This window comes from Paludibacter propionicigenes WB4 (assembly GCF_000183135.1).
GTDB lineage: Bacteria > Bacteroidota > Bacteroidia > Bacteroidales > Paludibacteraceae > Paludibacter > Paludibacter propionicigenes.
The window spans coordinates 3,517,646-3,575,316 of record NC_014734.1 but is presented as its reverse complement, the minus strand read 5'-3'; the positions used below and the strand labels follow the sequence as shown (position 1 = coordinate 3,575,316).

Annotated in this window: 24 protein-coding genes (2 of these 24 running past the window's edge); 10 read left to right on the top strand and 14 right to left on the bottom strand. The window is 40.6% G+C overall.

Annotated features, from left to right (window positions below):
* Positions 1-680 carry the beginning of a helix-turn-helix domain-containing protein gene (locus tag PALPR_RS14755; RefSeq protein WP_013446464.1) on the bottom strand. 1,084 nt of this gene lie to the left of the window's left edge, so only the first 680 of its 1,764 coding nucleotides appear in the window; its start codon is at positions 678-680; its stop codon lies beyond the left edge, outside the window.
* Positions 681-2,046: 1,366 nt separating this feature from the next.
* Here PALPR_RS14755 and PALPR_RS14750 point away from each other — a divergent pair.
* The 6 genes from PALPR_RS14750 to PALPR_RS14725 all read left to right on the top strand — a co-directional run bounded on the left by PALPR_RS14750 (position 2,047) and on the right by PALPR_RS14725 (position 35,935).
* Positions 2,047-2,718, top strand: a complete 672-nt coding sequence (locus PALPR_RS14750; RefSeq protein ID WP_013446463.1) for a hypothetical protein — start codon at positions 2,047-2,049, stop codon at positions 2,716-2,718.
* 144 nt (positions 2,719-2,862) lie between these two features.
* Positions 2,863-3,198, top strand: a complete 336-nt coding sequence (locus PALPR_RS14745) for a hypothetical protein (protein WP_013446462.1) — start codon at positions 2,863-2,865, stop codon at positions 3,196-3,198.
* A 351-nt stretch (positions 3,199-3,549) separates the two neighbouring features.
* Positions 3,550-21,501, top strand: coding sequence for a hypothetical protein (locus PALPR_RS14740; RefSeq protein WP_013446461.1), 17,952 nt, complete (start codon positions 3,550-3,552; stop codon positions 21,499-21,501).
* Between the two features lie 64 nt (positions 21,502-21,565).
* Entirely contained in the window at positions 21,566-33,544 is an 11,979-nt protein-coding gene (locus PALPR_RS14735) for an MBG domain-containing protein (RefSeq protein WP_171805052.1), read from the top strand.
* 88 nt (positions 33,545-33,632) lie between these two features.
* Complete coding sequence (locus PALPR_RS14730; protein WP_013446459.1) at positions 33,633-35,429, top strand: OmpA family protein; 1,797 nt, start codon at positions 33,633-33,635, stop codon at positions 35,427-35,429.
* A 134-nt stretch (positions 35,430-35,563) separates the two neighbouring features.
* Complete coding sequence (locus PALPR_RS14725; protein WP_013446458.1) at positions 35,564-35,935, top strand: hypothetical protein; 372 nt, start codon at positions 35,564-35,566, stop codon at positions 35,933-35,935.
* Positions 35,936-36,236: 301 nt separating this feature from the next.
* Here the strand turns inward: PALPR_RS14725 and PALPR_RS14720 are convergent, their stop codons facing one another.
* The 10 genes from PALPR_RS14720 to PALPR_RS14675 form a co-directional block, all read right to left on the bottom strand.
* Positions 36,237-37,712, bottom strand: coding sequence for a class I SAM-dependent DNA methyltransferase (locus PALPR_RS14720; RefSeq protein ID WP_013446457.1), 1,476 nt, complete (start codon positions 37,710-37,712; stop codon positions 36,237-36,239).
* An 8-nt stretch (positions 37,713-37,720) separates the two neighbouring features.
* Complete coding sequence (locus PALPR_RS15600; protein WP_013446456.1) at positions 37,721-39,595, bottom strand: restriction endonuclease subunit S; 1,875 nt, start codon at positions 39,593-39,595, stop codon at positions 37,721-37,723.
* Positions 39,596-39,614: 19 nt separating this feature from the next.
* Complete coding sequence (locus tag PALPR_RS14710) at positions 39,615-40,343, bottom strand: DUF3307 domain-containing protein (RefSeq protein WP_013446455.1); 729 nt, start codon at positions 40,341-40,343, stop codon at positions 39,615-39,617.
* On the bottom strand, positions 40,336-41,013 hold the full coding sequence (locus PALPR_RS14705) for a hypothetical protein (RefSeq protein ID WP_013446454.1): 678 nt from the start codon (positions 41,011-41,013) through the stop codon (positions 40,336-40,338). Before PALPR_RS14705 ends, PALPR_RS14710 begins: the two co-directional genes overlap by 8 nt.
* Positions 41,014-41,239: 226 nt before the next feature.
* On the bottom strand, positions 41,240-44,026 hold the full coding sequence (locus PALPR_RS14700; RefSeq protein WP_013446453.1) for a type I restriction endonuclease subunit R: 2,787 nt from the start codon (positions 44,024-44,026) through the stop codon (positions 41,240-41,242).
* A gap of 667 nt (positions 44,027-44,693) precedes the next feature.
* A complete protein-coding gene (locus tag PALPR_RS15965; RefSeq protein ID WP_171805051.1) occupies positions 44,694-45,344 on the bottom strand; it encodes an ATP-binding protein in 651 nt (216 codons plus the stop codon).
* Positions 45,271-45,966, bottom strand: coding sequence for a DUF6291 domain-containing protein (locus PALPR_RS15595; protein WP_013446451.1), 696 nt, complete (start codon positions 45,964-45,966; stop codon positions 45,271-45,273). Before PALPR_RS15595 ends, PALPR_RS15965 begins: the two co-directional genes overlap by 74 nt.
* 127 nt (positions 45,967-46,093) lie before the next feature.
* Complete coding sequence (locus PALPR_RS14685) at positions 46,094-46,438, bottom strand: hypothetical protein (protein WP_013446449.1); 345 nt, start codon at positions 46,436-46,438, stop codon at positions 46,094-46,096.
* A 200-nt stretch (positions 46,439-46,638) separates the two neighbouring features.
* Positions 46,639-47,307, bottom strand: coding sequence for a hypothetical protein (locus PALPR_RS14680; protein WP_013446448.1), 669 nt, complete (start codon positions 47,305-47,307; stop codon positions 46,639-46,641).
* A 144-nt stretch (positions 47,308-47,451) separates the two neighbouring features.
* Positions 47,452-48,537 carry a tyrosine-type recombinase/integrase gene (locus PALPR_RS14675; protein WP_013446447.1) on the bottom strand — a complete coding sequence of 362 codons (1,086 nt, stop codon included), beginning with the start codon at positions 48,535-48,537 and terminating at the stop codon, positions 47,452-47,454.
* Between the two features lie 545 nt (positions 48,538-49,082).
* Here PALPR_RS14675 and PALPR_RS14670 point away from each other — a divergent pair.
* Positions 49,083-49,544 carry a LexA family protein gene (locus PALPR_RS14670; RefSeq protein WP_013446446.1) on the top strand — a complete coding sequence of 154 codons (462 nt, stop codon included), beginning with the start codon at positions 49,083-49,085 and terminating at the stop codon, positions 49,542-49,544.
* A 9-nt stretch (positions 49,545-49,553) separates the two neighbouring features.
* Positions 49,554-50,816 carry a Y-family DNA polymerase gene (locus PALPR_RS14665; protein WP_013446445.1) on the top strand — a complete coding sequence of 421 codons (1,263 nt, stop codon included), beginning with the start codon at positions 49,554-49,556 and terminating at the stop codon, positions 50,814-50,816.
* A gap of 1,215 nt (positions 50,817-52,031) precedes the next feature.
* Here PALPR_RS14665 and PALPR_RS14660 read toward each other — a convergent pair.
* The 3 genes from PALPR_RS14660 to PALPR_RS14650 all read right to left on the bottom strand — a co-directional run bounded on the left by PALPR_RS14660 (position 52,032) and on the right by PALPR_RS14650 (position 54,043).
* On the bottom strand, positions 52,032-52,421 hold the full coding sequence (locus tag PALPR_RS14660) for a hypothetical protein (protein ID WP_013446444.1): 390 nt from the start codon (positions 52,419-52,421) through the stop codon (positions 52,032-52,034).
* A gap of 292 nt (positions 52,422-52,713) precedes the next feature.
* Positions 52,714-53,601 (bottom strand): DUF6734 family protein, encoded by an 888-nt coding sequence (locus PALPR_RS14655; protein WP_013446443.1) that lies wholly within the window; start codon positions 53,599-53,601, stop codon positions 52,714-52,716.
* Between the two features lie 10 nt (positions 53,602-53,611).
* Complete coding sequence (locus tag PALPR_RS14650; protein WP_013446442.1) at positions 53,612-54,043, bottom strand: hypothetical protein; 432 nt, start codon at positions 54,041-54,043, stop codon at positions 53,612-53,614.
* 338 nt (positions 54,044-54,381) lie between these two features.
* Here PALPR_RS14650 and PALPR_RS14645 point away from each other — a divergent pair, with 338 nt between their 5' ends.
* Entirely contained in the window at positions 54,382-55,050 is a 669-nt protein-coding gene (locus tag PALPR_RS14645) for a hypothetical protein (RefSeq protein ID WP_049777051.1), read from the top strand.
* A 6-nt stretch (positions 55,051-55,056) separates the two neighbouring features.
* A protein-coding gene (locus tag PALPR_RS14640) for a TonB-dependent receptor (protein ID WP_013446440.1) crosses the window boundary here: on the top strand, positions 55,057-57,671 show its 5' portion. Its footprint extends 562 nt past the window's final position; only the first 2,615 of its 3,177 coding nucleotides appear in the window; the start codon lies at positions 55,057-55,059; its stop codon lies beyond the right edge, outside the window.

The following is a 57,671-nucleotide window of genomic DNA, read 5'->3' as shown; positions in this document are numbered from 1 at the left end:
GACAGCAAATCCAGGTTGTTGCGCTTGCGGGCCAATACAGCTGCTTTTTTTAGCCGCACCACACAGCTATCGTATTTCTCCAGTTCCAGATACATCAATCCTAAGTTGTACTCGTTGGATGGATAATAGGAAACATCGCGCATTTTGATACTTAGTTTCTCTACATCTCTGTAGTATTTCAGCGCTTCCTCAAAACGTTTGTTCTGAGCCAGTATGGTGGCAACTGAACACATTGCATCACGTGTAGCTCGTATATCTCCATGACGCTTGCCGTACATCATTATTTTTTCCGAATATACTAAGGCACTATCCAGCTTGCCTGTGTAGTTATAACTGTAGGCGGCTACCTTCCATGCGTTTACAATTAATGCAGAGTCAGTTGCTTGCTTGCTGAGTTTTAATGCTTGCATAGCCAGTGCCATTGATTCTTCCAAATGCATAAGGCGGAATTTAGCCATGCTCAGGCGGTTGGTGTAGTATAGTTTTTCGTGAATGCTCAGGTTGGTGATACGTAGTCTGGTTCTGGCAGTATTGGCCGCACCCTCGTAATCGTAGCGGGTCATTCGCCCTTCTAGCAGCGTGTCTGTAACCGTTTTTTGTGCCCCTATCGAAACGGAAACAAACAATAATAAGATAAGTGATCCTTTTTTTGCTAAACAATTAAGGCCTATAGTGTTCATTGAGGTTATAGTGGTTTAAATTTAAAGTTACACGATAAGTTCTACTCTCTTTCCTTTCATCCCCTTGAGAGCTTAGGTGCTCTCTATTGCTGTATTATCTTAGCCTCTTTCGGTTTTGATAAATCTTGCTTTTGTAAAAACTGCTACATAGTGTAGTAGTTTATAAAATTTAATCAAAAACAGTTTAGCCAGAATAATCGCTCTATATTCATTTTTCTGTATTCAAAATGAAATAAATGCACGTATATGTTTGATATATAGAAATATGTGTTTCATATTTTGTTGTTGGTTCGGATTGAATAAAGCAAGATTTCTTCTGTAATATCACCACCAATATCCCTTTTTTATCCAATTTAGTCTCCAATTTTGCGCCTAAACTCTGCAACAACTGGAAACTCATCTTAAATAGACCCTGAAAATCCAACTCAAAGAGTGTGAATTGACATGAAAGTTTATTTTTTTATCACAACCAATACAAAAATAACTCATTTGTAGTAATAATTCTCTTTTTTGAAATAAGGAAGTATGATTTTGAAACAAGGAAGTAAGATTTTGAAATAATGAAGTACGATTTTGAATAATATCTCCGGTAACATGTTCTTAAATTTGATAAGTATTATTCACATAAATAATGTAATAATATTTCAATAAAGACAGGCACTGAAAGCGTTCGGTGCTAAAAGCAAAAAACCAAAATTAATCTACAAAGAGTGCTACATAGCTTGTAGTGCTTTTTGTAGTGTTTGTAAAGTCTTTGCTTTCAATCTATTGTGTCTGCGCTTTATGTATTGATCAATAATATGAGATTTTGGGAGGCTCTGAAACATTCGGTAGCAGATTGGCTGAGTGAATTAACCTGACTGTTATTATATGTAAATATATTTTAATCTGAGTGCACAGCCCGACCTATATATATAGGTCCGCTCTTTGATTATTCAGGTAGCAAATTCCACGACTCAAATGAACGCTTGCTTGATGCAAGAGAGCGGTTGAGTAACCCAAGAGAGCAGTTAAGCGACGAAAGAGAGCGGCTACGTGATGCAAGAGAGCGGTTATGTGATGCAAGAAGGCGGTTGGGTGATGCAAGAGAGCGGTTATGTGATGCAAGAAGGCGGCTAGGTGATGCAAGAAGACGGTTAGGTGATGCAAGAGAGCGGCTACATGATGCAAGAAGGCGGCTGAGTGATGCAAGAAGGCTAAAAGGGATATAAAGAGTAGGGGTAAGAGACCAGACTCTGTAAGTCGCTTTTAAAAGACAAAGGATGATTATTTGAAACTAACCTATTGATATATAGTGTTTATTGGCAACACTAACGAAAGCGAAACATATATTTTCTAATACTAATTCTTAAAAATCGATTTATCTATGAACAAAGAAACGTATTCCATCCCGTCGACACAAAGTGGTCAGTTTGAATTTCAGCGCAATGCTATCACACTGCTTCAGACAAATTGCCAGCAGTGGCAAATTCCTATGGATTTGCCCAACAGACTTATACCGTTGCAAACGGATTATGAGCAGAAATACAGTGTGGCCAACAACCGGAGCACGCAAAGCCCGGCCGCTACCACTGCCCGCAATGCGGCGTGGGATGCCCTAAAAGCTGGTTTATCGTCTTTGTACAATGAGTATCTGCTGAATAATCAGTTGATATCTGCCGCCGATAAGGATGCTTTGCAAATACACTATATAACCGGTGGAGGGTCGCCAAGTCCGGCTCCTGCCACCACACCTATTATAAATTTTGTAGCCGAAGAAATTTCGGTATTGCATGTGGTTTATTCGGACTCGGCTACTCCCGGAGTGCGTGCTAAACCTGCCAATGTGGCTTTTTGTGAATTGATTTGCAAAATAGGCGATCCGGCTCCCACAGATATATATGAATGTACGGAACGCTATAACATACCCCGGTCGCACGATGCCGTTGTGTTTGCACCCGAACAGCGAAGCAAGACCATATATGCTTATGCCCGGTGGATGAATAAAAACGGAAAGTTCGGTCCGTGGAGCAATATGGTGTCGGCAATTATTCCATAATACTGAAATGACCCCAATTTACGCCCAAGCCCCCGAAAGACATGTGAACAATGGGTTGAAGACAAAACTAACAATATCCCACTTAAGGGATGAAAGGTTTTTCATTTTCAGGGGCTTGTGGCAATAATGCAATCTAAACCTGCTATGAAAAATAAGAAATACACCATACCGATAGATGTAGATGAATTCTTTGATTTTGAGAGCACACTTATTTACCTGCTGAATGTTTATGCCACCGATTGGAATATACCCGGCGAAGCTATACAGGAAATAATTCAGAAACGCGATCGATTTGAGTACGTATTTTTTCATACACTCGGAGGAAAGCATTTGTTGTGTACCAGTTTTGATTCGGAATTATACATCAGTTGGCTGGAATTTCAACAAAAGCTGAGCGAGTTTTATGAGCAATACTTATTACATAATGAAGCTATCAGCGACGACTATAAAATGATATTGTCTATACATTTTCCTACATGAGGTTAAGACACAAAGAAATTGATTATTAGGGTAATTGATTGATTGGGTTAACAGGGGCTAAGCCCCAAAAGAGGTATGAAAAAGACAACAGAAGAGGTAGAGGGCATAGCCCCTCTATCTCGATGTTGTCAATACAAAAGTGAAGATAGAGTAACGTAAATGAAGCAAGGGGCGTAGCCCGGTAATCATTCGAACAAAACAAAGATAGAATAAACATAGGGGCGTAGCCCTGCAATCATACTAGGGGCATAGCCCCGATATCATAGTAACAAACTCACCTCCCCCCTTTAGAGGTTGAAGGTAATATATAAAAAGAACAATTTTACTACAACACATAATACTCCTAAGGTTATGAAAACATTTTACCCCATCAAGCTTGCTTTAATAGCAATTAGTTGTTTCTTATTAAGTACCACGCTTCAGGCTGCAGGTGGTGTGTCGGTAACAGCCACTAGTGGCACTACTACCGGTACTTATGGCACGCTGAAAGGCGCATTCGATGCCATCAATGCCGGTACTCACAAGGGTAGTATTAGCATTGCCCTTTCGGCAAGCACGACCGAAACAGCCTCAGCAGCTCTCAACGCCAGTGGTAGCGGTAGTGCCAGTTACACGGATGTAAAGATTTATCCTACTGCAACAGGGCTTAGTATTAATGGGAGTCTGGATGGTGCTCCGCTCATAGACCTGAACAAAGCAGCTAATGTAACCATAGATGGTAGCATAAACGGTTCGGGTACGGACGTGGATTTAGCGATAGCGAACAGCTCTATCGCCTCAACGGCAGGAACCTCCACTATACGGTTTGTCAATGGAGCCACAAATAACGTAGTGAAATATTGTGCTATCAAAGGTTCTACAACCAGTACCGAAAGTGGAATAGTTTTTTTTGATATTACTATCTCAGGTATTACCAATAGCAATAATACGATAGACCATAATAATATCACGAATCAGGGAGGAAATCGTCCGTTCAATGTATTATACTCAAATGGTTCGTTGAATCTCATGAACGTCAGCAATACGATAAGTAATAACAATATATACAATTTCTTTCATCAGGGAGCTAAGTCTTCTGGTATTAATCTGTCGACATACAACGATGCATGGATCATCAATGCTAATAGTTTTTACGAAACAACCTCACTAGCACCCGGTGGAGCATATGCTTATTATGCGATAAATATAAGTTCAACAGGAGCAGGATTTGTATTAACAAATAATTATATAGGGGGTACAGCTCCTTTATGCGGTGGTAGTGCTTTTACCAAAACCAGTAGCAATAGCAATGATTTTTACGGAATTTACGTAAGTGCTACTAACTCTGGAACGTTGAACAGCATACAAGGCAATAAAATAGCCAATATAAACTGGTCTAACAACAGCTCCGGTAATTGGTTCGGGATATCTACCATTAGCGGAGTCTTCGGTATAGGAACAGTTAGTGGAAATATAATCGGATCGACTACTACAACAGGCTCTATCGTGTTAACGAATGCAGTAACCAGTGCTTATGGCTTTTGTGGAATATATAACTATAGTACAGGTAGTGTGGTAATCCAAAATAATGCAATATCCGGTATTACCACCAATAGCAGTGTAGCTACCAACGGAACTAATTTCTATGGAATATGCAATAAAGGGGCAGGATCGTTAACCATAAATGGTAATTCTATTGGTGGCAATACGGCCGGTAGTATCAATGCCTTATCGGCATCTACTTCCGCTGCTCAAACGATGGTGGGGATATACAGCGATGGTACAGGTGCTTTCAATGCCGCCAATAATACCGTAGCCAACCTGATAAACGGAACTACAAATGCAACAGCTTACTATGGTTACGTGATGGGAGTATTGACAACAAATGGTGCGAATACAATTAGCGGCAATGTGATTCATGATTTAACCATATCCAATCTCAACCCGGGTAGCGGTTATCAGCAATCGGTGGTGGGTATTGCGCAAGCCAGTGGTATGTCTTATGCACAAAATGTAAGCGGGAATACCATTTACAACCTGAGCAATACTTATGCATCGTTTGTGGGTAATGTACTGGGTATTTACTTCAGTGGTCCTTCCTCAGTACCCAGCAGTATTAACCGAAACTTTATTCACCATTTGTCGGTAACCGGTACAAATAGTACGGGGGCCAGCATATATGGCATACAGATCAATGGTGGATCAGCGACTTACGCTAATAATATCATAAGCCTTGGTGGAAATACAGCAACCACTCTATATGGAATATATGAACCAGGATCTTCGGGCGTCAACAACTTATTTTATAACACCGTAAATATATCGGGAAGTTTGTCTTCGGGTGTAACAAATAAATCTTATGCCTTATACAGTGCTGCAAGTACCAATACAAGGGATTTCAGAAACAATATTCTGATAAACACCCGCTCTACTACCGGTGGCAGTAATTTACATTATACTGCATGGTTTAACTATACTGTAAGCACCAATCTAACCCTGAATAACAATGATTATTATGCCGCTGGAACCGGTGGTGTATTGGGCTATTACAATAATGCAAATGTAACATCGCTTCCGTTGATTACTGCTTATGATACCAATAGTAAAAATGTAGATCCCGCCTTCACCAATGCCGGTAGTGGAACTGCATCTGATTATTATGCATCCAATGCTACAATTGCTGCCATACCGATGAGTATAACGACCGACTACATGAACAGCAGTCGCAGTACAACTGCCCCTAAGATGGGCGCTTTAGAATCATCCACTGCTTCCGCCACATCGGTCGATGCTTATGTGGGTGCTACCCTGAAGGGATCGTATAAAGACCTGGGAGATGCCTTCTCTGCTATTAATAACGGTAGTGTAACAGGCGACATAGTGTTGAAAATAACAGGGAATCAGGTGCTATACACTAGTGCCACATTAAATGCAAGCGGTAGTGGTAGTGCCAGTTACAGCAGTATCAATATTTATCCAACGGTAACGGGTCTGAACATTTCGGGCAACCTTACTGCACCGCTTATCGACTTTAACGGAGCCGACAATGTGGTGCTTGATGGTAGGGTAAACGGCACAGGCAGTGCAGCAGATCTGACCATAGTAAATACTTCCACCAGTAATGCCATAGCAGGTGTAACTTCTACCATACGGTTTATTAACGGAGCTACAGGCAATACGGTAAAATATTGTACCATCAAGGGATCGGGAGCGGATAACACTAGTGGGGTGGTGTTTTTTAGCACCACCACTTCGGGTGTGGCCAATAACAACAACACAATAGATCACAACAATATTACCAATGCAGAGGGTAATCGCCCAATCAACGCTTTGTACTCCAATGGAACAACGGGTTACCTCAATAGTGGTAATTCTGTTACCAACAATAATGTTTATGACTTCTTTAACCGTACGGCAAGTAATTCTTATGGTGTTAATCTGGGAACTTATAATACAGCGTGGACTATAAACGGCAATAGTTTCTACGAAACCGGAACATTTGCTCCAGGCAGCTCGGGCACATATTACGGCATAAATATAAATGTAACAAGCGGTAGCGGATTTACAGTGAACGGAAACTATATAGGCGGTAACGCAGCAACATGCGGCGGCAGTGCCTGGATTAAAAGCAATGCAAATAGTAATGTTTTTTATGGAATTTACAGCTCAACTTCAAGTACAGGAACACCGAATAACATACAAGGCAATACAATAGCCAATATAAACTGGTCTAATAATGGCAGTGCTAGTTGGTATGGAATATATACCAATCAGGGAGTTTACAACATTGGAACGGCAACCGGAAATATAATCGGATCGGCGAGTGGTACAGGCTCTATCGTTTTCACTAATGCAACAAGCGGTGGAAACTTTCAGGGAATCTACAATTCCAGCAACAATGCTGTAATAATACAGAATAATGTGATAGCAGGTATCACAGCAGCTAACTCTGGAAGTACAAATGCAACCAATTTTTATGGCATATATGCCGGAGCTTCAAGCGGTTTGCAAACAGTAAATAACAATACTATCGGGGGCAATACAGTGGGCACTATCAATGCTTCATCCCTTTCAACAAGCAATGCCCAAACCGTAGTGGGTATATACAGTCCGAGTATAGGCACGTTTACCGCTGCCGGCAATACGATAGCTAATTTGATAAATGCCACGACTAATGCCACGACTACTACCTATGGTTACACCATGGGTATATTAACCACTAACGGTGTGAATACTATTAGCAACAATGTAATACATGATTTAACCATAGCTAATGCGAATACTAATAATACCAATCAGCAATCGATGGTAGGTATTGCGCAATACAGTACAACATCGGGTGTGCAGACTATCACGGGAAACAACATCTACAACCTGAGTAATACATACTCTGCGTTTGCAGGTTATATAATGGGTGTTTACTCCAGTGGCGGAACAAGTGCAACCAACCAGGTAAGCAATAATTTTATACACGATTTATCGGTAACCGGAGCAAGCATGTATGGTATACAGATTAGTAGTGGATTAACCACCTATTCCAACAACATTATCAGTCTGGGAGGAAATACAGCCACCACCATATACGGTATATACGAAACAGGTAATTCAGGCAACAATAACAGCTTGTATTATAATACTGTTTATATTAGTGGTAGCTTGTCGGCCGGAGTAACGAATAAATCGTATGCTTTATACAGTGCGTTAAGTAGCAACACCAGAGATTTCAGAAACAATATTCTGGTAAATACACGTTCTACAGCCAGTGGTAGCAATTTGCATTATGCAGCTTATTTTAATTATGCTACAAATTCGAATCTTACACTTAATTATAACGATTATTATGTTAGTGGTACCGGAGGTGCATTGGGCTATTACAGTGGTACCTCTGTTACCTCTATACCACTTATAAGCGGACAGGATGCAAACAGTAAAAATGCCGACCCTACTTTAACTAATGCCGGCAGTGCTACAGCTTTGGATTATCTTTCTTCCAATGCCAGCCTGGTCGGTACACCGGTAAGCACCACTCTCGATTACCTGAACAACAACCGCAGCGCAAGTAGCCCCAAGATAGGAGCCTTTGAAGCGGCCACTACTCCGGCTACCACCGTAGATGCTTATATAAACGGTACTTTACAGAAATCGTATGGCGATCTGAGAACTGCCTTTAATGATATTAATAACGGAATACTCACAGGAGATATTCAATTGAGAATAACTGCCAGTCAGGTATTGGGTACCAGTGCAGTATTAAACGGAAGCGGCACAGGCGGAGCTAACTATACGGCAATCAGCATTTATCCTACCGTGTCGGGTCTGAGCATATCAGGCAATTTTGCCGCACCGCTAATCGACCTGAGTGGTGCCAATAATGTGGTGATTGATGGACGCGTGAATGCTACAGGAAGTTCTGTGGATATGACGATAGTGAACAATTCAACAGGTGCATCAGGTGGTACTTCTACTATTCGATTTAATAACGGTGCCTCAAACAATACTCTGAAGTATTGTACCCTGTCAGGCTCGTCAACCGACCCAAGCGGAGGAATTGTTGTTTTTAGCTCTGGAACTTCCAGCACAAATGTTGCCAACAGCAATAATACCGTAGATCATAACAATATTACCAATGCAGGAGGCAATCGTCCTTATTATGCTATCAATTCAAGAGGGCATTCTTCTTACTATAATCTCAATAATACGATAAGCAACAATAATATATATAATTTCCTTAGTTTGACTATCGGAAACTCTTCAGGTATTTATCTTGATTTTTATAATAATGGTTGGACTATCAGCGGTAATAGCCTCTATGAAACAGGATCGTTTGCACCAAGTTCTTCGATTAGTCTGTATGGAATCTATGCAGGGAATAACGGCAATGTTACAATTATTGGTAATTATATAGGCGGTAGTGCGCCTGCTTGCGGCGGCAGTGCCTGGACCAAAACTAATAACAATAATGTCTTTTCAGGGATTTATTTAAGTACGGCTAGCTCCGGAACGGCCAGCAGTGTGCAGGGGAATACGATAGCCAATATCAACTGGACAAATAATGGCAATGCAAGCTGGTATGGTATAAATGCCAATAGCGGAATTGTTAATTTCGGAACAGTTACCGGCAATACCATTGGTTCAACCTCAACCACAGGTTCTATTGTATTGACCAATGCGACAACAGATGGCAATTTCTATGGAATATATAATAACAGTGCCAATGGCGTGGTGGTACAAAACAATGCGATATCGGGTATAACTGCTACTAACAGTGTCGCAACCAATGCCACTCATTTTTATGGTATAACCAACGCTGCATCCGGTGGTGTAGTAACTGTAAGTGGGAATACAATCGGTGGCAATACCGTCGGTAGTATTAACGCAGTGTCAGGTGCCACCTCTAATGCTCAAAAGGTAGTGGGGATAAATAACTCTTCTTCAGGAATATTTACCGCTACGAATAATATAGTTGCAAACATGGTAAATGGAACGACCAACGCTACGACGAGCAGTTATGGCTATGTTATGGGGATATTAACTACTGGCGGTGCGAACACTATCAGTGGAAATGTGGTACACGATCTGACCATAGCCAATGCTAGTACAGGAAATGGGTATCAACAATCGGCAGTGGGTATTGGACTAAACACAACAGGATTAGTTGCACAAAATGTATCCGGTAATACGATTTATAATTTGTCGAACAGTTATGCCTCGTTTACCGGGAGTGTTGTTGGATTGTATTATGGCGGCGGCACGACGGCGAGTACAGTAACGGGAAACTTTATACATGATCTGTCAGTAACAGGGGCGAGCAGTACTTCGGCGAATATTTACGGAATTGACATAGTTTCCGGATTAACAACGTATGCCAATAATATCATCAGTCTGGGAGGTAATACAAAAACCACATTATACGGACTATATGAGTCCGGAGCAAGCGGTCACAATAACAAGCTATATTATAACACAGTGTATATTGGAGGTAGTTTGTCAGCGGGAACAACAAATAAATCATATGCATTATATAGTGCTGCAAGTACCAATACAAGAGATTTCAGAAATAATATCCTGATGAACACCCGTTCTACCACAAGTGGTAGCAGTTTGCATTATGCCGCTTGGTTTAACTACGCGGCAAGTACAAATTTAACCCTAGACTACAACGATTATTATGCAAACGGTATAGGAGGAGTATTGGGTTATTACAATAGTACAGGAGTAACTACCGTGCCGCTTATAAGCGGGCAGGATGCCAATAGTAAAAATATTGATCCAGCCTTAACCAATGCAGGTAGTGGAACGGTAACCGATTATTTTTCAACAGAATCCACTTTGATTGCTACTCCGGTGAGTGTTCTTAACGACTATAAAAATAATAACCGTAGCGTCACTTACCCCAAAGCAGGTGCTTTTGAAGCTACCACCACACCTCCTGCCACCACTGTAGATGCTTATGTAAGTGGAACTTTACAAGGATCATATACAGACTTAGTATCTGCCTTTAATGCCATCAACAATGGAAATATTAGTGGAAATATTGAATTAAAAATTACAGCCAACCAGATACTAAATAGCAGCGCAGTATTAAATGCTAACGGTAGTGGCAATACTAGTTATAGCGCTGTAAGCATTTACCCTTCGGTAACGGGGCTGAGTATAGCAGGTAATCTTACTGCGCCACTTATTGACTTGAACGGGGCAAGCAATGTGGTAATTGATGGACGTGTGAATGGTTCAGGAAGTGCTGTCGATCTAATTTTTGTGAATAGTTCAACCAGTTCTACGGCGGGGACTTCTACCATACGCTTTGTCAATGGTGCATCCGGTAATACTGTAAAATACTGCACGGTACAGGGTTCATCAACCGACACGAATGGAGGTGCTATTTTCTTTGGTGCAGGCATAAATACAGCATCTTTGAATAACATAATAGATCATAATAATATCACGAATGCTGCCGGAAATCGTCCGGTAAATTTGATATATTCAAATGGATCTTCATCATACTATAACAGCAGCAATACCATCAGTAACAACAATATATACAATTATATGCATCCAGCAACCGGTTCTTCTGTAGGTATTATGCTGTCATCCTACAATGCTACCTGGAGCATTAGTGCAAATAGCTTCTACGAAACAACTTCGTTTGCTCCAACGAGTGCAACTACTTATTATGCAATAAATTTAGGAGCAAATGGAAACGGATTTATAATAAACGATAATTTTATAGGTGGTAGTGCACCCCTTTGTGGTGGCAGTGCCTGGACCAAAACAAGCTCCAATAACAATTCTTTCTACGGCATATACTTGAATGTAGCTGCTACGGGTACAGCGAGTAGCATACAGGGCAACACCATGGCTAACATAAGCTGGGCTAATAATGGTGCCGGAAGTTTAAACGGGATATATAATTTTGCAGGGTTATTGAATATTGGAACGATTACCGCCAATACTATCGGTTCGACTACATCCACTGGTTCTATTGTGTTAACCAATGCTACAACTGATGGTGTTTTCAATGGAATATACAATAGCAGCAGTAGTAGTGTAACAATACAAAATAATGCAATAGCCGGCATTACGGTTGCCAACAGTGTAGCAACCAATGCGACTCATTTCTACGGAATAAACAATGCGGGAGCCGGTGTGAGTACCATAAACGGCAATATCATTGGGGGCAATATTGTCGGCAGCGTCAATGCTACTTCGGCATCTAGCTCTAATGCCCAAAAAGTAGCAGGTATAATCAATTCTGGTGGAGGTACCTTTATAGCTACGAATAATACGATAGCTAACATGACAAATGGTTCGACGAATAGTTCAACCTCAACCTATGGATATGTGATGGGTATATTATCCACATCAGGGATCAGTACAATTAACTCCAATGTGGTACATGACTTAACCAATGCCAGTGCGGGTACTAATGCCAGCAACTATTTGCATTCAGTAGTGGGTATAGTACAATACAGTGGCACCACCACTTCACAAAGCGTAAGCGGGAATACCATTTATAATCTAAGTAACACGTACGCTTCATTTGCAGGCTTAGTGACGGGTATGTATATTTATAGCGGAACAACGGTAGCAAGCAATGTAAACGGAAACTTTATACATGATTTATCAGTAACGGGAGCAAGTAGCACAAGTGCCAGTATAAATGGCATAATGTGTAGTGGCGGCTTTAATGCATTTTCCAATAATATAATCAATCTGGGAGGTAACACACCAACCACTCTTTCCGGATTTTATGTTTCGAATTCCGGTTCGGATATATATAATATATATTACAACACTGTGAATATAGGTGGTAATTTATCAGCAGGTGCGACGAACAAGTCCTATGCAGTTTATCATGCAACAAGTTCACAAAAGGTTGATTTAAAAAATAATATACTGATTAATACACGCTCTACCACAGGCGGAAGTAGTTTGCATTATGCAGTTTACTTTAATGCCGTTACACTGGCAAACCTTACCATGAACTACAACGATTATTATGTGACAGGTACGGGAGGTGCTTTGTGCAGATATTCAGGTGCTGATGTGACATCCCTTCCACTTGTAGCAGGATATGATGCAGGCAGTATGACTGTTGATCCTGCATTAACTAATGCAGGGAGCGGAACTGCTACCGATTATTTTTCGACAAATACCACTCTTGCCGGTACTCCTGTGAGCGTTATTAATGATTATCTGAGTAATATTCGTAGCATGTCCTACCCAAAGATGGGTGCTTTTGAAGCCACAACCCTACCGCCGTCAACTACGGTGGATGCTTATGTTAGCGGAACTTTGCAGGGGTCGTTTAAAGACCTGACGGCAGCGTTTACAGCTGTCAACAACGGTGCTCTGACCGGCAGTATAGAATTGAAGATCACAGCAAGCCAGGTGTTATCAGCCAGTGCAGTACTAAATGCAAGCGGTAGTGGCAGTACCAGTTACACTGATATCTCCATTTACCCTACCGGAACAGGTTTAAGCATTGTAGGAAACCTTGCCGTACCCCTTATCGACTTAAACGGTGCAAAAAATGTAACTATTGATGGAAGAGTGAATGCCACAGGCAGTGCTATCGACTTATCCCTTATAAATACCAGCACAGCATCCACGGCAGGTACATCTACTATCCGATGGGTTAACGATGCACAATCCAATATTGTGAAATTCTGTACGATAAAAGGTTCTACGGCGGATGCAACTGGTGGTATTCTGTTTTTTAGCACCACTTCAGGCAGTACGGGCAATAGCAATAATACCATTGATAACAACAGTGTTACCAATTATATGGATGCCTTCAGACCGGTAAATGCCATTTATTCAAACGGTACAGCTTCAGCTGTAAACACTGGTAATGTAGTTAGCAATAATAAAATATATAACTTTCTGAACAGGGGTGTGGCATCGTATGGTATCAACCTCCCGTCTAATTCAACTGCGTGGATCATTATTGGTAATAGTTTTTATGAAACTACCACGTTTGCACCAACGGCTTCAGTCGATTATAAGATTGTCAATTTTTCTAACACATCTGGAACTATTACGGTATCAAATAACTATATAGGAGGATCGGATGTACAGTGTGGCGGCACACCCTGGACGAAGACCAATGCATTCAACAATAATTATTATGGTATGTATATATCAGCCGGTACCGGCACAGCCAGTGATATACAGGGCAATACCATTAGAAACTTCAGCTATGCCAACAGTTTGAATGGTAGCTGGAATGCGATTTGGACTGCTGGTGGCGATTATAATATAGGCACCACCACCGGTAATGTGATAGGATCTTCTACCGGAAATGGAAGCATTACTCTAACTAACAGCAGTGCTGGGGGTTCTTTTACAGGTATTAGTGGGTCGGGTGCTACAATAAAGATACAAAACAATGTATTGGGAGCTATCACGGTGGCGAATTCCACGGCATCTGCAGGTATATCCAGTATTACAGGGATAGATGGTAACGGTACAACATTGTGTACTATCAGTAATAATACGGTAGGCAGTACCGATTCCGGTACTACTAACAGCATTTATGCCAGCTCTACCTCATCGAGCAATGCACAATCAATACTGGGGATCAGTATCAGAGGAACGGGGGGCACATTAACCTGTTCAGGTAACACGGTGGCCAAACTTACCAATGCATCAACTTATTCAAGTGGTTCTGTAACGGGTATTTTTGTGGGTACCGGAGGTGCTGGTACGGTCAGCAATAATACGATAAGAGATATTGCAACATCAAATAGTGCCGGTGCTTCGATTTACGGATTGCAATTCCAGAACACAACGGCTGTGTCAAACGCCATTTCAGGGAATAAGATTTACAACTTATCCAATACCTACAGTGGTTTCTCAGGGCAGATATATGGTTTGTATTACAATGGAGGTACTACTGCCAGCACGGTCAGCAATAATTTCATAAATGGTCTGTCGGTGAATGCCACCAATACTGCTATATTGGAAGGTATTATGATTAGTGCAGGAAGTGGCACTTATGCTAATAACATTGTGAGCATACAGGGCGATACGCCCGGCACAATGTACGGAATATACGAGAATGGAGGGTCATCCACTACCAATAACATCTATTTTAATACGGTCAGTGTTGGTGGTACGGTTGCTTCTGGTAGCAGCAACTCGTTTGCTTTCTATAGTCAATCTACCAGTAATATAAGGAATTTCAGAAACAATATATTCAACAATACACGAACCAACAATGGAGGCACGGGTACTCATTATGCAGCGTACTTTAATTATGGTACAAGCGCGAATCTGACACTCGATTATAACGACTATTATGCGAGTGGTATTGGTGGATCTGCCTTCTATTCAACAGCAGGGCTGACCGGGACGAACGGCAACAGCGTAATGCTTAATCCGCAATTTATCAATATAGGTGGAACAAATGCTTCCGACTATCTGCCGGCTAACGGTTATTTGTTAGGCGTAACCGGAACCTCAGTAACTACAGATTATGTAGGTACTACCCGTAGTGCCACTGCTCCGGCTATGGGGGCTTATGATTATCCGGTAACTGCTCCTCCAGGCAATGTAACAGTTACCGACGGGATAAACAGTGGTGAGTTTCAGAATCTGGGTGGTGCTTTTGCGGCTATAAACAGTGGTGGATATACAGGAGCTATAACTGTTCAGGTGAAAGGCAGTACGACTGAACTTAGTACAGCGGTGCTGAATGCCAACGGTAGTGTCACTTCCATTAATATTTATCCTACAGTTGCCGGCGTGAGCATTACGGGTAACCTGCCCGGTGCACCGCTTATTAATCTGAACGGTGCCAGTAATGTGACCATTGATGGACGGGTAAATGCAACAGGAACAACAAAAGACCTCAGCATTATCAATACCATTGCGGATAACGTAGCTACTACTGCAACCATACAGTTTATCAACGGAGCCTCGAACAATACGGTGAAATACTGCACTATTAAAGGCTCGGCAACAAATACAGGTACGGGCGTATTACTCTTTAGTACTTCCACAGGTACTACAGGGAATAATACCAACACGATAGATCACAATGATATCAGCTGTGCCACTGATGCCAACAGACCAATAAACGTAATTTATTCGGTAGGTACATCCGGTAAAATAAATACCGGTAATACCATAAGTAACAATAATATCTATAACTTCTTCCATAGAGCCCCGGCAGCTTCATACTCTTATGGTATTAACCTCTATAATAATACCAGCGATTGGAACATAACCGGAAACAGTTTTTACGAAACCGCGTCGTTTACTCCTACGGCTACAGGTCAATATAATGTGATCTATATCAATAATACATCCGGTGTGAATTTCAATGTGTCGAACAACTATATAGGGGGGTCGGCAGCAAATTGCGGCGGCAGTCCGTGGACGAAGACTGCAGGTACTTCAGGAAATACTTTTCAGGCTATTACTATGAATGTTGGTACAACCACGGCGAGCAGTGTTCAGGGAAATATAATTACTAATTTTGACTTCTACAATGTTAATGGAGCTGATTGGTTTGGGATTAATGTAGTAGCAGGAAATGTCAATATAGGTACGATAACAGGGAATGTAATTGGGGCAGCTACAGGAAACGGATCAATAAAATTGACTAATAGTGCGTTTAACGGATCATTGTGCGGTATATATACCACTTCCTCAGGGGTTGTTAATATAGCAAACAATGTGATAGGAGCTCTGACAGCAGCTAATACGGTGAGTACGCTTTCCACCAATTTATATGGTATCTGGAGACAAAGTGGAGGAACAACCACTATTGCCAATAATACTGTGGGAAGTACAGACAGTGGCACAAACAACAGTTTGACGGCAACTTCTATATCTTCAGGTAGCATACAGAAAGTGTATGGAATATACAATGCTGCTACTGGAACACTGTCTATCACAGGAAATGTGATTTCAAAGATAAATAATGCAGCTTCTTCTTTAAGCCAGACTGCTGGTATTTGTATGAGTAGCGGTACGGCAACTATTACTAACAATACGGTAAGAGATATGACAACTGCCTCAGGAGCTACAGCAATAGATTACACAGCCTCAATGGTGGGAATTGCCATTGGCGGATCGGGTTCTTCCGTTACAGGCAATACGGTTTATAACCTGACCAATACGAATACCGGAGCCGGTAATGTATTTGGTATTTGCACCAGTGCATCCAGTACAGTATCCGGCAACTATGTACATGATTTATTTATTGGTTCAAATAGTACAATTGCAGGGATTACTCTGGGAACAACAGGTAGTACAACTTGTATCAACAATGTAGTTACGCTTAAAAATGATATACCGAATATCTCTTTGTGGGGAATATGGGATCTTGCTCCTTCGGGGGCAACCATTAATGTTTCTCACAATACAGTGTATATTGGGGGGAACGATGCAGGCGGAAGCTTTAAATATTCTGCAGCTTATTGTAGTTGGCAGACACCAACATGTTACAGAAAGGTGTACAATAATGTACTTGTAAATGCACGCTCAACACCAGCGGCTAGCGACCGGCATCTGGGAGCGATGTTTAATTATACTGTAAATAACAGCTACCTGGAACTGGATTATAATAATTACTATGTATCCGGTTCAGGGGGAACTTTAGGTTTTTCTAATGTTACGAACAGAACATCGCTTCCGATAGTACCCGGCTTTGATGCCCACAGTACGGCCACCAATCTTACCTTTGCCAATACTGCAGGAACGGCAGCCGTAGATTATGCCTTCTCCGAAGCATTAACAGGGGCACAGGGAACAGGTGTTTTGACCGATTACCTGCAGAACGTAAGAAGTATAACAACACCAAAATTAGGAGCTTTTGAATACAGTACCGTACAACCGGCACCTGCTACTACCGTAGATGCTTATGTCGGCGGAACATTGCAAACATCGTATATAGACCTAAAGGCAGCTTTTGATGCCATTAATCTGGGAACCCATACAGGTAGCATCACGCTGAAAGTTACAGCCAATCAAATCCTGAGTTCGGCAGCAGTGCTGAATGCCAGTGGTAGCAGCAGTGCCAGTTATACTGACCTGACAATTTATCCTACCACATCGGGGTTGAGTATTGTAGGTAACCTCACCACTCCGCTGATAGATCTGAATGGAGCTAAAAATGTAACGATTGACGGGCGTGTAAATGCTATAGGAGCTGATGTGGATATGCTGATTTACAATGCATCGACTGCTTCTACTGCCGGAACTTCCACCATACGGTTTATCAATGATGCGTCCACCAATACCGTTAAGTATTGTACTATCAAAGGTAGCACGGCGGATATTTCATCAGGTATTATATTCTTTAGCACCACAACTGGTACAATGGGGAATAGTAATAATACTATAGACCATAATAGTATTACAAATGCTGGAGGAATGTCCAGACCGGTTAATGCTATTTTCTCAAATGGCACTTCAGGTAAGGTGAACACCGGAGGCATTATTAGCAACAATGTGATTTATGATTTTCTGAACAGAGGAACAGCCTCTTACGGTATCAATATTTTGTCATACAACAGTGGATGGACAATAACAGGCAATAGCTTTTACGAAACCACTTCTTTTGTGCCAACGGCTAGTGTTGCTTATAATGTAATTTACGTTAATAATGCATCTGGAAGTAATTTTGCTATTTCAGGTAACTATATAGGTGGTAGTGCTGCCAATTGTGCAGGCACGGCCTGGACTAAAACCAATGCGTTTGATAATACATTTACAGGGATTTATGTAAGTACTGCTACCGGTACAGCCAGCAATGTTCAGGGAAATACCATCAAAAACCTTGCATGGAGCAATAGTAGTTCTGCCAGTTGGTATGCTATCAATGTCTATGGCGGTGATGTCAACGTGGGTACGGTAACCGGAAACACGATAGGAGCACCAACAGGCAATGGTTCTGTAAGTGTAACTGATGCAGGAAGTAGTGGCGTGCTGTACGGTATTAATATCCAGAGTACAGGAACGGTAAGTGTGCAAAACAATACCATAGGGGCCATAACAACAGCCTGTTCAGCTTCTACAGCACCAATGAACTTTTATGGTATTTATAAAGTATCGGGTGCCGGCACAACAACTATCTCTGGTAACGTCATAGGAAGCTCGGATGAAGGTACGACGAATAGTATTAATGCTTCTTCTACATCTACAGGTAGTGCACAAACAGTTGTAGGTATATATAGTTATGGAAGCGGCGCAGTGCAGATATCAGGTAATACCATAGCAAAACTGACTAATGCCACTACCAGTACAGGAACGTCTACCTATGGTTACACAATCGGGATTCAGACAAATGCAGGTACAAATACAGTATCTAATAATGTAATACGGGATTTAAAAATATCCAATGCTAATACAGATGCTACCTATCAACCATCAGTTGCGGGTATCGTACAGAACGCTACTTCGGCTGTAGCCCAGACTATAACCGGTAATACCATTTATAATCTTACGAATGATTTTGCAACGTTTGCAGGTGCTGTTACCGGACTGTATTATAACGGTTCAACTACAGCCAGCACTGTTACAGGAAACTTTATACACGATTTGAATGTAACCGGGGCAAGCAGTACAACAGCGAGTATTTATGGAATAAAGATAAACGCTGGAGCCACAACGTATGCCAATAATATCATTAGTTTGGGTGGAAACAGTAAAACAACCTTGTATGGTATCTATGAAACGGGATCATCGGGTCATAACAATAATTTGTACTTCAATACGGTGTATATTGCCGGAAGTTTAGGGTCAGGGGCAACGAATAAATCGTACGCCCTGTACAGTGCCACAAATACTAATACTAGAAATTTCAGAAATAATATCTTCAGCAATGTCCGTTCTACAACGGGTGGCTCAAATCTGCATTACGCAGCGTATTTTGTTCCAACTACTGTTGGAAGTTTAACCCTGAATTACAACGATTACTATGTTTCGGGAACAGGAGGAAAGCTTGGATATTTCAATTCCACCTATCCTGGTTCGTTACCATTAATCACGGGATTTGATGCAAATAGTCTTGCTATTGACCCAGCGTTTGCCAATTCGGGTGGAGCCGCTGCAGCGGATTATAAGCCGAGTGCTAAACTGGATGGAGTTACCGGTACGGGAATTGCGACAGACTTTATCGGAACAACAAGAGGTACAACTCCTACTATGGGCGCTTATGATATTCTACAAAGTGTCTGGACCGGCGCGACCAGTACCGACTGGAGCGATGTTACTAACTGGACGCCGAATGTAGTGCCTACAAGTGCTGTAGATGTGGTTGTTGGAAGTGTTGTTAACTCACCGACTGTGGGAGATAATTCTATTTGCAAGAGCCTAAAGATAAACACAGGTGGGGTGATTACTATTCCTGCCGGTAAGTCGCTGACAGTGGTGGGTACTATTACCAATAATGCAGGAGTGTCAGGGATCATAGTAAAATCGAGTGCTTCGCTACCGAATGGAACGCTTATTTTTAATAACGCCCAAAATGCACCGGTACAGGCTACTGTAGAAATGTACTCAAAAGCATCGTGGAATCTGACGAATACAACCGGTAACAAATATAAATGGCAATTCTTTGGTGTTCCTGTTCGCACGTTGGTAGCTTCTCCGACATTGGATGGCGCTTTGGTTCGCCGTTACGATGAATCACAACTAACATCTAACTGGTTTGCCTTGAATTCATCATCTACGCTTGATCCGTTTACAGGCTACGAGATAGCACAAGAATCGGCCAAAACATATACCATTACAGGCGATCTGGTAAATGCAGATATTTCAAAAAATCTGGTTTATTCAACAGGAGCTGTCAATGCAGGAAGCCACTTGCTTGCCAATCCTTACACAGCTGCTATCGATATTACCAAGCTCAACTTTGGTACGCAAACCGATGCTACAGTTTACCTGTACAATACCGGTACAGTCAATGACTGGGCTAATTATACGGGAGTAACCGATGGCTCTAATCCTGGTCAATACACTGCGGCTCCAAAAGCCACTGCAGGTGTGGGCGGTATTCCTGCTCAGATACCAAGTATGCAGGGCTTTGTAGTAAAAGCGTTGAGCAATGATGTGAATGCCACTTTCGGTATTCCGTACAGTGCTGTAGTAACCAAGAATACAAATCAGCAGCGTGTTAAGTCATCAAACACCTCATTAGATAAAGTGTACACTATTATTGATGTGGTGGGTACTACCGGTGGTGACCGCATGTGGTTGTTTACCGATGCAAGCTGTAGCCATAAGTTTGATAACGGTTGGGATGGACGCAAAATGTTGGGTTCTGCCTTGGTTCCACAACTCTACGCCAGTGAAGCAGACGGTGATTATCAGGTGAACTCGGTAAATGATATGAACAATACCGAACTGGCATTCCAGGCCGGAACGGACACCAATTACAAATTGCGCTTTACACACAACAATGTCGGAACAGTTTACGATAAACTCTATCTACTCGATAAGGTGACCGGTACTACTACCGATATAACAGCAAGTGGTACCGAGTATTTCTTTACAGCAGGTTCTGGCAGTCCGTCAGTTAATCGTTTTAAAATCATATCCACCACAAGTGCTGTTACCGGATTACCCGATGTGACAACTGATCCTGTAGTAACCGTGTTCAGCTCGAAGAATACCATCTTTGTGCAAAACAATACGAGCGATAAAGGCGACTTGATGCTGTATGACATTGCCGGAAGATTTATTGAAAAACTACCGTTCAGCGCAAGTGCCATTACAACAATGCCTACGAGCTTATTACCCGGTGTGTATGTAGCGAAAGCTGTGGTCAATAACAAAGTGGTGGTGACTAAAAATCTGATTATACAATAAACAACTGAACTGAAACAAGATGAAGACAATAATCCCGATCGTTAACGATATAAAAGATACGATTATGAGCAAATTTAAGACAATTTTCCTGCTATTAGCCTTTACGATGTTAGCTAATTTTAGTGTTGTGGCACAAAGTCCCGGGGGTGATCCTCCGGCACCCTTTGCTGTAACCGGCACCGGCTCATACTGCACAGGTGGTACAGGAGTTGCAGTTGGACTTGCAGGATCAGAAACAGGCGTTACCTATACGCTATATAAAGGAGCTGTTGCTCAGACACCTACCGTTGACGGTACGGGGTCAGCTATCTCATTCGGTAATCAACTGATTGGTACTTATACTGTCAAAGGTAGCAGTCCGTTAGGTACAACAGATATGACCGGAACGGCAAACGTTACCCTTAAACCAGCATTCGCAATAAGTAGTCAGTCAACTGATACCCAAACTATAACCTATGGAGGTACTTTCACCTCCATATCGGTTACAGCAACGGGTTCGGGATTAACGTACCAATGGTATAGCAATAGCTCTGCAAGTACAACCGGAGGAACTTCGCTTGGAACTGACAATGGTGCGCAAACTAATAGCTATACACCACAAGCTAATACAATTGGAACACTTTATTACTACTGTATTGTAAACGGAGATTGTGGTACATTAACGAGTGCTGTATCTGGAGCGTTTGTTGTAAATCAGATAACTCAGTCGATCTCCTTTAACAGCTTATCATCCAAAACTTATGGAGATGCATCCTTTACTGTTTCAGCTACAGGGGGGGCATCAGGTAATCCGGTGACATTTACCAGTTCGGATAATAATGTAGCTACTTGTACAGGAACAAATGGTTCTACAATAACTATAATTGCTGCAGGAAGTTGTACCATTTATGCAAATCAGGCAGGTAATACCAATTACAGTGCAGCGGCTCAGGTTGGACAAACGTTTACCGTAGACAAGAAATCGTTGACAGTAACAGCCGATAATAAGAGTAAGGTGTATGATGGTTCGGTATTCAGTCCGTTTACGGTAACTTATTCAGGATTTATCAGTGGAGAGAGTGTCGGTAATTTAGGTGGAACTCTTGCATATTCGGGCACAGCCACAACAGCTACAGCAGTGGGTACAGGATATGTTATCACTCCTTCAGGGTTGACATCAAGTAACTATGCTATCAGTTTTGTCAACGGAACATTGGATATTACCAAGGCAAGCCAGAGCATTACTTTCGGTGCTTTGTCAAACAAGACTTATGGCGATGCAGATTTTGGTCCCGGTGGCACTTCATTGACCTCAGGTATAAATGCCATAACTTATGTAAGCTCTAATACCGCTGTTGCCACTATTGTATCAGGTCAGATTCATATTGTGGGTGCCGGAACAACGACAATCACCGCAAGTCAGGCAGCCAGTGCAGATTATAGTGCAGCCAGTGACGTAAGTCAGAGCTTTACCGTAGACAAGAAATCGTTGACAGTAACAGCCGATAATAAGAGTAAGGTGTATGATGGTTCGGTATTCAGTCCGTTTACGGTAACTTATTCAGGATTTATCAGTGGAGAGAGTGTCGGTAATTTAGGTGGAACTCTTGCATATTCGGGCACAGCCACAACCGCTACAGCAGTGGGTACAGGATATGTTATCACTCCTTCAGGGTTGACATCAAGTAACTATGCTATCAGTTTTGTCAACGGAACATTGGATATTACCAAGGCAAGCCAGAGCATTACTTTCGGTGCTTTGTCAAACAAGACTTATGGCGATGCAGATTTTGGTCCCGGTGGCACTTCATTGACCTCAGGTATAAATGCCATAACTTATGTAAGCTCTAATACCGCTGTTGCCACTATTGTATCAGGTCAGATTCATATTGTGGGTGCCGGAACAACGACAATCACCGCAAGTCAGGCAGCCAGTGCAGATTATAGTGCAGCCAGTGACGTAAGTCAGAGCTTTACCGTAGACAAGAAATCGTTGACAGTTACGGCCGATAATAAGAGTAAGGTGTATGATGGTTCGGTATTCAGTCCGTTTACGGTAACTTATTCAGGATTTATCAGTGGAGAGAGTGTCGGTAATTTAGGTGGAACTCTTGCATATTCGGGCACAGCCACAACCGCTACAGCAGTAGGAATAGGATATGTTATCACTCCTTCAGGATTGACATCAAGTAATTATGCTATCAGTTTTGTCAATGGAACATTGGATATTACCAAGGCAACTCAGAGCATTACTTTCGGTGCTTTGTCAAACAAAACTTATGGCGATGCAGATTTTGGTCCCGGTGCCACTTCAGTAACCTCAGGTATAAATGCCATAACTTATGTAAGCTCTAATACCGCTGTTGCCACTATTGTATCAGGTCAGATTCATATTGTGGGTGCCGGAACAACGACAATCACCGCAAGTCAGGCAGCCAGTGCAGATTATAGTGCAGCCAGTGACGTAAGTCAGAGCTTTACCGTAGACAAGAAATCGTTGACAGTAACAGCCGATAATAAGAGTAAGGTGTATGATGGTTCGGTATTCAGTCCGTTTACGGTAACTTATTCAGGATTTATCAGTGGAGAGAGTGTCGGTAATTTAGGTGGAACTCTTGCATATTCGGGCACAGCCACAACCGCTACAGCAGTGGGTACAGGATATGTTATCACTCCTTCAGGATTGACATCAAGTAATTATGCTATCAGTTTTGTCAATGGAACATTGGATATTACCAAGGCAACTCAGAGTATTACTTTCGGTGCTTTGTCAAACAAAACTTATGGCGATGCAGATTTTGGTCCCGGTGCCACTTCAGTAACCTCAGGTATAAATGCCATAACTTATGTAAGCTCTAATACCGCTGTTGCCACTATTGTATCAGGTCAGATTCATATTGTGGGTGCCGGAACAACGACAATCACCGCAAGTCAGGCAGCCAGTGCAGATTATAGTGCAGCCAGTGACGTAAGTCAGAGCTTTACCGTAGACAAGAAATCGTTGACAGTAACAGCCGATAATAAGAGTAAGGTGTATGATGGTTCGGTATTCAGTCCGTTTACGGTAACTTATTCAGGATTTATCAGTGGAGAGAGTGTCGGTAATTTAGGTGGAACTCTTGCATATTCGGGCACAGCCACAACCGCTACAGCAGTGGGTACAGGATATGTTATCACTCCTTCAGGATTGACATCAAGTAATTATGCTATCAGTTTTGTCAATGGAACATTGGATATTACCAAGGCAACTCAGAGCATTACTTTCGGTGCTTTGTCAAACAAAACTTATGGCGATGCAGATTTTGGTCCCGGTGCCACTTCAGTAACCTCAGGTATAAATGCCATAACTTATGTAAGCTCTAATACCGCTGTTGCCACTATTGTATCAGGTCAGATTCATATTGTGGGTGCCGGAACAACGACAATCACCGCAAGTCAGGCAGCCAGTGCAGATTATAGTGCAGCCAGTGACGTAAGTCAGAGCTTTACCGTAGACAAGAAATCGTTGACAGTAACAGCCGATAATAAGAGTAAGGTGTATGATGGTTCGGTATTCAGTCCGTTTACGGTAACTTATTCAGGATTTATCAGTGGAGAGAGTGTCGGTAATTTAGGTGGAACTCTTGCATATTCGGGCACAGCCACAACCGCTACAGCAGTAGGAATAGGATATGTGATAATACCTGAGGGAGTAATATCTTCCAATTACACCATTACATTTGTGGCTGGTAAGTTAGACATAACTAAGAAGACATTAACCATTACTGCTGAAGATAAAACAAAAGTCTATGATGGTTCAGTTTATAGTCCGTTTACTGTAACTTATAGTGGTTTTGCAACAGGAGATGATACATCTAGCTTAGGGGGTACGTTGGTGTACAATGGAACTGCGAGAGTTGCAACTAATGTAGGAACAAATTATACCATCATACCTAGTGGTCTTACTTCTACAAATTATGACATCGACTATGTCAATGGCACATTAGATATCACTTCAAAGGCACAGACTATTACTTTTGATCTTTTACCAACGAAGACTTATAATGATCCGAATTTTAACCTGACAGCAACAGCAAGTTCAGGTCTTCCGGTAAGTTATGTTAGTAGTAATACATCTGTTGCAACAATTTCGGGGAATACAGTAACCATTGTAAGTGCAGGGAGTACGGACATAACAGCCAGTCAGAGTGGTAATTCAAATTATACTGCTGCAACAGATGTAGTACGAACTTTAACTGTAGGAAAGGCTAACCAGGTACTTACATTAAGTCCATTGCCTGTAGGAACATTACCACTTAAAGATTTTAACTCAACGCCGGTTCAGGTGACAGCAATTTCTTCTTCAGGATTACCTGTATCCATTTCACTGGGTTCTGGTAGCGCTGCAACATTAAATGGGAGCAATCAGTTGGTAAGTATCGGACAAACAGGAACTGTAGTTATAAACCTTAATCAGGCAGGTGACGATAATTACAATTCGAAAAGTGAAAGTTATACTTTTGATGTTGTAAAGTCAAATCAAACAATCACGTTTAATGCGTTAAGTAGTGTTATTTATTCTCCGGGGTTGAATGTTGATTTAGCTGGAAAAGCTACGACAGATTCTCCTCTAGCTATTAGTTATACGGTTGTTAGTGGTCCTGCAACAATATCGGGTACCGAATTATCCATTACTGGTGCAGGTGCTGTTGTTATTAAAGCTTCGCAAGCCGGTGATGCTGCTTGGAACCCTGCAACTGATGCAACTCAAACGTTAACGGTTGGTAAAGCCACTCCAATGATTACTAATTTTTATGATCTCACAAAGAATTATGGTGATGCTAGTTTCACTTTAAATGCGTCTTCTTCTAGTACCGGATCATTCACTTATAACAGTAGTGATACTTCTGTTGCATCTATAATTGGTAATATTGTGACAATTGTAGGAACTGGTACAACAACATTAACTGCAAATCAAGGTTTTGATGATAATTATGCAGCAGTATCTACTACAGCAACTTTAATAGTTGGAGTAAATACGCAATCTATTTCCTTTGGGGCGCTCACTACCAAGACTTATGGGGATCTTCCTTATGATGTATCAGCTGTTGGTGGGGCTTCGAGTAAACCTGTTACATTCAGTAGTTCAGATAATACTATAGCTACATGTACCGGAGTAAATGGATCCATAATCACAATTATTGCGGCTGGAAGTTGTACAATATATGCTAATCAAGAAGGGGATGCAAATTACAGTGCTGCAAATCAGGTGAGTCAATTGCTGACTGTAAATAAGAAAGAGTTGGTTATATCAGGGATAACTGTACCAAACAAAGTTTATGATGGAACAAACGCAGCGACTTTGAATGGCGCTACATTAACAGGTAAAGTTGGTTCTGATGATGTTACTCTGACAGGGGGAACCGGCGTATTTGACAATAAAAATGTTGGTACATCGAAAAACGTAACTGCCAGTGGTTTTTCATTGACAGGAACCAAGGCTGGGAATTATGTCATATCAGCCCAACCAAGTGGTTTGTCTGCTGACATAATAAAAAGAACATTGACAATAACGGGAGCCACAGTAGCTAATAAACCTTATGATGCTACAACTACTGCTACATTGAATGGTGCAACTTTGAGTGAAGTCGCAGGTTCAGACGATGTGACTTTGGATGGTGGTATAGCTATGTTTGCAGATAAAAACGTGGGAATGGCAATACCTGTAAGTGTAACTGGATATATTTTAGGTGGTACAGATAAAAATAATTATCTATTGTCTGGACAACCAAGTGGTTTGACCGCTGACATAACAGCTCGCGCTATTACCATAACTGCTGATGCAAAATCTAAAATATATGGTGATGTTGATCCAGTATTTACAGTCCAAATAACTTCTGGTGCAATTCAAGGAAGTGATGTCGCAGGCGGCTCGTTAGCAAGAATTATAGGAGAAAACGTAGGCACTTATGCTATCAATCAAGGGACTTACAGTTACGGTAGTAATTATATAGAAACTTTTGTAAGTAAGGATTTGACAATTGCTAAACAAACTATTACCATTACTGCCGACACAAAATCTAAAACATATGGTGATATTGATCCTCTGTTTACTGCTCAGGTAACTTCAGGTACAATTAAAACAGGTGATGTTGCTACAGGTTCAATGACCCGGGTTTTGGGCGAAAATGTAGGTACTTATGCTATCAATCAGGGAACATATACTTACGGAAGCAACTACACAGAAACTTTTGTAAGTAACGATTTGGACATTGGAAAGCGTACAATAAGCATTACTGCTGATGCAAAATCCAAAGCATATGGCGATGTTGATCCGGCATTTAGTGCTCAGGTAACTTCAGGTACAATTAAAACAGGTGATGTTGCCGCAGGTTCAATGACCAGAGTTTCCGGTGAAAATGTAGGCATTTATGCTATCAATCAGGGAACATATACATACGGAAGCAATTATACAGAAACTTTTGTAAGTAAGGATTTGACAATTGCTAAACAAACTATTACCATCACGGCCGATACAAAATCTAAAACATATGGAGATATTGATCCTCTATTTACAGCTCAGGTAATTTCAGGAACGATTAAAACGGGGGATGTTGCCACAGGTTCAATGAGCAGAGTTCCCGGTGAAAATGTAGGTACTTATGCCATCAATCAGGGAACATATACTTATGGAAGCAACTATACTGAAACCTTCGTAAGTAAGGATTTGACCATTGGAAAACGTACAATAACCATTACCGCCGATGCAAAATCTAAAATGTATGGCGATACCGATCCTGTATTTACTGCTCAAATAACATCAGGGGCTATTCAGGGTTCGGATGTTGCTACAGGTTCTTTGTCCAGATTGACGGGCGAAGCAGTAGGGACTTATTCTATCAATAAAAATACTTACACTTATGGTAGCAATTATGCTGAAACTTTTGTAAACAATAATTTGTCCATACAAAAACGAGCTATCACGATTACTGCTGATGCAAAAAACAAGATGTATGGTGATGCTGATCCTACATTAACTGCTCAGGTAACATCTGGAACAATTCAAGGTAGTGATGCTGCAAGTGGTTCATTAACAAGAGCGGCAGGAGAAAATGCTGGTACTTATGCTATTAATCAGGGAACATATACTTATGGCGGTAATTATGCAGAAACTTTTGTAACTAAAGATTTGACCATTGCGAAACGTAATCAGACAATTACCTTTAATGCATTAACGTCTAAGACTTATATTGATCCTGATTTTGAACTTACAGCAACAGCGAGCTCAGGACTTCCGGTAGCTTATACGAGCAGCAACACTGCTATAGCAACAATCACAGGCAGTACAGTGAAAATTGTTGGAGTAGGCAACGCCAGTATTACCGCCAAACAAGAAGGGGATGCCAATTATAACGCAGCGACTGATGTTACGCAATCGCTGACCGTAACGAATATAACTCCAAGTAATTTAGTTTATACTTCACCGGTTGTTTATGTTGCAGGTAAATCTATAAAATCATTAAATCCTACTGTACAAGGTGGATATGTGACAGATTATAGTGTCAGTCCTGCTTTACCCGTTGGTTTAAGTATCGATCATGCAACCGGCATTATCAGTGGAACTCCAACAGCCACAGTCGCTGCTTCTAATTATACAGTTACAGCCAGCAATACGGAAGGAAGTGCTACTTTCTCTTTGAACATCACTGTAAATGATCCGATAGTAACAGTTGGAGTGCCCCCGGCTAATTTAAGTTATGCTACACCACTCGTCTTTGTAGCAGGTAAAGCTATCACTGCTTTGAGTCCAAGTGTTAGTGGCGGGATTGCAACAAATTATACCATAAACCCTGCTCTACCTACAGGTTTATCAATTAATAGTAATACAGGTGTTATTAGCGGAACTCCAACGGTTGTAAGTGCTGAATCAACCTATTTAGTTACAGCAAGCAATGACGATGGAAGTACAACTTTTTCTGTAGATATTACGGTTAATGATCCAACAATAACTACAGGTGTAGGTCCAAGTAATTTAAGCTATACTACTCCGCTTGTTTATATTGAAGGGAAGGCTATAACAGCTCTTTCTCCAAGTATTGAAGGTGGTGCAGCAACTAACTATAGTGTGATTCCTGCATTGCCGACGGGTTTAACCATTGACAATACTACAGGAGTTATCAGTGGTACTCCAACTTCAGTTACTTCGGAATCAAGTTATCAAATTACAGCCAGAAATAGTTATGGGAACACAGCTTTTGAGGTTAATATCACTATCAACAGTGGTAGTGTCACCACGGGTGTTGCTCCGGCAAATTTGAGTTATGCTTCCCCGGCTGTTTATGCCGTAGGCACCGCTATCACTCCATTGACCTCAACGGTAAGCGGAGGAGCCGTAAGCAGTTACACAGTAAGTCCTGCTTTACCAAGTGGTTTGACATTGAACGCCGTGACAGGAAGTATCACAGGCACTCCAACCGCAGCCACAGCGGTATCTGTTTATCAGATCACAGCCACGAACAGCTATGGCAGTACCAGCTTTGATGTCATCCTTACGGTTAACGCAGCAGGCGGAATCACAGGTATTGCTCCAAGTAATCTGAGCTATGCTTCACCGTCCGTTTATGCCGTAGGAGCCGCTATCACAGCATTAAGTCCGACCGTAACAGGCAGTGTAAGCAGTTACTCTGTTAGTCCTGCCTTACCAAATGGCTTAACGCTCGATGCCGTAACAGGAATTATCACAGGCACTCCAACAGCAGTGAGTGGAGCCACAAATTATACTGTAACAGCGAGCAACGAGACAGGCAGTACCAGTGCTATAATCAGCATAACGGTGAATGCCGCAGGCGGAGTCACGGGTGTTGCCCCAAGCAATCTGAAGTATGCTACTCCGGTAGTGTACAGCGTAGGCAGTTCCGTTAGCCTGACTCCAAGTGTAACAGGCAGCGTAGACAGTTACAGTTTGAACACAGCTTTACCTTCAGGATTGACGCTCAACGCATCAAGCGGAACCATCAGTGGAACACCGACAGCAGCCAGTGCAGCTACCAATTATTTGGTAACCGCTACTAATGCAACCGGTAGTACAAGCTTTACATTGAATATAAGGATTAGTGAAGCTCCTGTTATTGCAGGTGATACAAATGGAGATGGAAAAATCACTTTTCCAGAAATAGCCGGCGATACCAATGGTGATGGCAAGATCGACGAAACTGAAATCGCAGGAGATAAGGATGGTGATGGAAAAATTACTGCCCCTGAAATCGCCGGTGATACTAACGGTGATGGCAAGATCGACGGAACTGAAATCGTTGGTGACACGAATGGCGATGGAAAAATCACTGCCCCAGAGATAGCTGGAGATGCAGATGGTGATGGTAAGATTACAGCTCCCGAAATAGCAGGAGACATTAATGGTGACGGTAAAATCACTTCCCCTGAAATAGTCGGTGATACTAACGGTGATGGTATGATCGTTGGAACTGAAATTGCTGGTGACACGAATGGCGATGGAAAAATCACTGCCCCAGAGATAGCTGGAGATGCAGATGGTGATGGTAAGATTACAGCTCCAGAAATAGCCGGAGACATTAATGGTGATGGAAAAATCACTGCCCCTGAAATAGCCGGTGATACTAACGGTGATGGCAAGATTGACGGAACTGAAATCGTTGGTGACACGAATGGCGATGGAAAAATCACTGCCCCAGAGATAGCTGGAGATGCAGATGGTGATGGTAAGATTACAGCTCCAGAAATAGCCGGAGACATTAATGGTGATGGAAAAATCACTGCCCCTGAAATAGCCGGTGATACTAACGGTGATGGCAAGATTGACGGAACTGAAATCGTTGGTGACACGAATGGCGATGGAAAAATCACTGCCCCAGAGATAGCTGGAGATGCAGATGGTGATGGTAAGATTACAGCTCCAGAAATAGCAGGAGACATTAATGGTGACGGTAAAATCACTTCCCCTGAAATAGTCGGTGATACTAACGGTGATGGTATGATCGATGGAACTGAAATTGCTGGTGACACGAATGGCGATGGAAAAATCACTGTCCCAGAGATAGCTGGAGATGCAGATGGTGATGGTAAGATTACAGCTCCAGAAATAGCAGGAGACATTAATGGTGATGGAAAAATCACTGCCCCTGAAATCGCCGGTGATACTAACGGTGATGGCAAGATTGACGGAACTGAAATCGTTGGTGACACGAATGGCGATGGAAAAATCACTGCCCCAGAGATAGCTGGAGATGCAGATGGTGATGGTAAGATTACAGATCCAGAAATAGCTGGGGACATTAATGGTGACGGTAAAATCACTTCCCCTGAAATAGTCGGTGATACTAATGGTGATGGTAAGATCGACGGAACTGAAATCGTTGGTGACACGAATGGCGATGGAAAAATCACTGCCCCAGAGATAGCTGGAGATGCAGATGGAGATGGTAAGATTACAGCTCCAGAAATAGCCGGAGACATTAATGGTGATGGAAAAATTACTGCCCCTGAAATCGCCGGTGATACTAACGGTGATGGCAAGATCGACGGAACTGAAATCGCAGGAGATAAGGATGGCGATGGAAAGATTACCTCTCCCGAAATAGCCGGCGATACCAATGGTGATGGCAAGGTCGATGGAACTGAAATCGCAGGAGATAAGGATGGAGATGGAAAGATTATCTCTCCTGAAATAGTCGGTGATACCAATGGTGATGGCAAGATCGACGGAACTGAAATCGCAGGAGATAAGGATGGCGATGGAAAGATTACCTCTCCCGAAATAGCCGGTGATACCAATGGTGATGGCAAGGTCGATGGAACTGAAATCGCAGGAGATAAGGATGGAGATGGAAAGATTATCTCTCCTGAAATAGTCGGTGATACCAATGGTGATGGCAAGATCGATGGAACTGAAATAGCAGGAGACAAGGATGGAGATGGAAAAGTCACTTCTCCCGAAATTGGAGGAGACACTAATGGAGATGGCAAGATCGATGGAACTGAAATAGCAGGAGACAAGGATGGAGATGGAAAAGTCACTTCTCCAGAAATAGCAGGAGACACTAACGGTGATGGTAAAATCGATGGAACTGAAATAGCAGGTGACGCGAATGGCGATGGAAAGATTACTTCTCCTGAAATCGCCGGTGATACCAATGGAGATGGTAAAGTCACTTCTCCCGAAATTGTAGGAGACACTAATGGAGATGGAAAAATCGATGGAACTGAAATCGCGGGTGATTCTGATGGAGATGGTCAAATTACTTCTTCAGATATCCCAGCCATTACAATTGATGCTATCAATAATGCCACTCCGATAGAGGGTTGTGAAAATACGAATGTTATGTTTGGGTATTCCGTATTAACAGGAACTCCGACTCAATACAAGATTACTTTTGCTGTTTCTGCAATAGCTGTAGGCATTCATAACATTGATTATACGAATTTGCCTACATCATCAAATACAGGAACACTCTCATTTGCCATTCCAAATGGAATACCTGATGGGGTATACAAAGGTACTTTACAATTTAAAGATGAATTTGGTATTGAAAGTGCAGCTTATGAGTTCCAGTTTGTTGTCAATGTAAGCTCAGATTATATAGTTAAGAAGTTTGACGACGTTGTACTATGTGATAATAGTAATAATCGCTTTACAGCTTATCAATGGTATAAAGATGGTATTGCTATTCAGGGTGCAACAGAGCAATTTTATTGCGATCCGGCTGGATTGGTTGGCTCCTATTCTGTTGAAGTCACAACGAAAGATGGACAAAAAATCAAGACTTGCCAAAAACCATTCAACAGTCCGGTAAAGAAGAGTGTAAAAGCATATCCTAATCCGGTTCAAATAAATCAAGAGGTTACGGTTCAAATGAGTGGATTTGATAATATAGAACTAAAAGGAGCTAAGCTAACTGTTGTTGATATGAAAGGTAATTTAATACATCGTTCAAATAAAGTAGAAGCTTCTAATTCATTGAGTCTGCCTCCAGTTTCTGGAGTTTATGCAGGTCATGTTGTCACGGCCAATGGAACAGACTATGTATTCAAAGTAATTGTAACTAAATGATCTTATTAAATACAGATTCACTGCGTGGAAATCGTAGTGAATCTGTAATTCAACAAATTAATGTAATAATCTTACAGAAAATAAAAAGATGAAAAAACAAATCGTTATAGCGCTTAGCTTGCTTCTTGCCGGATTTATCCATGCACAAAAAAATGACAATTACTTTCATTTGAGCATTGGGGCAGGAAGGCAAAGTTTTGATTATAAATTGTTAGATGGTACAAGCGATGCACAGTTGGGTTATACTATAAATGTAGCTTACAGTCACTTTCTTACAAAAAATTGGGGGCTTCAGATTGGATTAGGAGCACAGTCGTTTTCAACCCTATCTACGTTGAACTATCAGGCCAGTATTCCAAATATCACTGATGTGGTTGGTGATGTTTATGAGTTTCGTGATAATTATAAGGATTGGAAGGAAAAGCAACAAGCCTTGTTTCTAGATATTCCTTTACTGGCTCAATACCGTCATTATATTAATAGTAAAACAGGTATAATGCTCTCTGCCGGAGCTAAAATATCTATTCCAATGCAAGCGAGCTACAAAACCGTTGGAGGAGAAATGGTGACTACAGGTTATTACAGTAAGTGGAATGCAGTATTACACGATCTACCTCAATACGGTTTTACTACTTATACCAATAACTATAAAGATAACTTGTCATTAAAAACCGCTTATTTGGCTATTTCAGACTTTGGTTGTCTTTATAAACTTTCTGAAAAACTAGAACTTTATGCCGGAGGGTACATCAATTATGGACTGAACAACATTATAGCTACAGGAACAAAGTCTGTTTATGAACCAGATGGCATGTATAATGGCTTTTTTGGTTCCGACAGACTAAAAAAGGTAGCACCTATTGCATTTGGTGTGAAGGTTGGGATGTACTGGAAAGTGATAAGGAATCCAAAATCGGTAAAAGAGGTGCCTGAAATTCAATCGATAGTACCAGTTCAAGCGAACTTAAAGAAAAAACCACAGGCTAAGATAGTAGAAATTGCAGACAAGAATGTAGGCACTGTTGAATCGAATAAACTCAAAGTTCGGGATTCTGTATCCAAATCAATTGATACGAGTGCACTACCACCGAATTCAATAGCTGTAAGTTCAGTAATTAAAACTCCTGAGCAACAAATTGCGATTCCCGAAAACGACTTTAATAAGAACAATCAAAGCTTATCAACGATTAGCCCGAACATAAAATCAGATACGGTATCTAATAAGTTACAATCAGGCTCAAAGTCCATTGTTGAAAATTATAACAGCCCTAAAGTAATTTCAAACACAAGCACTGCATCCTCAGGTCAGTCGGAGAAAGTTTCTACAGTTGATTCAGTGAATAAGACCGCAAGCCGTCTTCCTGTCGATATTTCAATTGCTAATGTAAGTTCAAGTACACAAGGGAATAAGGTTGTTGAGAATTCTGTAAATGTTGATTCGGATGGCGATGGAACTCCGGATAATCTAGATATGTGTCCAAATTTAGCAGGAGTAGCATCCAATCGGGGCTGTCCGGAAATAAGTCGAAGAATTATATTGTTATTTATTAAAGCACTTACAGGCATTAAGTTTGACAGTGGTAAGGATAAACTTAAAAAACGATCTTACACTATTTTGAATGAAATAGCTAAAGAATTGATTAAAAATCCGGCTTATTTCATCGAAGTACACGGACACACAGATAGTAAAGGTAATTCACGAGCAAACAAATTACTTTCAGAACTTAGAGCTTCTGCTGTCAGGAATTATTTAATTAGAAGAGGAGTTGATGGAAACCGGATTAAATCAGTAGGTTATGGTGATAAGATGCCTGTTGCGACGAATAAAACAGTAAAAGGAAGGACACTAAATAGACGTGTTGAGTTTAACGTGACATTTGAATAACTAATGTTTCAATAGATTCGTAAAAATATGTATGATTAGCAGATGTGTATAAGCATAAAAAATTCTGATTCAATGGAGATAAGAATGACTTGATAAAAAAAAAGTTAATTTTAAACCACTTTAAATCTAAGAGTATGGAACACTCATACAGCGTAAACGATATCAACAAAACTATTATTGTGATTATTGTAGGAGATGTAAATGCAGCCAACTTTGCAAAACTGGATGCAGAAATTTGCATGTTGGCATTTAATCTCAATTATAAAATAATTTTTGATTTCTCGCAAGCCGCTGTAACTATAGGTATGGGTGAAGCATATTTTTGGTTTACAAATCATTTAGATAAAATAAATATGTTGTTTAGGAAAATTCCTACAGCTCATATTGCAAATAATGAAAATGAAAATTTTTTCCATTTTGTTGAAACTACTTGGACTAATCATGGTATTAAGACGGGAATGTTTAAAGACCTGGAATCAGCAGTAAATTGGTTGGCAAAATACTGATAAAATAGAGAATATTAAAAGAGGTTCAATTAAAGAAGATAATGAACATTCATTCACAAAGTATTCTATAATACATTTATATTCAATGCTTAAACATTGAGTACAAAGTCAAGTAATCGTTTTGTATGTGACAGATAACCCCTATAAAATATACTGACAAAAGAATCGACACTTTTCGAACTAACCTAATTAAATCAGACTTATATTAGATTAAACGGCCACACAACGAATCATCTTTAAATCAGGACTTTTTGATATTTGCTTTAAACAGATTTATTTTTAGCTTAAAGCAGAGGACGTATTATTTCAATTTCACCATTATTTCTCTGAAACTTGCCAAGCCAGCTTCCAGATTTTCAATGATATCCGTTGCCAGATCTTCCGGATCTGGTAAGTTATCGAGGTCTGCCAATGATTTGTCTTTTAGCCACGTTATGTCCAAACTGGTTTTGTCTCGGGCTACGATTTCATCGTAAGAAAACTTACGCCATTTCCCTTCGGGATTGGTTTCGGCGTTATAAGTTTCCGTCCGTTTAAAACGATTTGCCGGATTATAACATGCAATAAAATCCTTTAAAACATCAATGTTTAATGGGTTCTTCTTCAAGGTGTGATGCACATTGGTGCGGTAATCGTACACCCACACTTCTTTTGTCCATGGGGTTTTACTGGCAGGTTTGTTGTCGAAGAAAATGACATTTGCTTTTACACCATTGGCATAGAAGATACCCGTGGGTAAACGCAAGATGGTGTGTAAATCGGTTGTTTCCAACAATTTTTTACGGACTGTTTCACCGGCACCACCTTCGAATAACACATTGTCGGGTACAACAACTGCTGCCATGCCGGTTGTTTTCAACATGGAGCGGATATGCTGCACAAAGTTCAGTTGTTTATTGCTGGTAGTTGCCCAGAAATCCTGACGATTGTAGGTCAAATCGTCTTTTTCCTGTTCGCCTTCTTCGTTGGTAAAAGTCTGTGAACTCTTTTTACCGAAAGGCGGATTGGCTAATACATAATCGTAAGTAGTGGACGAAGCAGCTATCAACGCATCGGCAGGTGAAATAAAGTTATCGCTATCGATATCACCGATATTGTGCAGAAACATATTCATCAACGCCAATCGGCGGGTACTAGCTACAATCTCGTTACCGTAAAACGTTTCCAGTTTCAGGAACTTATTTTGGTCTTTATCCAGTTTATTGTTTGCTACCAGATAATCGTACGCTGCCAGAAAGAATCCACCCGTACCACAAGCCGGATCGGCAATGGTTTTCAGGGGCTGGGGCTGAATACATTCTACCATAGCACGAATCAGTGGACGCGGAGTAAAATACTGACCGGCACCGCTTTTCACATCCTGCGCATTTTGCTCCAACAGTTTTTCGTAGATATCACCTTTTACATCGGCTCCCATTACGAGCCATTGTTCGCTGTCGATCATATCAATGATTTTAGCCAGCATAGCAGGGTCTTGTATCTTGTTCTGACTCTTGGTAAATATTTGACCCAATATGCCTTTCTGAGTGCTGAGTTCGCGTAGCAGCGTGGCATAATGCAGTTCCAGCTCAGCACCTTTTACGCCCGTGAGACTTTCCCAGTTATATTCCTTAGGGATATTCAGCTTACGGTTGTGAGGTGGCTTGCTGTATTCGTCGGCCATTTTCAAAAACAGCAGATAGGTGAGTTGCTCCAGGTAATCACCATAACCCACACCCACATCGCGTAGCGGATTACAGAATGACCATACTTTGGAGACTATGGAGGAAGTTGTCATCTTTTCTTTCAATTTTTGTTTATTAGTTTTGCTATCCATTCACGTTGAACTAAGAACTTCAAACATTTTTCGGTTTCTTCGATGCTGAATTTCTCTGCCTTGTTTTTGAAAGGGCAGTTATCTAACTCTATTTTCCAGTCTTGCATGGATTTACGCACTTCAGTAATATCAGTCGTTTTTATATCTTCAACAACTTTACAAACAGTAGCTAATAGTTCTGTCTTGTCAGCTCTTTCTTTAACCGGATATTTTTCAAAAATAGAAGCTAAATCATCAATTGCATCTATAACATTTGTTTCGTATGAATTAGTATATTTCAATAGTTTATCTTCATTAACAACAATGATATGATTAGATTTTCGAGAAAAATATTGTTTGTTATTTATTGCCTTTTTCATTTCAGGAGGATATGGACCTAAATGCCAACGATTATAATCGTAGTAAGTAGGAATACCATATACTTTATCTAACAAATAAGCATACTTAGCTAAGGTCATTTCTCCATGCTCAATGTTATGTTCTTTTGAAGCCTTGGCAATAAGAGCTAAAAGCTGCATTTGATAGAAATACTCATTTTTTGGTTTCGCTACAACCTTTGTCGGCTGAGGTTTTACCAACCTCCCTTCAAACGCCTTTTTCAATATACTCTGCTTCAATGTCTCAGCCTGCTGCAAGCTTTGGTTGATGGTTTCTTCTATCTTATCGCAAACGGTGAGTTTGCTTTCTAATTCATCAATAACTCTTTGTTGTTCTTCAAGTGTGGTTAATGGAAAAGGTACTTTCTTTATAATACCCAGATTCAACACATCCATCGTTGTTCCTTGAGCCTGTGATTTATAATGTGCTTTGACTGAAGAACTTTCAAAATAATATTTGAAAAATTTAGGCAAGTATTTCTGTCTGTTTAATGATATCTTAATAAGTCGAGGATTGATAATTCCATCCATACAATTTTCTGGTAAAATAAGTACCTTGCCAACAGTTCCGACCAAACTAATTAAAATATCGAATGGCTTAATACGACACGATTTTAATTCTTGGTATTTTTCCTCATTTACATAATAATCTCCAAAGTTAGGATTATCAATAATAACCTGTTCCTGACCATAAATCTTATATCCAGTTTCAACATAAAACTCTTTTTTAAGAGCAGAGCCAAATGGCCCAGCTTTTAAAGCGTGTTTATTATTTTCAGCCAAATCAGTAATTGTCACCCATTTCCACCCCTCAGGCAATTCCCCATCTTTCACCTCTTTATTGGTCAAACGCCCTTCAAACGCCGCCTTCAGCAAACTCTGTCGATACACTTTTAGTTGCTGTTGTGCGGTAAGGAGTTGTTGTTTGCCGTTTTCGAGGTCGCTCAGTAGTTCTTCTATTTTGGAGACTATGGAGAGTTGTTCGTGGAGAGGGGGAATAGGGATAATATAATTTGAGAAATTCTTTGCAGACAAATTAGGTTGTGCTGTGCCATTATCATGCTTAAGAATCTCTGCTCTACCAAATGGACTACACAAATAGTAGTACACATACCTTTCTTCAATGGTCTGATCTAATCTTAAAATACATAATGAAGATGATATTGCACCCTCATTCAAATTTGAAATTGCACATTTACCTAAAGAACCTCTCAAACAGTAAATAATGTCTCTGTTTTGTAACTTCCCATTGTTTAGTGCTTCAAATTTATCTTTTGAAATAAAGTTAAGGTTATTACTATTTATATAGTATTCTTCAATATTACCAGCAGATACAAATGGAACGCCATATTCAACATAATGTGCCCTAGATGGATAGTTTTTACCCCTATCACCATTAATAACTTTACCTATTTCAAAAAGTCTTTTTACTTGCCAGTGTTTTGGTATATTATTTAGTTCGCTCATTTATGTTTTTACTGATACTTTATTTTACAGGAAAATCCAACATGATCCGCACCACCACACCCATTGCTATGGCCAGCGCGTAACTAAGCATGGTGCCGAGCAGAACATATTCACTTTTAGCATCCTGATTGGTACTTGAAAAGCGGATAATGCTTTTGCCGGTAATCAGAAAACCTATGGCTTCGTATTGTTGCAACAACACCAACGTGAGGATAATAACGCGTTCAAATTGCCCTATCATCTGTCCTGCTTTGTCCGACTGCCCGGGATGATTAAATTTTTTCAGCAAAAATCCGATAAGATACCCAACAGGCCAGAAAACAACTACATACGATAGCAAAATAAGGCTTATTCTGTAATTTGTAAAAGGCAGTACGATGGCTTGCTGTATTTTATCCAGCAGGTTGAATCTGATCAGCCATACAAACAGTAGCACAAGCAGATGTAAAAGTTGGTCGATGGAAAACAACAGGGCTTTATTCCAACTGCTATTCTCAAACTGTTTCTTTAGGGCGTCTAACAACCAGTGCAATACAGATACGATGATGGCTATTTTCCATGAAAAAGTGAATATGAATGTTAATGCAAACACAATGGCAATATGCAACAGCATCTGTAAGGAGAACCATCTTTTATGCTCAACCATTTTCCGGGTTTGGAATGCAAAATCGGCCAGAAAATGTGCCAGCAACAAACGAATAAGAAAATTACCTTCTTCGGAGGTAAAAATAAGCCATGATTTATCCATTGCTGTACAGTAATTTAAAGTGCTTCAACATAGTATCTATGGCATGCCAGTTTCCGGCATTCAATCGTTGGTTAACAGCAGGTTGTTTGATGTTCAACATCCCGGCTATGTCTTTTTCTATATAACCCCTAAGTTTTTTATTTATTACGTCACTTTGTTGAACCGTATTATTGTTCATTATCACATCCAGCAATACAGATTCCATTTGTAGTTCCCTATGATATTTATCATCTGTTGAAATTATTAAAAACTGCTTCTTGCTTTTCATTTCGTCCAACTGTCGGCCTGAAAGTCGAAATGCAGTGCCATCGGAGGTTAATGCAGAATCATGTACAAAATCCATTTCCCCAATGCCTATAGATATTCTTGCATTGTAACGGATTTGTCCTGTTGCCTTGTAAAGGTTGTCTTTGATTTTTAGATTTACAGCCTGTTTCTCTGAGACGGTGCTTCGAATAAATGTCTTTATTTCTAATGCTATTTGCAATGCATGTTGAATGTTACTAACCATGCATTGAAAGCTATCACCTCTGAACATTTCAATTTTTACGTTATAAAACACTTCTAATTCTTTAAAGTAGGCGAAAAGAGAAACAAAAAAAATCTTTTTGTTTTCAGGACTCATTTCGGTGGAGTTTACAATATCTCCTGTAATAACGGCTATTTTCATCTGTTTATAATTTAGCCTCCTAGCTCCCAAAGGGAGTACAGAGAGAGGTTTGTGAAAATTTTATCATCTCCTTATGCGTCAATATTTATTTGTCGTGTTTTTTTAGATATTTTCCTTTAATCTATTCGTTATTTTTCAACCACAAATATAAGGAATTATCCTTATATTTGGCAATTATAAGCAATAAACCTTATATTTAGTCTATATAAGCTTTGAACCTTATAAATTACGCTGCTAACACCTCATTCAATTCATTAATAATTTCCTCCGTTTCGTCACCAAACAATTGCCACATACGGGCTAATCCTCCCTGCGAATTGAATGGATTGTAATCGAAATCATCTTTCTCAATATGGAAGCTACTGGTTACATGTTCTTTAATCATGCGTAACCATTCCATTTGTTCTTCGCTGAATTTATGTCCTGCACCGGAGTGGCGTTTCCATACCCAGTCCTGAAAGTTTTTATCTACTGTTTTGTCATAGAGAGTAAGTATTTCATCTATGCCGATTATCCGACGTACCAATGATACCAAAGCAATCATTTCCGAGAGTGGACTTCCGGCATCTTCCAGTTTTTGGTAAGCTTTCCATACTTGCATAGGGGCAAGGTTGGGTTTATCAAGAACAAGCTTTTGGGAAAGTTCTTTAATCATCTTGTAAGTCAACTCACGACGCTGATAAGGCTGCCCGTAGAACAGTTGCAATGACGTAATTTCATCTTTGTGCGTCTCAATCCAGACTTTAAAGCCCTGCACAGTTTGTTGCGCTTCGGCTTCAATATCCTTAACCCAACCGCTTTTGATTATGGTGTCCTGATTCAACGTGTCAATTATTTGGTCGTACTTTTTACGCACATCGGTAATAAAGTCGCGCAGGTCGGGGTTATGAAATACAGCTACAGCTTGTTCCACTATTTGTTGCTGTTCGGCTTTAATGGCCGATTCTATTTCAGCAGGTGGAAATCCTTTTTTGTCTGATTGAACACTCGTTCGTACACCTTCCACTGTATCCGGGTCATAAGCATTAAGCAGTTGTTTCACCACATGGGCAATGTTTTTGCCTTCGGCCAGCGAACTAAATGTTTCTTTTTCGTGGGTGTTTATCTGTTTATCAAGACGAAGCAGACGGTTGGCCAGCGTGGTCAGTATTTCCTCGCTACGGTCGCCCACAGCTATACGCTGCAAAACCTCTTTGAGCGAAACACCCGGCGCTTTTTCCAGCGGTCGGCTATCGGTTTTCTGCGATTGCTCCACACCAATGGCATCGATAATCACAAAATGATCTTTGGAAAATTTAGCAGAAGGAGTTCCCTTGGCTCGCAATTCTTCGATGGAGCAGGTACGCGTACCACGTCCTTTCATTTGCTCGTAATAACTGCGACTTTTTACATCGCGCATAAACAGCAATACTTCAAGCGGTCGCACATCGGTTCCGGTAGCAATCATATCTACCGTAACGGCTATGCGCGGGTAATACAAATTGCGGAAACTGTTGAGTATCGTTTTGGGGTCTTCGGAACTCTGGTAGGTGATTTTCTTGCAAAAATCATTACTCTCGTCAAATTCCTCCCGTATAATTTCAATAATATCTTCAGCGTGGCTATCGGTCTTGGCAAATACCAGCATCTTAGGCACTTCGAACGAACCATCCCCCGAAATACGGTCAGGAAATATGGCAGGTAAGGTGTTCTTTACTTCACGGATAATGGAGCGAATAGTGCTGGGGTTTACAATATCCCTGTCCAACTGCTTACCGCTGTATTCCACATCTTCGTCCACCGCCTCCCAAAACTTTTTGCGAGTAAGGCGTTCGCGCTTATCCACCATTTCGCCCATTTTCAGGGCTGCACCTTGTTGTGTTATCTGTGTTTCGATGGTATATACATTGTACGGAACCAACACACCATCAATCACCGCTTTTTCGTAACCGTAGTCCGAAACTACATTTTGGTTGAAATAACCAAAGGTGCGGTTATCTGGCGTAGCCGTGAGTCCTACCTGAAACGCATCGAAATAATCCAACACCTGTTTCCAAAGGTTGTAGATGCTTCGGTGACATTCGTCAATCACGATAAAGTCGAAAAACTCAATGGGGATTTTTTCGTTATACACCACCGGCATGGCTTCTTTGGCAAAACTTTTCAATTCGTTTGGGTTTTCCTGTTCGGCGCTTTCATCAAGTTCTGTTCCTTTCAGAATAGAATACAACCGTTGAATAGTACTGATATAAACCTGGCAATCCTGCGGCACAAACGAACTGTTCAATCTCACTACGCCATGTAGTTCGGGAAATAAGCGGTTATCGTCTTGCGGAATATAGCTGCGAAATTCGCCCTCAGCCTGTTCGCCCAGGTTTTTCGTATCTACCAGAAACAGTACTTTATTAGCCTTTACGTTTTTCAGTAAGCGGTAAATAAAGGTAATAGCCGTAAAGGTCTTACCCGAACCGGTAGCCATCTGAATCAGGGCTTTCGGCTTATTCTTTTTAAAAGATTCTTCTAATTTGGTAATGGCATCTATCTGACAATCGCGCAAACCATCAGTAATAAGCGCAGGCATATCCTCAGCCATTCGCCTGCGCAGCGATTTTTCTTTCCGCAACCAGTTTTGTAGCCCTTCAGGACGATGGAATGTAAACACTTCCCTGAAACGAGGTTTGGGGTCGCGCGTATCGGCAAAGCGAGTGATAGCCCCGGTACTTAAATATAAAAACGGTAAAGGCTCGTTATTAATCAGTTTTAGCTTAGCTTTTGCGTATTCCTCTATCTGACCCTCGTGTACTGAAAATTTCTGTCCCTCTTCTTCGCGTTTCGCTTCAATAATACCAACCGGTTTCCCTCCAACAAATAGTACATAATCAGCCGGACCAACATCCGTTTGATATTCACGTATTGCCACACCCAACCCGGCATGAAGATTTATCCTCTGCTTATTCTGAATAATCCAACCACATTCCGACAATTGCTTGTCGATTTGGTCTCGGGCTATTTGTTCAGGATTTTGGTTGAGCATCTATTTCACCTGTTTTGGAATATAAAAGTGTAATTTATTTTTCAACCCCAAATTTACGAATCATTTTTTAACTACATGCTATTTTATTCAACTATTTTCGGTTTCTGAATAAAAAGTTTCTCATCGGGAGCATTACTTTCTTTCCTTTAGGCTTCGGCGTGAGCTCAGCTTGAAGGATCTAGGGATTTCAAGATGAAAGAGAGTAGAATTTCTTCCACTCTCTTTCTTTATAAACTTTCCTAATCTATTTTAATCCCTTTGACCATGAATAACTACGGAAATTACAACAACACAATAAATATGGTTGAGTAGTATACAGTTGTGAAGAGCTTTACTGACTATATTCTTGGAACAATGAATTTTTATATTCGTTCTTCTTTTATCGACAGTGTTTTCGTCAAATGCGAAATACACTATTCAGCCTGTTTCTTTTTCATTGATCTAAATGACTGATTAAAAGATACTTAAAAGCTGTTTAAAATTCAATTTCTATTAATTTTCATGCTAAAATCTATATAAATCGATTACAAAGAATCGTATATAATTGAATTCTAGACACATGTACTATTTTCGCAAATAAAATCATATTACTTTTATATAGAAGTTGTAGTTTGCAATTCTCATTTTAACTATTTAAGAATAATTTTGTGGAAATGAAAAGTATTCTTTACTTAGTAGCACCTCGTTTTGATTCTCCTTTAATTTCTATAAAATTGAACGTCTCATAAAGTCTGTCGTTAATATAGTCTCCGTAAAGTATCGGTATTGACTCTTTGCGTACATTAGTTGTAACATGAGTTTTAACTGTGTTTCTGAGTTCGTAACGCATTCCGAAAATATACTGCATAACATTCAAATCATTTCCAAAATACTTGGCAGGTATAGGCTCACGACCAACTTCATCGAATCCACGTTCGACTGGATGAGGTTTTTCTCCCTCGTTAAATGTGCTTTCATTCATTGCTTCAAAACCGTAAGCGGCATACTTGGTTGCTAATTCGGAACAATTTACACATTTAAACCCTCGGTCTTTGTCGGCTGCTCTTTGAGCTTCTGCAAGGATTTTCATTAGTGTGCTCTTGCCGGTACCAATAGAGCCCCAAAACCATATGCCTTTTGAGCAATCTAGAACTTTCGATGTGTTGTTAATGTATCTGTACAGTTCGTTTAAAATCTCTTTATTTTCGTCTGTTATTAAAAAATCTGGGCAGATTTGATTAATTACCCTTTTGAAAGTCTCAATGCTAACAGTAGATCGATTTATCGTTTGCATTTCTTGTGATTTTATTTGTTGAATTACTGAGTTTATCTGTTCCATTTTGGTTGTTTTTAAGTTCGAAGAAACCTGAATAATTTGATGAAATTGAGTTTTCAATTATTTCCAATCCTATAATTGGATCTTCGTTTGAAAACTTCTTCAATTTCTCAAACATTATATTTAAGGATGTAAAACTTTTATAAGATTCTTTTCTCTCTTTTTTAAAATCGAGCCATTTACTTATAATTGGGTTCCACTCTAAAGGAATTGAAGAAAGAAATCCATCATCCTGTTTCAAAATTGGGATTTTGTGTTCATATTTGTTTTTAACTTCCTTATTATTCTCTTTTTCCTTATCCTTATCCTTATCGGCTTTTCTGGGTTCTTCTAATATCCCAATTATCCCACTGGGTTGTTTGGGTTCTTCTGATTTTTTGGGTCGACCACCTTTTGAGCCATTTGATTTGTTTTTTTCTACAGTCTTTAAGTATTTTTCTTCATCTCTATCAAATTGTTGCTTCAAAAATGAAAAGGCAAGTTCAACTGGAAAGGAATCAAATTTAGGTTCAATACCTTTAATATGGTATAGGAATACAGCATCGAGTAATTTACCCTTATCTTCGTTCGACAATTTATTTATTGTCGGATAATGCGAACAATAAAGAATAAAGCCATCCTTCATGATTCACCTCCTTCGAAAAAACTTAACCAAATACTACAATACTCGAGATAAAATTGAGTTTTGTTAATAAAATGAGTATCTTTACCATTGCGAATGGAAGGAATCGGTGTTTTTACTTCGTTTTTTTTCATTTCTGTACCTTTTTAGAAAGTCCGACTTCTTTTGCACTTACTTTTAATCCAGCATTTACTTCATCAGAGTACATGAATACTTTGTTTCCGGATTCATAGAAAGCAAATTTCCTTGAATTTTTCAATTTCTGTGCTGTTGGAACGGATACTTCTAAATACGAAGCTAATCCACGAATACCATTAATTTTTATTCGTGGGGTTGAGACTGGTGTAACTTGCGTGTTTAAACCATACTTCACGAAGACTTCATCTACGATTTTATGTATCCTAGCACTGTCTTCAGCTACTGTTAATTGATATAGCGGACGATCGTCGCTTATCTTTTTAATTCCGGTGTCCATTGTTCTAATTATTTAATTTTTGCCTTTCCCTAAAAAGTAGCTACTATTTTCAGTTGTTTGACTTGCCTGCAAAAATAGTATGTATATTGAACATTACTAAACAATTAGTCTTGTTTCTGTTTGCGACAAGTAGAAACAAGTTGACGCAAAAAAAAGGCACAACGTTTTGTTATGCCTTTCTCTTATCAGTTAATTATTGGTTAACCGTTTAATCGATTTTCGATAAGTTTTTTTGTTTCTTCTATTTCTTGTTTGGTAATTTTAGAATTATTGCTCAAAGTCTCACCTAAATAACTATTCATTGCTGAATCTGTTCCAATTTCATTAAATTCTATTCTCATTGCATCATATAATTTTTTTTTTGTAGTTGGGATTTGAATATAATACAACTCTCTTAATGCAAACACATACTTTGCGAACTCCTTTGGTACAGCACCGTCCAATAAATCATGCAATTTTATAAGAAGTTTAGCCTTATCATTATTCTGCAAATAATCTACAAATTTTTTCGGTGGAATATTGGCTTTACCGAGTTGTTTAATAGATTTCCCGTTTTCTATTCCACTCTCAAGGATGTATATCAGTTCAACAAATTGATCTAACTTAAAAGCATCTACCCCGAAAAATTCTTTATAACCAAATGAGTTATTTAGATTGGTAAGATACGTATTAATGCTTTTCAATATCAACTTTACCATACAAGGATCAAAACACTTAGTTATCAATTCCAAATAATTGTAGATCTGTATTGTGTCCAACTGACTTGCATCTGGAAACGTAAATGTCCAATTAGGATCTACATGCTTTGTTTTTGACCCCTTAATTGCTTCTAAAAACTCATTAAATGACAGCTTCATATAATCTTCCATTTCGATATGCTTTATTATAGGTTTGTTGAGTTTTCGGAGTATAGATTCATTACTATCACAATTTTCATCATAATCAGCTAATTTAATTGTAAAATATCATTCAATAACCTATGCCTTTTACTTCGTTTAATTTTCAACATCTTATCATTGATTTTTAGTTGCTTTTTTCTTCAAATCCATATCAATAGCCCGGTATCTTGTAAAGGCTTTTGAATTTTCACTATGTCCTGTCATTGAAGCAATTAAATCGTCTTTTTGCCCTGCAGCATACATTAATCCAGCAAAAGTTCTACGAGCCAGATGGGTGGAAGCAAGTTCATGAAGTGGTATATATTCGATGATTTCAGTTTTTGGATTTAAGTGTCCAACAGGTCTGTCTAATCCTTTAGGTCTTTCCTTACTGACTGTTTTGAAAAGAGTTTTTAATGTTCTATTTATTTCCGTATCACTCATCCGAGGCAATAGATAGCCTTCGGGGTCATTATACCGTTTCAATATATGAATAGCATTTTTATTCAATGGTATTACGACTTCTTTAATGCTTTCTTTTGCTGTTTTTTGCGGAACATACTTTAAAATGTCTCCATGTAAATTCGCAGTTGTCAATTTCATTAAATCGCTAATACGTGCGCCACAGTAACACTGGAAAATAAAAATATCCCTTATTTTTTTCATGCGCTCGTTCACTAATGGTAAATCGAACAGATAGTCTCTTTCTGCTTTTTCTAGGACTACAGGTGTTCCGTACATTTCCGGTGTGATAGTAAAGTCTGTAAATGGGTTGGTAATTGTTACTTCTACCTGATTCAATTTTTGATCTTTAATCGCCCAACTAAAAAAACGCTGAATTCTTTTCAGAATTGAAGTAATAGAGTTTCGCCCACGTGTGCCATCTTTGAGCCATTGCTCAAATGCTGTAAGGGTTTCTCCATTGATATTGCCAAATGTTAGGCTATAGGAAAGAGTTCCCTCAAAGGTCTTAAAACGCTTCAATGCAGATTTTAATTGTTTGCGACTAGAAGGTGTTACATTTGTGGCTTCAACAAACCTGTCAGTTGTTTCCCAGAAAGTCTCGACAACAAGCTCCTTTACACTTTCTACTTTATTGCAAACGTCATTCAGTTTTTCTATTATTAATTGTTTATCTGGCACTTCCTTTGCACTCTGAAGTAGGTTTGATAGCTCTACATTGATTGCTTGTAAACGGTCGTTGATAACATTGTATTTCACGGCTGTTTTGCCTTCTAATCCTATTGAGTTCTTTTTTACTTGGTATCTTTTCCAAATTCATCACTAAAAGAAACAAATTTCTCTTTTTGGATACGATAACCAATGTAATACCTTAATCTGGTGCTAGCAAAAGTAACAGATGCATTAATTGGACAAAATCCGTTTTTCTCCTTATCTAAATAAAATGTGCAACTGTATTTCATGTCATTGTGGAAAAAGTACTGGCAAAAAGACGAAAATAGCCCTAATAAAATATACTGGCAAAAGTACTGACAGTTTTCGAGCTAACCTAATTAAATCCGACTTATATTAGATTAAACAGCTACAAACTAATCATCTTAAAATCAGCACCTTTTGATAGCTATTTTAAACATACTTATTTTTAGATTAAACACGAAAAGTGATCCCGACAGGGTCACACCGCAAAACGCAATTGTCATAAAAATGGCAGTTGCGTTTTTTTTATCGAGACGGATTTCTCATTTATTGAAACAAAATTGCTTACTTTGCCATTATAAGCACAGCACGAAAACTTACACGGTATTATGCAACATATCAGAAAAATAGCAGACTCCTCCACGCTGGATTTTTATTCGGCCAACACCAATTCGCAGATGCCTCTGCCTTTTGTGGATGGAGGAATAGCCGCCGGATTTCCAAGCCCGGCTCAGGATTATATTGACCTGAAGATTGATTTAAATACCGAGCTGATCAACAATCCGACAAGCACTTTTTACGCCAAAGTAAAAGGAACATCCATGCAGGATGCCGGTATTATGGATGGCGATATACTTGTGGTGGATAAAAGTCTGGATCCTAAAGACGGCGACACGGCTGTATGTTTTATCGATGGAGAATTTACGCTGAAATATATAAAATTTGAAACCGATGTAATTTATCTTGTTCCGGCCAATCCTAAGTTTGAGCCGATAAAGGTAACGGAAGAGAATAACTTTTGTATCTGGGGAATTGTAACGTATTCCATCAAAAATCACCGTAAAAACTAATTTTGGGTTATGTTCGGGTTAATTGATTGCAATAACTTTTATGCATCCTGTGAGCGGGTTTTCCAGCCAATGCTCAACGGGAAACCCGTCGTGGTGCTATCGAACAACGACGGATGCGTTATTGCCCGATCGTCCGAAGCAAAAGCGCTCGGCATCCCAATGGGTGAGCCGGCGTATAAACTCAAAGAGCTGATTGAAAGTAACCGGGTGGCCGTTTTTTCGTCCAATTATGTTTTGTACGGAGACATGTCGCACAGGGTTATGAGCATCATTGGAACTTTTGTGCCCGATATGGAGATATACTCCATCGACGAGGCTTTTCTGCATTTCGATGGCTTTGAGAATATCGACCTCAACGGGCTCGCCAATAAACTGGTGCGGACGGTCATAAAAAGCACCGGAATACCCGTAAGTCTGGGCATAGCTCCCACCAAAACACTGGCCAAAGTAGCCAACAAATTTGCCAAGAAATACAAGCAATACAACGGGGTGTGCATAATGGACACCGACGAGAAACGCGAAAAAGCGCTTAAGCTTACGCCCATAGCCAACGTGTGGGGCATTGGCCGGCAATACTCCAAGAAACTGCAATACCACAGCATCAACACGGCCTGGGATTTCACCCTGCGCACCAAAGCCTGGGTAAGGCAGCACATGGGCGTGGTGGGCGAAAGAACCTGGCTCGAACTGCGCGGCACAGCCTGTATTGAAATGGAACGACCGGCTTCGAAAAAATCGATCTGCACTTCGCGCAGTTTTGGCGAAAAGCTGACAAGCATTGAACCCGTATCCGAAGCAGTTGCCAACTTTGCAGCGGCCTGTGCCGAAAAGCTACGCGCGCAAAAAACCACTGCAGCCGTGGTTATGGTATTTATACACACCAATCCCTTTGCCACCAACCAACCGCAGTATGCCAACCAAGCGGTGATGCACCTGCCCGTTTCGACCAACGACACGACCGAAATTATCGACTATGCCCTCAGGGGGCTCAGATCCATCTTCAGGGAAGGCTACCGCTATAAAAAAGCCGGCGTCATAGTAAGCGAAATATCTCCCGAGCGTCCGTTGCAGGCCAATCTGTTCGACACGCGCGACCGAACCAAATACAAAAAAGTGATGACCGTAATGGACAAACTCAACGCGTCCTACGGCAAGCAAAAAGTAAAAATAGCAGCTCAGGGCTTCGACCGGAAGTGGAAACTGAAAAATGAAAAACTATCGCCCTGCTACAGCACCAATCTGAAAGATATACTGGTAGTAAAAGCAGAATAACGACCTGATGCTCTGCACTACATAAAAACAACAGACCGATTCTCCCGAACCGGCCTGCCTACCAATTTATTTACATCCTAACTATTAAAATTTATCATTTATGACAAAACTCCGAGGCAAATATAATTATTTTATTTAAAACTGCACACATTTATTATTAAATAAAATTTATTCAACACACTCATCTCTACTAAAATAAGGTGAATTCGGCAAAATAAAAAAAACTATCGTCCCGCTACAGCACCTACTTGAAAGATATACTGGCAGTAAAAGCTGAATAACCACCCGATACGCTCCGCAACACAAAAAAAGCAGACCGATTCTCCCGAACCGACCTGCCACCAATAATCTATTAACCTTTAAAAATTTATTTCTATGAAAATTATCGCACAAATATAATTATTTCATTTAAAACAGCATACATTTATTATTAAATAAAATTTATTCAACACACTCATCTCTACTAAAATAAGGTGAATTCGGTAAAATGAAAAACGATCGCTCCGCTACAGCACCTACCAGAAAGAGATAACGGTAGTAAAAACTGAATAACAGACTACTCCCCTACTTGCCATAAAAAAGGCAGGCCGATTCTCCCGAATCAGTCTGCCGCAAAACTATAATCTAAACCTTCAACCTACATTGCTTATGACAAACAAGCGGGACAAATATAGTACTTTTTTTGTTATGTATACATATTTAAATGAAAATATTTAACTTTTCTAAAAAGCAGTTAGTATTTACCAATTGAAAAGTAAGGGTTCAACTAGTGCACTTCTGTATAACTAGGGTGTACAGAAAGAAAAAAGAACGCAAATTATGCAAACAACCGCAAATGAATACAAGTTATAAACGACTAATATAGGTCTGTTTACAAAAACAGCATTTGCGTGGATTTGTGTAATTTGCGTTCAAAAAAAACACTTGTCGGACAGCCTCGTTTTATTGAGTTGAAATTACAACCCTCCTACCTTTCCTCTTAAGTAAATGATAGTTATTGTTGACATGTTTTTTGTCACATAGTTCACACTAGTTTTAAATAGGAAATACAAGACTAAGAACACATAGCATTATCCCGAATACGGGATAATTTCAGACTGAGCAAAAGTATCGTCAGATACTTTTACTATGTGACCTAAGTCTTTTTCCTCTCCTTGATTTCTATGTGCTCTATTGTGCTAAAATATATCATTAAATATTAATAACTACTTATTCTCAGGCATGATGACGTAATGCCACCAGCAATCCCCCGGTTAAGTAAGCTGCCACCCACCAAATATAAGCTCCGCGGGTATACCGACTCAGGCTTTTGTTTACCGGTCGAGCTGAACCGTTCTTCAGTTTATGCCTCCACAGCAACAGCGTGTCAACACTCATCCCGAGCAGGGATGAATAACCGATTATGCCATGAAAGGTTAGTTCTCCCTGCGATGACCCCAGTATCATAAGTACGGTGGCTGTACAATCGAGCACAACACCTACGGTAAAAAACAACAACACCCGCGAAGTTACGAGCTTGTGGCGTTGCTCTTTGAAAAAGCCGGTGGTATAGAATAGCAGAGCCAGTGTTACCACCATCGAACCGATCATTGAGTAGATTTTCATTCTGTATTTATTGTCAAGTTTAATTATCGTATGTATATGCTCGAAATTAGTTTATATTATTTTGATACGCCCCTAAATCCCCTAAAGGGGACTTTTGCCGTGTGAAAATGTTGATTCTTTCTGCACATATCGCACTTAGGTAGCCCCCTTTAGGGGGTTGGGGGCAGTTAATGCAGAGTTTTTAACCTAAACTAATTCATGGTACGCACTTATGTTGTATATATTTTAAATCCGAAGCACTTGGATGTGAACTGAAAACCGGCAAAGCCAATAACTCCCTACGATTGGACAATCAGAGGCATTGAACAGCTATTTTCAGTTCTTCGGAGAAATAAGCTTGCACATAGCGCTGAAAAAAGCGGTTTGTTTCAAGCTCTTTACCCAGTGTTTTGATCAGCTGCCTGCAATAAACGGCTTGCAGGTTCTCATTCCGGCGCAACAGGCCTTTAAATCCCCAAAGATGGACAACGGTTTCGTTGGTGCCCGAAAACGGAGCGGGGAGCAAATACTGTACGGGCATCTTTTTATAATCGGCACATATAGAGAGTAATCTTTGCTCCGCAAAAACCATCTGAGAAACCATCTCCATGGGCTTGTCGGTATTATGAAACATAAATCGTTTGGCTTCTCCGAGGTAAAAGTCTTTAAACGGGTCATCCGCAATATACAAAAAGGCTGTATTGGACGGCAGTACTTCCCAGTTATAAAAAGGCGGAAAACTGAAATCGCGCGGGCACTTCAATACATCGGGACTCAGATAGGCCTCACCGTTCAGTTCCTCGGGGTGCAGCGCGGTTATTTTCTGATTTTTCAACAGCTTCTGCAGTGGGCGTGTGATAATTAAATCGGTATCGAGCATTACACACGGTGTCGCCTGTTTTTCCAGCGCTATCAACTTGCCTGCTGCCCAAAATACTTCTGCGTCAATCGGATAATCGGTCATTTCAAGCACATCGGTATCGATGCCTCCATCCCACAGTCCGAGCAGTTCCCTGTCCCGGAGAAACTCATACCCTGTTTTATCGGTATAAAGACTTATAGAGCCGTTGTGTTTTTGCCACATCAAAGCAGACAGCACCATGGTCAGTATCTCCGCATCATTCATGCTGAAATGCTCACCCTTGTCGGTCGAAGGTTTTGTCCATAAAACATGAAAGGCTGTATTGGAGGAATGCTGCATACTTTTTTCGTTATAAACCGATCAGATGACCACCTACCATACCGCCAACATTATCCGAAGATAGTAAATCAGCCCCCGTGTGGTAACTGCTTAGGGCATGTTCTTCGCATAAGCTATCGGGGTTGGGGGCAGCAAGGGGCAATGTATCAAACGTGGCTTTGTCCACGTAGCAAAACTGAGCTTGCAGTCTCAGAAAATGATATAAAACCACACTATTGTTGTTGCGATAGTCGGCTAATAGTCCGAAGAATAAGTCCAGGTCACGCTCCACAGTCCGATAATTCAAACGCTCACTTTCGCAATAGGCTTTCAGGTGCTTTTTTCCGCTTTCCAGGTTTTCGGGATGCGCCATGGCATCAGTCAACAAGCTGATCATAAAGCGCTTCATCGCTCCCGAAACCCGTTGACCGGTGTGTGCTGCAATTGTTGACTTAGTGGGCATATCCTGCTGATAGTGAAAAGATGAAAGATTATCACTACAAATATACAGGTTTGTTACATATAAGTCATCATTCCGGGTTGGTTTTGTTATTTGGTTCCCGGAAAAAGAATAATTGAGTGTAGTAAGCGATGAGATATGATACTAATATCAGGGTCTCGCGATTTTTAATCGCGCATTTGGTAACCGTGATTAAAAATCGCGAGACCCAAAATATCTATCAATTATAAAATATAAACTAAATATAACCTTCATTAGGTTGTATTCAGTTTGAAACATCAGACATCTACTTTTGTGCAGTAAAATAGACGTTTTACCATCTCCACTAAATTAAATAAGTTATGAAAATCTGCTTAAAATCCATGCTGCTAACAGCATTACTGATAACAGTAGCTGCAACGCAAATAGAAGCTAAAGACAATAAAAACGACGAAAAACCGAACCTGAAAAAAATTCTAATCCTGGGTCTAAAGGATAATATCAAATCCGATTATTACTACAAGGAGCTAATTGCCGAAGAGTCGGGTATTCCTCAAGACAGTCTGGAAGTGGTATTTAACCGCACCATAGCGGGCAATATCACACAGTCGCGCGGAGGTTTCGTTCAGGCCGGTAACATCGAAAAGTGTAACAACATACTGAACAATATAACTGTAACGGGCGAACAGGACGAATGCACAACAGATTTATCGCAGGTAGACAGTCAGTGTTTCCGCGACCTGTTATCGGGCACCGGTGCCGAATATGTGCTCATTCTGAGTCGCCATTTCCTGCGCAAGCAGGATCAACCGTTCAATACGGTGTTCTACTTTGTAAGCTATAGTCTATTCAACAAAGAAAAAAAGGAAATCAGCCGCGGATCGAACTACTTCACCACCATGCATCTGGAAACAGCCGAAGTAATGAAAAAGAACAGCCGCAAGACATCCGACAAAATAGCGACTACCGTGCTGAAACTGATAGAGCAACAATCAACAGAATCATCAAACGTATTACTCTCAAAAAATTAAACTCCAATGAAACATTTTTCTCTCAAGTATTTGTTGCTACTGCTTGTAGCAACACTAGGATTGTTTTGTCCTCAACTAGCCATGGCTCAAGCCACGCATGCCACCATTGTAGGTAAGATTACCGACAGCAAAGGTGAAACAGTAATTGGTGCTACGGTGTTCGTACGCAACGAGTCGACAGGTTTTTCGACAGCAGTAATCACCAACGAGAAAGGAGATTATACCATCCAACAGGTTCCACTCGGATCTCCCTACACCGTTACAGCTAAATATGTAGGTTACGGAGAGCAAAGAAAAACAGGATATACCTTAAACCAGGGAGATATGCTTCGCGTAAACTTCACGATGAAGGAACAATCAGTCACCATAGACGAAGTGCAGGTGGTTGCTAATTCTCTACGCAAATCGGCTTCCAATACAGGTGCTGCAACGGCAGTGAGTGCCAAAACCATATCTGTACTTCCTGTGAACGGTAGAAATTTCACATCGCTCATCGATTTATCGCCGCTTAGCACCGGTAGTAGTCTGGGTGGTCAGCTCTCAACTTCTACGAACTTCACTATCGACGGGATGACAGCTAAAAACCCAACTTCGGGCGGTACAACCAACCGCAACGGAGGTCCGTATGCGATAACCATGGAAGCTGTCCGCGAATTTGAAGTTGTTACCAATCAATATGACGTTACATTTGGTCGTAGCGGTGGTGGAACCATCAGTACTGTTACCAAGTCAGGAACTAACACCCTAAAGGGAAGTACATTCCTTTTTAGCCGTGCCAACTGGCTTTCGAGCCCGTATGACATTCAGGGACGCGACCGCAAAGTAGATTTCTCTACCTATCAGTACGGAGGTTCGCTGGGTGGAGCCATTATCAAAGACCGTGCACATTTCTTTATTGCCTGGGATCATCAGGAAGATAACCGCCCACTCTACATTGCCGATATACAGGATGCGGCTGACGAAAAGAAATACAACCTTTCTCAGACGTCTCTGAATCGCTTTTTATCCATTGCCCGTGCCAAATACGGAGTAGCCGACAGTCCGCAAACAGGTTCATTTAATAAAAATCAGGGTACCGATGCCATATTTGCCCGTGTTGACTGGCAGCTGAATCCTACCAACCTGTTAACAGTAAGAGACAACTACTGTAACGACCGCAACAAGCAAAAGCTGGATGACAACACCACTATCAATCTGTACGAAGTGTATGGTGATGTAAAATCTGTGGACAACAGTTTACTGGCTACGCTACGCTCGGTATTCGGTCCGAAAACGGTAAATGAATTGAAACTCCAACATCTTTACACTTCGGAAAATAGTACACCAAACACACAATTGCCTACCGACAATATTCCCCGTGCTATTGTACAAAATATAAAATCATCCGTTGATGGTAAAGATGTGTATACCAACATTCAGCTTGGCGGTCAGCGTTATTGCCCTGAGAATTTTTACAACAACGTTATTCACCTTATTGATAATTTATACTATAACACTAAACGTATAAATTACACTCTGGGCCTTGACTTTATGTACAGCAATATGAACTCGCGTTACGGAAGCGAGGCAAACGGACGTTTTTACTATAACGGACTGGATGCTTTCGATAATAATCAACCATACCGCTATGCCCGCGAAATCTATCTGACCAACGACCAACGCGTAAGAGAAAACATTATCAACTCAGGAATATACGGACAATTGCAAACCAAACTGTTCAAAGGATTTGAGCTGATGGCCGGATTACGTTTGGATTATGCCGATTATCTGAATGCAGGGGCATTTAATCAAACCGTATTCAATACACTCGGATTGCGCACAGACAACAAGTTGTCCACTATTCAGATTCAACCCCGTATCCAAACTACATGGGATATCGACGATAAACACGCTGACATTATCCGCTTAGGAGCAGGTGTTTTTGCCTCGGACATAAACAACTACGCTATGATTAATAACATGGTATTCGACGGAACACGCACGGCCAGTGTAGACATTCAGGGTGCATTGGTGCCTACCGCTAATTTTGCAGGCTACCGGAGTAATCCGGCTAGTGCTCCCGGTGCCGATTTATTCAACAATCCATCGATTCCAAAAATATCAACCATCAATATGAATGCTTCCGATGTGGCTGTGCCGGTAGTGTATAAAGCCAACCTGTCTTACACTCACTTCTTCTCCGATGTGCTTAAAGTGGGCGTAAGTGCCTACGCAACACTGGGACGCAACAACTACATGTATGTGGATGCCAACATGGTAGACCAACCTTTTTTCAGAATTGCCTCAGAAGGAAACCGGGGTGTATATGTTCCGGCGGCTAATATTTCTGCCACCAGCGGTACTTCCAACTGGATGGATGGTCGTAAGAGTACCGCTGTAGGTCGTGTATTGGAAATGAACAGCAAAGGCAAAGTAAATCAATATGCTTTTGTGATAGATGGTACATACCGTTACTTCCGCGACGGCGAAATCTCGATGAGTTACACCTGGAACGACACAAAAGATAACACTTCCTACACCGGAAACGTGGCTAACTCTGCGACACTGGCTCAGATGGTAACAGATGATCCACGCGATTTAAGCCAAATGAGCTACTCTAACAATCAGTTCCGCAACAAAAT

Excerpts from the sequence above, each read along its gene's own strand:
- PALPR_RS14750 (WP_013446463.1), top strand. The coding sequence starts at position 2,047 with ATGAACAAAGAAACGTATTCCATCCCGTCGACACAAAGTGGTCAGTTT.
- PALPR_RS14745 (WP_013446462.1), top strand. The coding sequence starts at position 2,863 with ATGAAAAATAAGAAATACACCATACCGATAGATGTAGATGAATTCTTT.
- PALPR_RS14740 (WP_013446461.1), top strand. The coding sequence starts at position 3,550 with ATGAAAACATTTTACCCCATCAAGCTTGCTTTAATAGCAATTAGTTGT.
- PALPR_RS14735 (WP_171805052.1), top strand. The coding sequence starts at position 21,566 with ATGAGCAAATTTAAGACAATTTTCCTGCTATTAGCCTTTACGATGTTA.
- PALPR_RS14730 (WP_013446459.1), top strand. The coding sequence starts at position 33,633 with ATGAAAAAACAAATCGTTATAGCGCTTAGCTTGCTTCTTGCCGGATTT.
- PALPR_RS14725 (WP_013446458.1), top strand. The coding sequence starts at position 35,564 with ATGGAACACTCATACAGCGTAAACGATATCAACAAAACTATTATTGTG.
- PALPR_RS14720 (WP_013446457.1), bottom strand. The coding sequence starts at position 37,712 with ATGACAACTTCCTCCATAGTCTCCAAAGTATGGTCATTCTGTAATCCG.
- PALPR_RS15600 (WP_013446456.1), bottom strand. The coding sequence starts at position 39,595 with ATGAGCGAACTAAATAATATACCAAAACACTGGCAAGTAAAAAGACTT.
- PALPR_RS14710 (WP_013446455.1), bottom strand. The coding sequence starts at position 40,343 with ATGGATAAATCATGGCTTATTTTTACCTCCGAAGAAGGTAATTTTCTT.
- PALPR_RS14705 (WP_013446454.1), bottom strand. The coding sequence starts at position 41,013 with ATGAAAATAGCCGTTATTACAGGAGATATTGTAAACTCCACCGAAATG.
- PALPR_RS14700 (WP_013446453.1), bottom strand. The coding sequence starts at position 44,026 with ATGCTCAACCAAAATCCTGAACAAATAGCCCGAGACCAAATCGACAAG.
- PALPR_RS15965 (WP_171805051.1), bottom strand. The coding sequence starts at position 45,344 with ATGGAACAGATAAACTCAGTAATTCAACAAATAAAATCACAAGAAATG.
- PALPR_RS15595 (WP_013446451.1), bottom strand. The coding sequence starts at position 45,966 with ATGAAGGATGGCTTTATTCTTTATTGTTCGCATTATCCGACAATAAAT.
- PALPR_RS14685 (WP_013446449.1), bottom strand. The coding sequence starts at position 46,438 with ATGGACACCGGAATTAAAAAGATAAGCGACGATCGTCCGCTATATCAA.
- PALPR_RS14680 (WP_013446448.1), bottom strand. The coding sequence starts at position 47,307 with ATGGAAGATTATATGAAGCTGTCATTTAATGAGTTTTTAGAAGCAATT.
- PALPR_RS14670 (WP_013446446.1), top strand. The coding sequence starts at position 49,083 with ATGCAACATATCAGAAAAATAGCAGACTCCTCCACGCTGGATTTTTAT.
- PALPR_RS14665 (WP_013446445.1), top strand. The coding sequence starts at position 49,554 with ATGTTCGGGTTAATTGATTGCAATAACTTTTATGCATCCTGTGAGCGG.
- PALPR_RS14660 (WP_013446444.1), bottom strand. The coding sequence starts at position 52,421 with ATGAAAATCTACTCAATGATCGGTTCGATGGTGGTAACACTGGCTCTG.
- PALPR_RS14655 (WP_013446443.1), bottom strand. The coding sequence starts at position 53,601 with ATGCAGCATTCCTCCAATACAGCCTTTCATGTTTTATGGACAAAACCT.
- PALPR_RS14650 (WP_013446442.1), bottom strand. The coding sequence starts at position 54,043 with ATGCCCACTAAGTCAACAATTGCAGCACACACCGGTCAACGGGTTTCG.
- PALPR_RS14645 (WP_049777051.1), top strand. The coding sequence starts at position 54,382 with ATGAAAATCTGCTTAAAATCCATGCTGCTAACAGCATTACTGATAACA.